A 57,671-nucleotide genomic window follows, 5' to 3' on the forward strand; every position below is an offset into this window, starting at 1 on the left:
CCTTTTCTCTATTGAATAGGTGATGTTATTTATTTGATAAAGAACATTCTATGTCATGAATGAAAATTAAATAGGACTGTGAATAGTAACTTCCAGCTTTTAATGCCAGCAATTAATTTACAACTTATGCTGTAGTCCAAAAGCTCTAACAAACGCCTATTATGCTGTAGCACAAAAGATTAAGAAATACCTTGACGGGAAATCACGATTTAGGGTAAATTAGAAAGTGATATTTGTATACAAAGCTACAAAACTTAACAATTGGGAATGGAGGAGGTAAAGATTGTCCAAGAATACGGTGCTTAAAAAATACGCTGCCCTGGTTATGGATGAAGACGCTGATGTTGTCGACGTACTGCAAAATGTTCTGCACTATTACAACCGCGAATCCTGCGGTCACTGTGCCCCCTGCCGGGTTGGCACGTCGTTGCTGGTAAAAATTATTGATCAACTGGCTTCTAATGTAGGGGAGAAGGGTGATTTAGACCAGCTTTTAAAAATTTCCAAGGTAATGCGCGATACTTCTTTCTGTCCGGTAGGTCAGGCCCCTTATACTCCTATTTCGAGCGCATTAAAGAATTTCCAGGACCAATTGCTGCAGCATGTTAAATAACTAGCAGATAACTATGCTAAAGGGGGTTAAAGAAACAGAAGATGGAAAAAGCAAGGATAAACAACATAGAAATAGAGTTTGAAGAAGGAACAACCATCCTTGACGCGGCAAAAACTTTAGGCATTAACATTCCAACCTTATGCCACCACCCGGACCTCATTCCGACGGGAGCTTGCGGGGTCTGTGTCGTCGAGGTCGAGGGGCTTCCTGCCTTAACACGGGCATGCACAACACCCCTGGAAAATGGCTGGAATGTGCAAACGAACAGCGCGCGGGCAAGAAACACAAGAAAAGAAGTAGTCGAACTGATCATTTCCGACCACGATATGGATTGCCTGACCTGTATTAAAAACGGCAAATGCGAACTCCAGGAAGTGGCGGCCAATTTGGGCATCAGGGAGTTAACATATCCGAAATTTACGGACAAGAAACCAATCGACACCACCAGCGTTGCGATCGTCAGAGATCCTAACAAATGCATCCTTTGCGGCAGGTGCGTACAGGTATGCTCGGAAATCCAGACAGTAAACGCGTTAACTTTTGCTGAAAGAAGTTCTGAAACTGTAATTACAACCGCCAGCGGCGAAGGCATGGGGAACAGCCCCTGTGTAAATTGCGGGCAGTGCACTGTCTATTGCCCCGTCGGCGCTCTCTACGAAAACAGCAGCGTGGAAGCGGTTTGGGAAGCGTTGAACAACCCCGACAAGCACGTGGTTGTTCAGGAAGCGCCTTCAATAAGGGCATCGCTGGGAGAAGAATTCGGGATGGAGACTGGAACACTCGTAGCAGGGAAAATGCACGCCGCTTTAAGAAGGCTTAATTTTGACGCTGTTTTTGACACAAATTTCACTGCAGACTTAACCATCCTGGAAGAGGGGACCGAGGTAGTCGGAAGAATTAAAGCAGGTAAAGATCTTCCTGTAATTACATCCTGCAGCCCTGGCTGGATTAAATTTATGGAAACTTTTTACCCTCATTTAAGAAAACATGTTTCCACCGCCAAGTCACCGCAGCAGATGTTCGGCACTTTATCCAAGACTTATTATGCTGAACAAAAAGGAATTGCGCCGGAAAAAATAGTTTCTGTTTCCATTATGCCCTGCACTGCCAAAAAGTTCGAGGCGCTGAGGGACGAAATGAAAGACAGCGGTTTCCAGGATGTCGACTTTGTCCTGACCACCCGGGAACTTGCCCGGATGCTTAAAGAAGCCGGTATCGACCTGAAAGCAATGCCCGACGAGCCCGCAGACGATCCCCTTGGTGAATACACCGGCGCCGCCACAATTTTTGGCGCAACAGGCGGAGTTATGGAAGCGGCCTTAAGGTCCGCTTATTTTTTGGTCACCGGACGCGAGCTGGAGAATCTTGATATCACACCCGTAAGAGGCTTAAAAGGAAGAAAAGAGGCCGAAGTCGATGTTAACGGCATTAAGCTAAAGGTAGCCGTTGCTCACGGGTTGGGCAATGCCAGAAAATTGATGGATAAGATTTCAGCCCAGCTGGCCAACGGCAGCTGTGAATATCACTTTATTGAAGTTATGGCCTGCCCCGGCGGGTGCGTCGGCGGAGGCGGACAGCCCTGGGGAAGCGACATGGCTATGAGGGCCCGCAGAGGCCAGGCCCTGTACCAGGAGGATAAGTCTCTGCCGATGAGGCGGTCGCATGAGAACCCCTCGATTAAGGCAATCTACGAAAAGTACCTGGGACAACCCAATTCGGAGAAATCGCACCATCTCCTTCACACTCACTATTTCAAGAGAAGCCAGATCGACGGCAAGGTCGTGGAGGACTAAATAATAAATTTAACATAATTGTTGTATGAAAAGAGGGAGGAAAAAAGATGGACGGCGAACATCAATGTCTCTGTGCTCAGAAAAGCGAGGAAGAGCTTTACCCCGAACTAGATAAAATAATCGGCGAGCACCGCGGTAAACCGGAAGACTTGATTATGGTGCTGCACAAGGCGCAAAACCTGTTCGGCTACCTGCCCAAAAAAGTGCAGGAGAAAGTTGCGCAAGGCCTTAACGTTTCGCTTAATGAAGTCTATGGTGTAATAACCTTTTATGCCTTCTTTACTACGGTACCGAAGGGAAGACACAGCATCAGAGTCTGTCTGGGAACAGCCTGCTACGTCCGCGGCGGACAGGGGGTAATCGAAAAGATAAAGAAGGACCTGGGCATCAAAGTAGGCGGCACCACCGAGGACAGGAGATATTCCCTGGACGTGGTGCGCTGCATTGGCGCCTGTGGTTTAGCCCCTGCCATGCTGATTAACGGCGACGTCTATGCACGGGCCAAACCCGCTAAATTAACGGAAATTCTCGAAAAATACGAGTAGGAGGAGGCATAAAAATGGAGTGGCGCGCTCAACTTCTTGTTTGCGCCGGCGCAGCCTGTGTTTCATCAGGTTGCCGGGAAATAAGAGACGCTATTGTTGCCAAGATTAACGAACACGGATTGCAAAATGAAGTTAAGGTAATTGAGACAGGTTGTGTCGGCTCCTGTGTTATTGGTCCTCTTGCGCTGGTTTATCCGGAAGGCGTTTTTTACCAGAAGCTGACCCCGGATGACGCGGAAGATATCGTTGTGGAACACCTCCTCAAGGGGAAAATAGTAGATCGTTTGCTTTATCAGGACCCGGCCACTTCCGAGCCTGTTCCTTTAATGAAGGATATAAGTTTCTTCAAGAACCAGCAGAAGATTGTCCTGAGAAACTGCGGAATTATCGACCCCATGAACATCCAGGACTACATTGCGCATGACGGTTACAAAGCGCTGAACAAAGCGCTTACCTCCATGACACAGGAGGAAGTAATCGATACGATAATAAAATCCGGTTTAAGAGGCCGTGGAGGAGCAGGTTTTACAACAGGCATGAAGTGGAAGTTCACCAACCAGGCCATCGGGGATACCAAATACGTGGTCTGCAACGCTGACGAAGGAGACCCTGGCGCATTCATGGACCGCAGCGTCCTGGAAGGCGACCCGCACAGTGTTATCGAAGCAATGACAATTGCCGGCTACACAATTGGCGCCAAGCAGGGTTATGTCTACGTCAGAGCCGAGTATCCCCTGGCTATCGAACGGCTGACGTGGGCAATCAAGCAGGCCAGGGAAAATAATTTCCTGGGGAAAAACATCTTTGATAAGGGCTTTGACTTTGACATAGACATCAGGATTGGAGCGGGAGCTTTCGTTTGCGGAGAAGAAACCGCCCTGATGACTTCTATTGAAGGCAAAAGAGGCGAACCCAGGCCAAGGCCTCCTTTCCCTGCCGTAAAAGGCCTTTTCAACTCGCCCACTTTGCTTAATAACGTGGAGACTTATGCCAATATAGCAGCCATTATTCTGAATGGAGCGGATTGGTTCGCCAGTTTCGGCACGGAAAAGAGCAAAGGAACCAAAGTATTCGCGCTGGCCGGAAACGTAAACAACACCGGACTGGTTGAAGTGCCCATGGGTACCAGCCTGGGTGACATCGTTTATGATATAGGCGGCGGAATCAAGAACAAGAAAAAATTCAAGACTGCCCAAATAGGCGGCCCTTCCGGGGGTTGCATCCCGGTGCAGCATTTAAATATTCCCATAGATTATGAGTCAGTGGCTGAAATAGGAGCCATCGTCGGTTCAGGAGGACTAATCATCACTGACGAAGACACCTGTATGGTGGACTTCGCCAGGTTCTTTATGGATTTCATCCAGGACGAATCATGCGGCAAATGTCCTCCCTGCCGGATTGGAACAAAGAGAATTTTAGAAATCCTGCAGCGCATCACACAGGGAAAAGGCGAAGAGGAAGATATTGACCGGTTGATCGAGCTTTGCACCCGCATTAAAGATTCGGCCCTGTGCGGACTGGGACAGACAGCGCCGAACCCGGTGCTCTCAACATTGAAATTCTTTAAACACGAGTACCTTGAGCATATCAGAGACGGCTACTGCCGCGCAGGCGTTTGCTCGTCCCTGTTTGACGCGCCGTGTCAAAATGCCTGTCCGGCGGACCAAAACGCCTGGGGTTACGTTACACTGATCAGTGAAGGAAAATTCAAGGAAGCAATCGCCCTGATCAAAGAGGCCAACCCCTTCCCGGCTGTCTGCGGACGCGTCTGCGTGCATCCCTGCGAGAGCAAGTGCCAGCGGAACCAACTGGACAAAGCGGTAGCTATCTGTGCCTTAAAGAGGTTTGCAGCCGATCAGGATATGAATTCCGGCGACCCCTACCGTCCCCCGGTGGCTGAACCCAAGGACGACAAGGTGGCCATCATCGGCGCAGGCCCGGCCGGCCTTACTGCGGCATATTTCCTGGCCCGCAAGGGATACAAGACAACCGTATTTGAGGCCCTGCCCGTAGCCGGCGGCATGCTGGCTGTCGGAATTCCCGAATACAGGCTGCCCAAGGAAATCCTGAATGCGGAAATCAAGGCCATTACTGACCTTGGCGTGGAACTTAAACTGAATACAGCTCTGGGCAAGGATATAACTACGGAGCAGCTTTTTGCCCAGGGTTTCAAAGCCATCCTGATGGCGACCGGAGCGCACCAGGGACAAAAACTGGGTATTCCGGGCGAGGATGCGCAGGGCGCTGTTGACGGTGTAACCTTCCTGCGCGATCTTAATTTGAAAAAAGCTGTTCGAGCAGATGGGAATATAGTTGTTATCGGCGGAGGAAACGTGGCTATAGACGCGGCCAGGTCCGCCATAAGACTGGGCGCCAAAGACGTTACCATCCTCTACCGCAGGGAAAAAGAAGATATGCCGGCCAACGAGGAAGAGATTATTGACGCCGAAAAAGAAGGCATCAAGATTCAAACCCTGGTTGCTCCCGTGAGAATAATCAGTGCACATGGGAAGGTAACCGGAATAGAATGCGCACGCATGTCTTTAGGCAAGTTCGACAACAGCGGGCGCCGCAGACCGGAGGCAATACCGTGTTCCGAATTCGCTCTGTCGGCAGATATGGTAATCGCCGCGATCGGTCAGGCGCCGGATTTAAGCTGCCTGGACGGCGACGGGATTCAGGTCACCAAGAGCGGCGCCTTCGATGTCAATTCGGACCTGGCAACATCCAAAGAAGGAATTTTTGCAGCCGGCGATAATGTAAGAGGACCGGCGACAGTCGTGGAAGCCATAGCAGACGGCAAGAATGCGGCTCTTTCCATCGATAAGTTCCTGGGCGGAGACGGAATCTTTAAAGACGCCTATCATGACGATCTGGTCAAGATGGCCGTTACCTACAATGAAGAAGCGTACCAGAAGGAAATGGAGAGAATCGAGAGCCCGCAAATAGCGGTAACAGAAAGAATCAGCAACTTCAACGAAGTTGTTCTCGCTTATCCTGTCCAAATGGCAATCGAAGAAGCCAGAAGATGCCTGCATTGCTACCGGCGGGATGAAGAATAGATTTCCAAATACGAAACAAGGAGCGTGAACACCCGGGATGATTAACTTAACCATAAATGGCCAAAAAGTGCAGGTCGAGGATGGCGCGACAATACTGGAAGCCGCTCAAAAGGCCGACATCCATATCCCTACGCTTTGTTACTTAGCGGAAGTCCAGGCTATCGGAGCCTGCAGGGTGTGTCTGGTGGAAATTGAAGGTAACCGTAACTTGCAGGCATCATGTGTTTTCCCGGCAAGCGAAGGGCTTGTCGTGCATACGAACAATGACAGGGTACGAAAAGCCAGAAAATTTGCAGTGGAAATGCTTATTTCCAACCATCCCATGGATTGTTTGGCCTGCCCCCGCAACCTCAATTGCGAACTGCAGAGTATAGCCGAAGAACTGGGAATCAGGGAAGTAAGATTCAGCGGCGCACAGAGCGGGGGCCGTATAGACGACCTCTCGCCTTCAATAAGAAGGGACCAGAACAAATGCATCCTTTGCCGCAGGTGCGTGACGGTCTGCAAAGACATTCAAAGCGTGAGCGCCATCTTTACACAGGGCCGGGGATTCGAGACAAGGGTTGAACCTGCCTTTGACGCCAGCTTAAATGACGTCGCCTGCGCTATGTGCGGGCAATGTTCCGTTGTCTGCCCTGTGGGAGCGATCACTGAAAAAGAAAACATCGAAGAAGTATGGGAAGCTCTGGCCGATCCGGCAAAGATTGTGGCCATTCAGGACGCGCCGGCGGTAAGGGCAGCCCTCGGAGAAGAATTCGGCTTTGCCCCGGGCGCCCTGGTTACCGGGAAAATGCTGGCGGCAGCAAGGAAACTTGGCTTTGACCTTGTTTTCGACACAAACTTCGCCGCTGACCTGACTATCATTGAAGAGGGCAACGAGCTTCTAAAAAGGGTCAAAGAAGGAGGGGTGCTCCCGTTAATAACCAGCTGCAGCCCTGGCTGGATTAAATTCATTGAACATTTCTACCCGGAAATGCTCCCCCACCTTTCGACCTGCAAGTCACCGCACCAGATGCTCGGCGCGCTTACTAAAACATATTACGCACAAAAAGCGGGTATAGACCCGAAAGATATGGTCGTAGTATCCGTAATGCCCTGCACAGCCAAGAAATTCGAATGCAACCGGCCTGAAATGAGTGACAGCGGTTATAAGGACGTGGATTATGTCCTTACAACCAGGGAACTGGCCAAGATGATCAAACAGGCGGGTATAGACTTCGCCAACCTGGAAGATGGTTCCTATGATGACCCGCTGGGAGAATACACCGGCGCCGGTACCATTTTCGGCGCAACAGGCGGCGTAATGGAAGCCGCCCTGAGGACAGTCTATGAGGTAGTAACCGGAAAGACCCTGGACAATGTGGAATTTTCGGCTGTCAGGGGCCTTCAGGGAATAAAGGAAGCCACTATACCGGTAGAAGGAATCGGAGATGTCAAAGTGGCCGTAGCGCATGGCCTGGGCAATGCGAGAAAGCTGCTGGAAAGCATCAAGGCGGGAGCCCAGTACCACTTTATCGAGATTATGGCCTGCCCTGGCGGCTGTGTCAGCGGCGGCGGACAGCCCATTCCGGTAAATAATGAAATCAGAAGGTTAAGAGCGGAAGCGCTGTACCAGGAAGACAGAGACCTTGGGCTCCGCAAATCCCATGTTAATCCTTCCATAACAAGGATATACGAAGAGTTCCTGGTCGCTCCCCTGGGGGAAAAATCGCATCACCTTCTCCATACCAAGTATACGGCACGGGGAGTTTATAAAGAGGACTAAAGGAATAATCCGGCATAACCCTGCGAACAAGGTATAAAACTGAAGCCAAGGGGTCTGTAGAACAGTTTATAAAAATCTACTTTCCCCTAAAGGGAAAGTAGATTTTTTTGTAAATTAATGATCTGATTGGAGGAAGAACAGATGAAAGAAAAAAGAATAGGTGTAATCGGTATCGTGATTACCGACCGAAAGAATGCGGCGCCCAAGGTAAACAGCATCCTGAGTGAATACTCTGACATTATCATTGGAAGAATGGGCATACCATACAAGGAAAGAAATGTTTCTGTCATTGCCCTTACTTTTGAATGCGATACTGATCAAATCGGCGCTTTAACAGGCAAACTGGGCAGTATTGAAAGTGTCGACGTTAAATCAGTCATCTGTACCTAACGATTCGTTTTTATCTTAACTAAATATTTTAAGCGTCTGCGAAAAGGGAGTATTCCTGCAATCAAGGATCTGCGTAAATGCCTGACCAAGTCCACTTTTTGCAGAAGTGGGCTTTTTTATATGGATATTGAAGGAGGTGACCCTATGCTTGAAAAGATTGATTCAACCGGTACGCGCAGAGAAAAAGACCTGCTCGGAGAAAGATCGGTTCCGGCTGGAGCTTATTACGGGATTCATACCCTGCGGGCTCAGGAAAACTTTTTAGTTTCCGGGACCGGAGTTCATCCGGAACTTATTTTTGCAATGGCTCTGGTGAAAAAAGCAGCAGCGCTGGCCAATATGGAAGCAGGCCTGCTTGATGAAAGGCGCGGTCCGGCAATTGTCCAGGCTGCAGATGAGCTAGCCGCCGGGCGGTTGATTAGTTGGATGGTGACCGACGCTTTCCAGGGCGGAGCCGGAACCTCAACCAATATGAATGTCAACGAAGTTATTGCCAACCGGGCTATTGAAATACTCGGAGGAGAAAAGGGCAATTATTCTATCGTACACCCCCTCGATCACGTTAACCTCGGTCAGTCAACCAATGACGTATACCCGACAGCGCTGCGCATAGCGACTATCAAACTTGTCCGGGAGCTTTCTTCATCACTGGCAGGCCTGCAGGATGCGCTGCAGGGGAAAGAAAGAGAATTTAACACTGTACTGAAGATCGGACGCACAGAACTGCAGGATGCGGTACCAGTCACATTGGGACAGGAATTCGGCGCCTGGGCAGAAGCAGTTGCCCGTGACTGGTGGCGGCTGTACAAAGCAGAAGAAAGGCTTCGCCAGGTAAACATGGGAGGCACTGCTGTAGGAACTGGTTTAAACGCCAACCGGCGATATATATTCCGGGTAATTGAAATCCTTCGTGATTTGACGGGATTTGGCCTGGCCCGTGCCGAGAACTCCTTTGAAGCCACCCAAAACGCAGATATTTTTGTGGAAGTCTCCGGCTTCATCAAGGCAGTTGCAGTCAATCTTGCCAAAATATGCGGGGATTTGCGCCTTCTCTCCTCGGGGCCGCGGGCGGGCTTCGGCGAGTTGAAACTGCCGGAGGTTCAGTCCGGTTCATCGATTATGCCGGGCAAGATCAACCCCGTAATCCCTGAAATGACCACCCAGGTTGCTTTTCAGGTTATTGCCGCTGACCTGTGTGTAAACCTTGCCGCTGCCTCCGGGCAGCTCGAGCTGAACGCTTTTCTTCCGCTCATTTCCTATAACCTGCTGCAGTCTTTGACCATGCTGATCAACGCCGCAAAGCTTCTTAATATTAAATGTATCCGGGGCATTACAGCTGACACCGGGCGTTGCCGCGAGCTTTTGGATGGGAGCAACGCCGTCGTAACCGCATTTGTCCCCTACCTGGGCTACGAAAAAGCAAGTGAGATAGTTCACCGGGCAATAGAACTTCAAAAACCGGTTACGGAACTACTGATCGAAGACGGGCTTTTCTCCAGGGAAGAGGTTGAAGCTATTGTTCATCCTGAAGAGCTGACTACTCCAGGGGTTGCTGGCGCCCGTTTTTTCAAGATCAAAAAAAGTACTGAGTAAAGAGAAAAATGAAGACTTATCACCAAATGGAGGTCAATGCCTTAAAAAACTAATTATTTAAGGAGGCAGATAAAGTTGAATCAAAATGAGCAAACCTGGCGTGAAGAACGCCTGAAAACAATCAGGCATTATGAAGAAACCGAAAGACAGGAAGATTTTATTAACGACGATTTGATCTTGAGCACGCTTAACAATACCCTTGCGCCGGAACGCACACAGGTCAGGGAAGTCTTAGCAAAGGCAAAAGAACTTAACGGGCTCTCTTTGGAAGACGCTGCTGTCCTACTGAACTGCCGGGACCAGGAGCTGGTCGATGAATTATTCTCGACAGCACATTGGATAAAGCAGGAGATTTACGGCAACCGGATTGTCCTTTTTGCCCCGTTATATATCTCCAACCCCTGCGTAAATAACTGCGCTTACTGCGGCTTTCGTGAAAACAATAATGAACTGGAAAGGCGCTCCCTTTCCATGGATGAAATCGGGGAAGAAATTGAAATAATGACTTCCAAAGGACAGAAGCGGCTGATTATGGTCTGCGGTGAACATCCTGACAGCGACGTTGATTATATGTGCCGCTCGATAGAAAGAATTTACCAAACTAAAAACGGCCGCAATGAAATAAGGCGGGTCAACGTCAATGCGCCCCCGCTCAGTGTCGAGGAATACCGTCGGGTTAAAGAAACCGGAATAGGAACATACCAGGTTTTCCAGGAAACATATCACCACCAGACTTATAGGAAGATGCACCCGGTCAATACACCGAAAGGCTCCTACCGCTGGCGGGTGTTTGCCCTGCACCGCGCTCAGGAGGCTGGTATAGACGATGTCGCCATCGGAGCCCTCTTCGGCCTTTATGACTGGCGGTTCGAGGTACTCGGCCTGATCAGCCATGCCCACAGCCTGGAGAAAGAATTCGGTGTAGGTCCGCATACCATTTCCTTTCCCAGACTGGAGCCGGCGATAAACACCCCGCTGTCCGTTTCGTCACGTTACCTGGTCAGCGATGACGACTTCAAGAAGGTAATCGCCGTCTTAAGGTGCGCCGTGCCTTACACCGGGCTTATCCTGACCTGCCGTGAAAACCCGGAGATGAGGCGGGAAGCGATTAAACTTGGCGTTTCTCAGACAGACGCCGGCTCCCGCATCGCAGTCGGCGGTTATGCGGAGATGGAGCGGGAACATATTATGAACCGGCAGCAGTTCCAGCTCGGCGATACGCGCCAACTGGACAGCTTTATCCTGGAGCTTTGCCAGAAAGGTTATATACCTTCTTTCTGCACTTCCTGCTACAGGGCGGAAAGAACTGGCTGCAACTTCATGAGCTACGCCAAAAAAGGACTCGTTAAAGACTTCTGTCTTCCAAATGCTGTACTGACTTTTAAGGAGTACTTGCTGGATTACGCCTCACCGGAAACACGCCTTGCCGGTGAAATGATTATCCGAAGCCACATTGACTGGTTCCGGGGCAAAATGCCGAAAAGAGTACACAGGTTGGAAACTCTGCTGTCGCAAATGGATGAAGGAGAACGAGACCTTAAATTTTAAATATCATCTAAGGTGGGGTAAAATGAGTAATCTTAACGCTACGCCGCGCGGCCAGCGGGTCCGGATCTCCTTTTTGGGACGGCGCAATACCGGCAAATCAAGTCTGATTAATGCGCTCACCAACCAGGAAGTAGCCATTGTAGCCGACCTGCCCGGAACAACTACCGACCCTGTTGAAAAAGCCATGGAGATTCTCCCTATCGGACCGGTTTTGCTTACCGATACGGCGGGAATTGACGACACAGGCAGCCTGGGCGCCAAAAGAACGGGAAAGAGTCTTGAAGTTCTTCAGAAAACCGATCTTGTCCTGCTCGTTCTTGATCCTGAAATAGGTTTTGGGGAATGCGAAGAGAAAATTTTAGCCATGACAAAGAAACGCAATATCCCCATAATTGGTGTAATTAATAAAATAGACCTCTACCCGGATATGTCTCTTTTAAAATGGGCCGATTCCCTGTCCATACCATCGGTTAAGGTAAGCGCCCGCACACGCGCAGGGATTGAGGAACTGCTCCGGATGATCGTCAACCACGTGCCGGGTGACTGGACGCTCCCCACGATTGCAGGCGATCTGCTCTCGCCGGGAGATACTGTAATCCTGGTGATTCCTATCGACAAAGCCGCCCCCAGGGGAAGACTCATTCTCCCGCAGCAGCAGTTGATCAGGGACGTTCTGGAACATGACTGTATTGCCATAATGGTCAAGGAAAGGGAACTTCGCCGCGTTATACAGGGAATGTCCATCCGCCCGAAACTGGTCGTGACGGATGCGTCCGCCTACCTCAAAGCGGCGGCCGACACGCCCGAAAATGTGTTATTTACATCTTTCTCTATCTTATTCGCCCGTTATAAGGGTGATCTCCATACTCTGGTAGCCGGCTTGAAAACAATCCCTTCGCTCGCGCCGGGGGATAAAATCTTAATTGCTGAGGCCTGTACGCATCATCCTGCAGCCGACGATATCGGCAGGGTGAAAATACCAAGATGGCTGCGGCAATCGGTCGGAGCGGATCTTTACTTCGATATTATGTCGGGAGGCGGCCCACTGCCCGAGAACCTGAAAGAATATAAACTTGTTGTTCACTGCGGCGCGTGTATGCTGAACCGGCGGGAGATGCTTTTCCGTATTCTGCAAGCCCGTGAGGCAGGTATACCCATGGTTAACTACGGTGTCTTAATGGCTTACATACAGGGAATTCTCCACCGTGCGTTATCTCCTTTTCCGGAAGTTCTGGCTCTTCTTGAACGGCAGCCGGACCTATACGATGAGGATGAAATTCCCCTGAGATTTAAAGAGGCGATTGGAGGTGATAATTCTGGAAGACCGGTTTTCCGCGATTCTTGACAGGGCTGAAAGAGCTCATTCCCTTTCCAGGGAAGATATTGTGACCTTGCTTCGGGCTGAGGGTGAACAGTCACAAGCATTGTTTCAAAAAGCCGACCAAGTTCGTGAAAAGCATCTGGACAAAGTGGTCCACCTGCGCGCAATCATTGAGTTCTCAAACAATTGTATCAAGAACTGTCTTTACTGTGGTTTAAGACGGGATAACCGGGAACTCACCCGCTACAGGATGACGGTTGATGAAATATTCTCCGCCGCCGTCAAGGCAGGCCGGGAGGGGTTTAAAACCATCGTGCTCCAGGCGGGAGAAGATCCTTACTATAAATTGGAGGTAATCGCTGATCTAATCCGCCGGATTAAATCATCTTCAGATGTCGCGGTAACACTTTCTCTGGGTGATTTAACAAAAGATGCTTACCAAAAAATGCGCCTCGCCGGGGCTGATCGTTACCTTTTAAAATTCGAGACAAGTGAACCACTCCTTTTCAGACGGCTGCGGCCCGGAACAAACCTGACCGGCAGGCTTAAACAGTTAAGTATACTAAAAAAACTTGGTTACCAGATAGGAAGCGGTAATATTACCGGTTTGCCCGGACAAAGTTTGGACTCTGTCGCTAAGGACATCCTGCTGCTCAAAAAACTGGAGGTTGAAATGGCCGGTATCGGTCCTTTTATTCCGCACCTGCAGACTCCCCTGGGGAATTCCCTGCCGGGTGATCTATATTTAAACTTGAAAGTTCTGGCGGTAACACGCCTCTTGCTGCCGCTGACGCATCTGCCGGCTACGACCGCAACCGCCTCGGTTCATCCTTCCGGGAGGCGGCTTGCTCTTAAAGCCGGCGCAAATGTGGTAATGCCTGATTTAACTCCCCTGCCCTACCGGTCTTACTATGACATTTATCCCGGGAGAACAAAAACACAGGCAATCAGCTCATATTCCTGGTGGAAGAAGGAACTGGAACAGATGGGAAGAACTATAGCCGGCGGGTACGGACATGGAGCAATTCATGCTTCCCCGGATTAGCAATTTGTAACATCTTTTAATGACCGTTTATAGCCTTAAAAGCTTGATGTTTACAATTATTCATGTATAATCGAACGTAGCGTAAAGAGGAAAATATTGAAAACCTATTCTTAATGGAACAAAAGGAAGGTGAAAGAATTGATTAAAAAGGCTTTTTTAATCATCAGTTTGATTAGCGCGCTGCTTATTACCGGATGCGCCAAGACGCCAACAGTTGAAGAACAACAAAAAGAATCCTTAAAAATGCCCGATCAAATTACCGTCCAGGCTCCGATAGCTCCCGCAACAGCTCCCCTTCTTAAAATGGCTGGTGAAGGGTTGCCTTCAGGCGTAAAAATTAACTTAATTATCTATAAGACAGATGAAGAGGCTACCACACGGGTAATTAAAAATGAGGCCGATTTCTCAATCCTTTCCACTAACCTGGCAGCTAAACTATACAATAGAGAAGTTGATATATCCCTGGCTAATGTGAATACCTGGGGCATTTTATACCTTGTCTCGACAGAGAACGGGATAAACAAATGGGACGACCTTAAAGGCAAAGAACTCTATATAGGCGCCAGAGGATCTACCCCGGATGTACTGACGCGTTATTTTCTCCACAAAAACGGGCTTTCAGAAAATGATCTTAAAATAACTTACCTTCAATCACCGGAAATTGCCAAGATGATAATTAGCGGGCTGGCCAAGAATGCCGTTCTTCCGGAACCGATGGTAACCCAGGTGCTGCTTAATAACAACAAAGCGAGGATAGTAGAAAATTTTTACGAGGACTGGCAGACTATTGAAGGGGGAAATGCCGGATTGCCCCAGGCCGGAATGTTCGTCAGCAACAGTTCTGCAGAATCGTTCCCTTCTTTGGTAACCTCATTCCAGCAAGCTTATTCCGAAACGCTGAATGAGACAGTAAAGAATCCGGCTGGTATAGCTTCCCTGGTTGAGACCAGTTTGCAAATACCAGCGCCGGTTTTCATTCAAAGCATTGAACGCACACATCTCAAATTCGTTGAGGGTGAAAAAGCCAAAAAAGACGTTGAAATTTATCTTTCCAGATTATTGGAACTTTCTCCGGACATGGTAGGTGGAAAATTGCCTGATGAAAAATTCTTCCTTAAAAACTAGGTATGTTGCGCCTATTCTTGGCCTGGTATTCTTCCTGGCAGTATGGCAATTTATTTCCGGTTTTTACAACCCGTTAATAGTCCCTTCCCCTGTTGAAACGTGGAGTTCCTTTTTCTCGCTGGCGGTCAGCGGGCTTCTCTGGGACCAGGGCCGCCAAACCATAGTCCGCGGCTTTGCCGGCTTCGGACTGGCCGTCCTGGCGGGAACACCACTTGGCTTTTTGATAGGCCTCAACCAAACCGCAGCCAGTCTTTTTCAACCCCTGGTTGTTGTTCTGCAGGTAACCCCGTTGATTTCCTGGCTTCTTTTAGCCATGATCTGGATTGGCTTTGCGAAGGTTCCATTATTCATAGTTTTTGTAACTACCCTGCCACTGATCATTATTAACACAATCCAGGGTATTAAAAATGTTGATCTGCAGTTGCTGCAAATGGCCGGCGTTTTTCGTGTCGATAAAATACGGATAATCAGGGAGGTCTACTTCCCTCAAGTGATCCCTTACCTTTTTGCTGGCCTTACGGCAGCTCTTGGCACAACCTGGAAGGCGGTGGCTATGGCGGAACTGCTCAGCGTTAATCAGGGAGTAGGCGCAGGAATGGCTGTTGCAAGAACAAATCTTGAAACCGCCACCTTGTTTGCCTGGACTTTTTTCCTAATTATCCTCGGTCTTCTGACCGATCGGCTGCTTTCTTACCTGTTAAAGCGAAAACTGAATCAATGGACGTGATCCCTTTAAGTTATATTAGCTTTAACCATGTTTATAAATCATTCGGACAGACCCGGGTGCTTGACGACTTTTCTTTTTCCGTTCCGGCAGGAAAAATCATCTGTCTGATTGGACCCTCGGGCTGCGGTAAAACAACCATCCTTAACCTTTTAACTGGCCTGGAGCAACCGGATAGGGGCAGTATTTCCGGAACGGCTAATCTGCGAATAAGCTGTGTATTCCAGGAACCGCGTCTTTTGCCCTGGAAAACCGTCTCTGAAAATATTTCTTTTGTGCTGCAGGATCTAACCATGTCCCAACAGCAGGAACTTATTGATCTGTATCTGAAAAATATGAGCCTGTATGAATATAGAAACAGCTATCCCAAGCACTTAAGCGGTGGTATGAAGCAAAGGCTCGCCCTCTGCCGCTCCTTTGCGTTTCCACATGATCTTCTACTTTTGGATGAACCTTTTAAATCTCTTGATGTTCCCCTGCGGATGGAACTTGTCCAACAGGTTGCCGGAATGTGGGGGGAACATCCGCGTACTATTGTTTTTGTCACTCATGATATACTGGATGCGCTGCTGCTGGGCCATTTTATACTGGTTCTTTCCGCAAAACCCACAACAACGCTTGACACTCTGGAAATCAATATTCCCCTCGGAGAGAGGGATATTGCAGAAGAGCCTTTTCCTGCATACTACAACCATATACTTGCCCTTCTTGAAGGGGTCCCATAAAAAATGCCAGTACTTCGACTGGCATTTTTATCTTATTTGTTATTGTTGATTTTAACTGTTTCTTAGTGGAGCAGTTTAGCAATCAGCTCAGCCGGGTCCATAACCTTTATGGGATCAGCATCCGGATCGCTCATAACCTTTACTCCATCCTCCAACATTGTAATACAGAACGGACAGTTGGCGCTGATTAACTGCGGATTCTTGGACAGAGCCTGTTCAGTCCTCATATTGTTAATCCTATCGCCAAGATGTTCCTCCATCCACATCCGCCCGCCGCCTGCGCCGCAGCAGAAGCTTGTCGAACGGTTCCTATCCATCTCAACCAACTGCACACCGGGAACCATCTGCAGGACTGCCCGGGGCGCCACGTATTCTTGCTGATAGCGGCCAAGATAACAGGAATCGTGGTAAACTACCCTCTGGCTTTCCCCACCGCTCTTGTTAAGCGACAGTTTGCCTTCACTGACTAGCTGGTTGATCAATTGGGTATGGTGAATAACTTCATATTTTCCGCCAAAGGCCGGGTACTCGTTCTTAAGAGTATTCAGACAATGGGGACAGGCGGTAATAATCTTCGTCACACCGTAACCATTCAAGGTTTCCACGTTTTCCATAACCAGGGACTGATACAGGTACTCGTTGCCTGCTCTCCGGATAAAATCACCGCAGCATTTTTCTTCGGCGCCCAGTATGGCAAAGTTGATTCCGGCAGCCTTAAGAATTTCAACCACTGCTGTGGCGACTTTTTTAGCCCGGTCATCAAAAGAACCGGCACAGCCTACCCAGTACAAGTATTCCACATTGCTGTCATCGCTCATCAATTTAACATCAAGATCCTTTGCCCACTCGCCGCGGTTTGCCCAGCCAACCCCCCATGGATTGGAATTTTTCTCAACATTCCTGAAGGCCAACTGCAGTTCGGGCGCAATGCTGCTTTCCATCATAACAAGGTACCTGCGCATATCGACCATCTTAGCAACATGCTCATTGGAAACCGGGCATTGTTCCTGACAGGAGAAGCAGGTCGTGCAGGCCCATATCTCATCCTCAGTAACCACGTCTCCGATTAAGGATTTTTCTAATACCTCAGCTGCCTGCTTATCTACTGCGATAACTTTTTCAACCTGATCCGCAGCCTCCTCGCCCGTATTAAATAATCCCTTCTTTAACATTAAAGTGCCTTTTTCAAGCATGTGTTCTTTTAACTGCCGGCTGAGCAGTTTCTTTGGATTCAACGGTTTTTTGGAAAGGTTCGCAGGGCAGTTATCCATACAACGCCCGCACTCACCGCAGGAAAGGCTGTCTAAAAGCTGTTTCCATGTAAACTGTTCAATTCTTCCGACACCAAATTCTGTTGCTTCTTCATCTTCAAGATTCATCCCTCTGATTTGGGCTCCGCGGGGTTCCAAAGAGGCAAAAAAGGCGTTAAGCGGCGCAAATAATAAATGCATATGCTTGGAATTGGGAATGTAAACAAGAAAGCCAAACAAAATCAACATATGAACCCACCAGAAGAAAACACTGACCTTTTCTAACACTTCTTTGCTGTAACCCGACAGCCATGCAGCAATAACGCTATACGCCGGGGCAAAAGCTGCGGCCGGATTCGGCTCTATGGCCAGCCTGGCTGCGGTGGCGAACCATTCGGTAATCACAACGCCAAAGATTAAGATTACAATTATAGCTGCTTCCGAAGTACGGTAAAGGTAATCAGGTTTTAATACCCATCTTCTGTAAACCGCTACAAGCAGGACGATCACAACGATAAGCGCTATTAAATTCTGAAGCGTAATAAAGATAGGGTTTGTGCTGAAGAAAAGCACTTTTATACCGAACAATCCCTCGAAGAGCAGTGGTATCTCTCCAAGGCAGATAAAAATAAAACCCCAGAAAATAAAGAAATGCACAATTCCTATATTTTTAGCTAATAACCTTCGTTGTGCAAAAACGTTCATTATAAAATTACCGAACCGCTGGCCGGGGCTGTCCAACCTGTTTTCCTTTTCGCCTAAAGTTACCACTCCCACACGCCAGCTGAGAGCATAAAGAAAGGCTAACACCGAAACTATGACAAGCAAGAGAAAAGCTGCAATCGCTTCTGGCTGCTGCAAAACAGAAACCTCCTTTTTTTGTAAATATAAAATTATTTTACGCCTGTCCTATCTATAATTTAAAAAATAAACTTAAGTTGGTTAAAAATGAGGTTTACGATTTCCAATAAACACCTTCCGGTGTAATTTGTTTTATCATAAATACGTATAAAACTAAAGCGGTTGGCAAAACATACACAGACAACAATAACCACTCAGAAGATTAATCAGTTAGCTTTTCTAAAAATCTCGCCCTGGAAACCACGTAACGTTCATGAGTTCCTGAACCAATCATTTTACTCTCATCACAGGCAGTTACCTTAAAAACCAGTTTTCTGCCGTTTACTTCGGTTAGTTCAGCCTGCGCTTCAACTTTTACACCAACAGGCGTCGCCGAAAGATGCCGAACATTTACATAGATCCCGACAGTCGTCAGATCACCTCCCAAAAAAGGCTCTACGGAAGAAAACGCTGCATTTTCCATAAGAGCAATCATGGCCGGCGTCGCAAACACCTCAATACTTCCACTGCCGTAAACGGGGGCAGTGTCTTTCTTTTCTAAAACCTTTTCAGCTTTCCCTAGAATACCAGGCTTTAACAATGCCTCCACCTGTTGACCATACCCTTAAGGACATACCAATATTATTGCTCTGGAACCATGATCAGGCAAATAGTTATACTATGCCTCTCAACCTTACAAAATAAGCAGCTCTTCCTTAAAATATCATTCCCGACGGCTAAAACCTACATTAATTCATGTTAAATAATACTTCCCATGAGTTTTCATGTCAAGCCTAATTTACCTTTAAGGAAGATTTACGTCAAGAAAAACCTTGACATCCTTTCACTGCTTTAATAAAATTTCATCAGGTAAAATTTTTAAATAAGCTAGCTGAATATTTTTTGGGGGTGATTTGAAAAGGCGGTTTTTATAAGATAGAAGGTATACTTTTAAGAACTTTAACCAAATTTCGAGAAGGGAGTCCAGGATAATGGCCGAAGCGAAAGCAATTACCTCCATGATGGCAGAGACAAGAGTTTTTCCTCCTGCTAAAGAAGTTACTGAAAAGGCCTATATTAAGAGTATGGAAGAATATAAGGCCATGCATAAAAAGTCTATTGAGGACCCGGATGCATTCTGGGGTGAACTGGCAGAACAGCTTGATTGGTTTAAAAAATGGGATAAGGTTATGGTGGAAGACTTCGCCAATGCGAAGCACGAGTGGTTTGCCGGAGGCAAAATAAACGTATCCTACAACTGCTTGGACCGCCACCTGACAACCTGGCGTAAAAATAAGGCCGCGATTATTTGGGAAGGGGAGCCCGAAGGGGAAAGTAAAGTTTATACATACCAGCAGCTTCATTACGATGTATGCAAATTTGCCAATGTTTTAAAGAACCTGGGCGTCGTGAAAGGTGACCGGGTTTCTATTTACCTGCCCATGATTCCCGAACTTCCCATTGCCATGCTTGCCTGCGCCCGTATCGGGGCCATCCATTCAGTAATTTTCGGCGGTTTCAGCGCCGATGCTTTAACAAACCGTGTGCAGGACTGCGGTTCAAAAATACTCGTTTGTGTAGACGGTTACTACCGCAGCGGCAAAGTCGTCAACAGCAAGAACACTGCCGATGACGCTCTTGCACAGTGCCCAACTGTAGAAAAATCAATTGTAGTCAAGAGAATCGGCCTTGATGTAGCCATGAAAGAAGGCCGTGATGTATGGTTCAACGACCTGATGGCTGACGATAATCTGTCCTCTGTTTGCGAACCCGAAGTACTGGATGCGGAAGATCCCCTGTTCATCCTTTATACAAGCGGAAGCACGGGCAAACCCAAGGGTGTCCTGCACACCGGCGCCGGTTACCTCCTATACACTTACCAGACACTGAAGTGGGTTTTTGATATAAAAGAAGAAGACACCTGGTGGTGCACCGCCGATATCGGCTGGGTAACAGGACACAGCTACATTGTTTACGGTCCGCTGGCTCTTGGAACTACCAGCATAATGTACGAAGGAGTTCCTACTTTCCCGAATCCCGACCGGTTCTGGAAGATATGCGAGAAATTTAAGGTCAATCAATTCTATACCGCTCCTACCGCACTTCGTGCTCTGATGCGTGAGGGCGACGAATGGGCCTTAAAGAGAGATCTTTCCTCAATTAAAATCCTGGGTACAGTGGGCGAGCCAATCAACCCCGAAGCCTGGATGTGGTACCATACTATCATCGGAAAAGAAAAGTGCCCCATTATAGATACATGGTGGCAAACAGAGACAGGCGGCTTCCTGATCCAGCCATTCCCTGGCGCCACTCCGCTTAAACCCGGCGCAGCCTCGCTGCCTTTCTTCGGAGTTGACCCGGTAATCGTAAGGGAAGACGGAACAGAAGTAGGCGTAAACGAGGGCGGCTGGCTCTGCATCAGAAGACCTTGGCCCGGCCTGATGCGCACCGTTTTCGGAGATCCCGAAAGATTTAAGAACACCTATTTCATTCAGTTCCCCGGCATGTACACAACCGGTGACGGCGCACGCCGCGACGAAGACGGGTATTACTGGCTGATGGGACGTATTGACGATGTCATCAACGTTTCCGGTCACCGTATCGGCACTGCTGAAGTGGAAAGCGCCCTCGTGGCCCACGAAAAAGTAGCCGAGGCCGCCGTGGTTGGAATGCCCCACGACCTCAAAGGACAGGGCATCTACGCTTTCGTAACTTTAAAAGTCGGCGTAGAAAAGACAGATGCGCTTAAGAAAGAACTCACCGCCCACGTCCGTAAGGAAATCGGACCGATTGCCACACCTGATAAAATCCAGTGGGCTGACTTCCTGCCCAAAACAAGAAGCGGCAAAATTATGCGCCGTATTCTTGTGAAGATCGCCGCCGGTGACGTAAGCAGCCTGGGCGATACCTCAACACTTGCAGATCCGGCTGTTGTTGAAGGTCTCGTCAAGGATAGAGTCTAAGACTAAGATAAAAAAGGGGCCTCATTTCAATTGATAATGAGGCCTCTTTTTTTGCAAAAAATTTCTTGACATGTACAGACCTCCTAAATAGAATTTTAACAAAGATAAAAATATTGAATTTTTTGCATTCTAAGGAAAAATAACCAGCGCTTTTAATAAAAGTTGTCATCAAAGAATAAGATTATGACGGAGGTTGAAATGGCTAAGGGAAATTTCGGCACTGCGATAAACTGTATGGACGGCCGCACACAACTGCCTGTAAACGACTATTTAAGAAAAGAATATGGCCTTGACTTCATCGACACGGTTACGGAACCAGGTCCGGTGAAAATGCTTGCAGAAAACACGGCCGGGGTAGAATCCATAAAACAAAGGGTAAATATATCTATCCAGGCTCACGGCTCCAAGCTGATCGCGATAGTTGCGCACTATGACTGCGCCGGAAACCCGGTTCCAAAAGAAACCCAGTACGAGCAGTTTAAGCTGGCTCTAAAAACCCTTTCCGGGTGGAATTATCCTGTTCAAGTAATCGGCTTGTGGGTAAATGAGAACTGGGAGGTGGAGCCTATTAAATAAAACTTTAACGGACTCCTATTATTAATTATTTATAAGAAAACAAATTAACAAGGAGGCGCAAGTATTGGCTGACGACGTAAAAGTTTTTGGTATGAAAGCAGAAGCTGGCCGTTGGATTTACGTAATTCTAGGTCTAATTATTAATATTTGCCTGGGTGCTGTTTACTCCTGGAGCGTATTCAGGAAACCTTTGGAGAAACTTTTCAGCGTAGGCGCTACAGAAAGCCTGTTGCCGTTTATTCTATTCCTTGCCTTTTTTGCTGTTCTTATGCCCCTCATTGGCCCATTACTGGACAAATTCGGTCCAAAAATCTTTACAATTCTGGGCGGCGTTATCGTAGGAATAGGCTGGATTCTGGGCGGCAAGGCCACCAGTATGTCTCAGCTGGCCATCTATTACGGCGTTATAGGCGGAATTGGAGTAGGAATTGCTTACAACTGCCCCATTGGTGTGGCGGGAAGGTGGTTCCCTGACAAGCGGGGTCTGGCCGTAGGTCTGACTGTTTTAGGATTCGGTCTCTCAGCGTTTATTACCGCTCCTCTGGCCCGCGCAATAATTGCCTCATCTGGTCCGTTAGCAGCGTTATCCCAATTGGGAATTGCCTTTTTAATTATCATCGCCGTTCTCGCTCTTCCCTTGAAGTTCCCGCCAGCCGGCTGGAAACCCGCAGGTTGGAACCCACCGGCGGCGGCAGCCGGCGCAAAAGCAGACTTTACGGCTGGCCAAATGCTGTCCACAAGTAGTTTTTATGGCGTATGGCTTTGCTACATCATCGGCACTCTTGCCGGTCTGATGGCTATCGGTGTCGCAAGCTCTGTCGGCCAGGAAGTCTTTATGCTTGACGCTGCTACAGCAGCAATGTTCGTATCTATATTCGCTATCTTCAACGGCATCGGCCGGCCCATCTTCGGAGCCCTGGTGGATAAATTAAGCGCCCGCAATGCGGCTCTTTTGAGCTTCATAATTATCTTTATCGCCGCTATTCTGCTTGGAAAATTCTCCGGGTCTGGTTCCTCATCATTATATGGAATCTGTTTCTCCTTGCTCTGGCTCTGCCTCGGGGGCTGGCTGGCCATCGGGCCTGCTGCTACCGGCGCTTATTTCGGCACCAAGTATTACGGACCAAACTATGGAATAGTCTTCACAGCTTACGGTATCGGCGCCATCATCGGCAACCTGCTTGCCGGCAAACTGCGTGACCTCACAGGCAGCTACGTTTCGGTATTTTTCCCGTACGTTACGATTCTGGCTGTGGTTGGTTTTGTCATTGCCTTGCTGTTGATGCGTCCTCCCCGTAAGGCGTAGTACAAATATAAAACCCTAAAATTATAGGTCCCGCTGGTTTTATCCGGCGGGGCCTTAATTCTTTGCAAAAGTATTATGACCAAGTTGTTTACGTGAGTTATACTAAAGAAATATCATTGCATAAAATAATAATACGCATGAAATGTCGGACTTTTGTCCCTCGTATAGTGTTAATCTTTAATCAATGAATTTTAGGTTATCAGATAATTTTTATCTGACAACCTAAAAGGCGGATAGTGACCTGTCCTGTAATCGTATCCAGAATCATTGTTCTTCCCTTATTGCCGCCGGTTTCCCTGGCTATTACTTTAATTCCGATGCGGTTTAAAATTTGGTCGCTTTTTTCAATATTGCGCTGCCCTATTTTGAAATGATCAACACCGTCAAACATCTGTGCGCCGCCAACCATTTTAGCTTCCAAATTATTTATTTTGACACCATAGCTGAGCATATCGCGGATCATCAAAGGAATTCCCGTGTCGGCAAACTTGCCTGTTTTTGAGGTTTGCTTTTCAAATAATGTACTGTCGGGAAGCATAATGTGAATTAATCCTCCTGCACGGGTAACAGGATCGTATAGGCTGACTCCGACACAGGAACCGAGTCCTAATGTTATCAAACGGTTTGGCTCTCTGGTTACTTTATATTCGGCAATACCTATAGGAATTTCTAAAGCAGCCATCAAACATTTACAACCTCCGCTTTGTGTGGGAATTTATCTGGCTAAATATTTTATTCTTTCTTCCGGACTGATTATATTGGTAATACGAACACCGAAGTTCTCGTCAACAACAACCACTTCCCCTTTAGCAACCAGGGTTTCATTAACGAGTACTTCAACCGGTTCGTCAACTAAAGATGCCAGTTCTACAATTGAACCAGGGGTGATGGACAGAACATCCTTAATAGGACGTTTGGCAGTTCCCAAAACAACTGTAACCTTTAAAGGAATATCCAGAATTAGATCCATTCTTTTTTTTATTCCGGCTTGTGTAGAGTTAGGAACTGATTTTTTCATTTCTTCTGCTAAAATAAAAAGTTCTTCCTGCTGGCCTTCCTGTAAATCCTCTTCTACCTGTTCAGATAATTCTTCATTATGGATGTCTTCCTCGGTGTCTTCCTGGTTATATTTTTTATATAATATTGAGGCTTGCTTTTTTGCCGTATTTATTTCCATTACCTGCACAAATTTAGTATCTAATATATTCCCAATTATTAAACGAAAATAGATTACCACCATTTTCCCCTGGCTACGGTTGAGTACTTCAGAAAAAGAGTTTTCTTCAAGAAATTCTGTCCGGGGCGGTGAAATGTTAACGGCAAAACCGAATAGATCCGCCATCGAGGTAGCAGCCGTCCCAATCATTTGGTTCATTGCTTCGGCAGCGGCGCTTATTTCCATCTCGGACATCGGTTCATCTTCTGACAGGGTTCTTTTACCTTCTCCACCCATCATCAGGTCAGTCATAATAACAGCATCAGACTGTTTAAGAACCAGGACATTGAATCCGGATAATCCTTCGATAAATTCAATATCAACGGCAAGGCAGGGCGTGACGAAAAAATTCCTCAGTTCTTCGGCACGACAGATTGTAATCCTCGGACTGGTTATGTTTACTTTTTGGTTAAACAATTGCGACAGGGCCGTCGCGGCTGCCCCGAGGGAGATATTGCCTATCTCGCCTAATGCGTCTTTCTCCTGCTCCGTTAAATCTTCCGTCAAAGGATCCTCGTTTTGCCGGCTGTTTTGGTCCCCCAAAAGAGCGTCTATTTCATCCTGATTAAGGATACTGTTCGCCAATTATTATCCACCTTCCTAACTGAGGGCATTTACCTGAATTGCCAGGTTCCGCTTTAGATAACCCGCCTGCACTTTAAATTTCAACTGGTCTCCAACATACATGTCCAACTCCTGGCTAACTTGCTTGTCCAGGGACAACACGTCTCCTTCTGATAGGGTAAGAAAATCTCTGACCATTATAACGGCATCGCCCAGAACGACGCTTAAATCAATCTCAGCCTTTTCAAGCCAGTATCGTATGTTCTTTACTTCTTCAATAGCTTCAAAAGACTGGTTAAAGCTATAATACTTGGACAAGTTGGATAACACAGGCTCAAGCAAAAGGTACGGAAAGCAAAGATTAATCAGACCCCGCGTAGAACCCAATACAGTAGTAAAGGTAACAACGGCAACTATTTCTGCCTGGGAAATAACCTGATAAAGCCGCGGGTTGGCCTCTATTGCCTCAAGCTGCGGCACAATATCAAAAGCATCCGTCCAGGCCAGTTTGAGGTAGCCTAAGATCTGTGTATTCAGCTTACGCACAACGGACATCTCTATTTCAGTAAGATCGCGGACTTGTGACGGCATTTCACCAGAGCCGCCAAACATCAGGTCTATAACAGGAAATAGAAATTGAGGGTTTGTTTCCATAATAGCAAGTCCCTTGCAAGGCTTTGCAGAAAAAACATTTAAAATTGTCGGTGTAGGTACGGAACGGATAAAATCATCAAAGGTAAACTGCTCGACTGAAGCAACCCGTACGTTACAGTTAAAGCGAAGGTAAGCCGATAGAAAGCTCGACAGCAAGCGTGCAAAATTATCATGCAGAGTACTTAATGTACGAAGTTGATCTTTTGAAAATTTATCCGGGCTCCGAAAATCATAAAACTTATAATGAAGCTTTTTCTCTTCTTCCTTAAAATCGGGAACCTCTGCTTTTCCAGTTGAAATATCAGTAAGCAGGGCATCAATTTCAGCCTGGGAAAGAATCTCTTTTTCTTTCACTTAATCATCCCCAACTATGTGCGGGCCTGGACCCTTTCCAGAGCCTGCAGTATACGTTCCTGTTGAAAAGGCTTGACAATAAAATCTTTTGCGCCTGCTTGAATAGCTTCCATTACCATTGCTTCCTGCCCCATTGCGCTGCAAATAATTATTTTTGCTTTGGGATCGAACTCGCGTATCTTTTTTATCCCTTCAATCCCGTTCATTTCCGGCATTGTTATATCCATAGTCACTACATCCGGTTTTAGTTCCTTGTACAGTTCATATGCAACAGCGCCGTTTTCGGCTTCACCAACAACTTCGTAACTATTTTTTACAACAATGTTTTTAATCATCATCCGCATAAAAGCAGCATCGTCAACAATTAAAATGCGCCTCATATTTTTGTACTCTCCTTTAAATAAAATAGTAGTGCTTTTTAAAACAATAGTGCTTTGAAGAGCTTTTCCAGATTTTCCGGAGAAGTCATAAAGAAAAAAAAGCCCTTTATTTGCCTGTCAAATTCACCTATAATAGTTTCGATTAGCAAAAGCTTGTCATCCGTATAGTTATACTCGATCAGCACACTGGATAAAGTTGCTCCCAGCATGTCAAAAGCAAGCTCAGGTACCTCAGCATACATTTTTAGACTGGTCAGGTTTCCTATTGCGCTAATAAAGGAGCCTGCCAGAATGTTGCCTGTTTCCCTGATTATAGATCTTGACATCTCATCAAGTTCTCCGGTTGTTCCCTCGGATAGACCAGTAATCATATCGATTAGCATGAAAGTACTTGGAGCGTCAAACATAAAAATAACCAAACCCGGAATATCCCCTGTTATTGGCAAATTAATACAGGATACTTCTTTTTCCGGTTCACCCCCAATGTATACTGCATCTTCCAGAGGTAAAAAGGAAGCTCTCGGAACAGCCATATCTATTTTCTTGCCGGTCATAGTAGCCAGAGCTGTACTGACATGGCCCAGGCCAATGTTGCATGTTTCCCTTAAAGCATCTAATTGAATATCGTCCAATTAATATTCCCCCTTCAATGGGACATGTTAATTACGAATTTGTTGTTTTTTCGAGGTTTTTACTTTGCGTTGCCTATCTGTATCGCCTTCCCCAATAAATCATCTTGGGTGCGGATTACACGTTGATTAGCTTCATATGTCCTGGAGATTTCAATCATATTAACCATATCATCGGGAAGGTCAACATTTGCCAGTTCCAAAAACCCCCGACTGATCTGGGGATTTTCTTCATCCTTCAGGCCGGCCCCTTGAGATGGCTGGCTAAAACAGCCGCTGCCCTCATAAAGAAGCAATTGTGGTTCTTCAAATGTAACAACTCTAATTTTCCCTGCTGACTGTCCATTAACAGTAATGGCGCCGTCTTTTGCCAGAAGAAAATTCTGGGCGCCTGTCTTAAGCGGCCCATCTTCCCCTAAAACCTTGTTTCCGGAAATATTTACAAGATAACCATCGGCATCAATTGAAAAGGTCCCGTTCCTGGTGTATTGCTCATTGTCTGAAGTCTGGATAACAAAGAAACCTTCCGAATTTAATGCAAAGTCGGTCGGTACTTTTGTTTCCTTCATGACCGCAGGGGAAAAGTCAGTATAATCATGAGCGATAAAAGGAGCCAGGCCACTGTAGTTAATTTCGGGTATATCTTTTATATTTTTCTTCAAAAGGCTTTCAGTATTACTATTGACTAAATCCTTGAAATTGTTTTCAATAATCAAGGATCGCTTTTTATAACCGCAAGTATTAATATTTTCCAGATCTTGAGATAAAAGGTCGAGTCTCTCCTGCTGAACATTAAGCGCGGCCGAACTGACGAATATTCCTTCGATCACTTTAACCATCCTTCCTTATTTTACTTTTATATAAATTTAAAATTAATTCTACTTCTCCCTTGGGTCGCCCGAATTCAACAGCCAGTTCCGAAATGCCCTGACCCTTTTTATAAGCCTGATAAATACGTTCATCCAAGGTTAGAAGACTTTCTTCAGGATAGTTATCCAAGGTTTTAGCCTGATTGTTTTCGATCCTTGCTAACGTGTTTATAATCAGCTCTCCAAGTTCCATCAGTTTATTGACCTTCGTTAAAAGTTCACCGGGTATCTCCCTCTCATCTCCGAAACGATGCAGATCCTGAAGATTTTTTAGCTTGGCCTGATTATTTGTTTCCTTTTGATCTTTTTCGGCTCTTGCAATATTCCTTTGAACAATTGTTAAAACTATTCCTGTTATTAAAACGATCAGCCCAAGACAAAGGAAGATATAAAGCTCGTGGGCCTGAAAAAAGTCAATTAGAGAATTTATAATATCCATAAGATCAGACATATGACATATCCTCCAGTTTATCGCGTAAACGAGAGATAGCCCGGGAATGCAGTTGACAAACCCTTGATTCGGTAACGCTCAATACAAGGCTTATTTCTTTTAATGTTAGCCTCTCCTGATAGTACAAAGCTAAGATAAGCTTGTCTCTGCTTTCTAAAGAAGAAATAGCTTGTGCAAGAATTTGATGTTTTTCATTCTGCAGAACAACATCAAGCGGTTCGGAATTGGTAAAGTCGAGCAGATTTTTACCCTCTAGAAAATTATCCTGATCCAGGGAGGTAACTTGCATCTGCTTGGAGTATCCATTTATTTTTTTCAGGTTTTCTTGTGAAAGGCCGGTTTTTTCCACTAAATTACTTTCATTAACCTCTTTGCCAGCCAACGTGATTTCTTTTTTCGCTTGTTCAACCATATTAATCTGCTGCCATAAACGTCGGGGAACCCAGGAAAGCCTGCGTATCTCATCAATCATTGCCCCTTTAATCCGTTGCTGGGCAAAACTTGTAAAATTAGTTCCCCTCTCAGGAACAAATTTTTTTATTGCTTCCAGCAAGCCCATAACTCCGCAACTCTCCAGGTCTTCCTTCCCAATGCCTGCCGGTAAATGAATAGCCATCCTGCCTGCTAAATATTTAACAAGCGGCAGGTAAATCGTAACTAGTTTTTCTTTTGTCTGGTAATCGGGATTTCTTTGATACTGTTCCCATAACTCCTTTTCTTCCGCTTCCATAATATCTCTCCTGTCTAAACCATTCTTTTAGACATCCTGTTAAAAATAAATTTAAATATTTTATCCCTTTGGGGCTCCTTTAAATCGATAAACTCAATCCCAATGTGATAAAGCTTTTGTTTCTCCATTTCCTTGCAATATACTAAAAGGGCCCTTGTTGTAAAGTGCACGGATTGATTATTACCGTTTTCGTTAAATTCAAGGGAAAATCGGATAGAAAAAACGGTCCCTACCGGATATTCAAGGCTGCTTGTTATTTTCATCCCTCCCGCGCTTATATCAAGAGCTTTCGTCTTTTCATAAACTGGTTCCTCTTCTTTCTGCAGGGAGGGTATAGCTGATTTTTCTACGTCCATAAGAATTGGGAAACGGATAGTCGCTCTTTGTTGATCTTCTTTTATTTCTTCAGGCATCGAAAGTTCTAAAAAAATTACTTCGTTTTCTTTATGCTTACCTAAAACAAAAGTATAGAAAAAGAAGCTTCTCCTTTCCTGAATAAAGCGCCCCAGCACTGCTTCCCCCGGCCGAAGAATCAAGGGATAACCATCCTGCAGAGGGGCCATAATTGTGAGAAAATCATCTCCGATGTCCTGAACTGTAGAAGAATAAAATATTTTCTCATTGCTTCTGGCGATTTTTACCGGAAGATTGATTTTTAATTGACCTTGCTCGTTAAATGTTTCCTTTGCCAACTTTAACTCCCTTTTCATTATTTAATGTGATCATTTATAAAGTTTAAGCAGCTTTTGTATAAATGTTTTCATGCCTATAGAGTTTTTTAAGTCTGTAGAGTAGTCCTTTCTCCCAATCAAATTATTTAGTTTCACAGCTATCTGAGTAAGACTTTTTGTTGCCTGGCTGTTTGGATGCATTATGACAAAGGGATTCTGGTTTTTAACAGACTCAACAACAATATCCTCTTTCAAAATAAAACCCAAATATTTCAACTTCACATTATTCAAAAACTTGTTTGTAACCAGGATAATCCTTTCCGCAGTTAAAATAGCTTCCTGTTCGTTTGAGGCCTGATTTACAATGAAAAATACCTTTTCATGTACCTTGAATTTTGCCAGAACCTTAATCAGACTATAAGCGTCAGTTAATGATGTAGGTTCCGGTGTAACAACCACAATTACTTCCCCGGCAGCTGCAACAAATCCCAGCACGTTACGTGAAATACCTGCCCCTGTATCAATTAACAAAACTTCTGTTTTATCCTGAAAAAAAGCCAAACCGTTGACTAACCTTTCACGCTGCGACTGCTCTATATTGGCAAGTTCCTGCAAACCTGAACCACCGGAGATAATTTTTAAATCAAAAGGCCCATTGATCAAGATGTCCTGAAAGGTTTTATCGCCGTATAGTACATCATAAATAGAATAGGGCGGAACAATTCCGACCAGTACTTCAACATTAGCCAAGCCCAAGTCCGCATCTAAAAGTACCGTCCGGACCCCCTGCTTTGCCAAAAGAAGACCCAGGTTAACCACTACACTCGTTTTACCGACCCCACCCTTGCCGCTTGTAACAGCAATAACAACAGGACCTCCGCCAGACTCCGGAAAGCCTAATTTTTGTTTGCCAAGATTTTTTTCTTTAGCCAGTATTCTCAGTGAAGCAGCCTGATCATCCGGCATTTTCAATCAACCCCGTCCAGTATAAAAGAAGCTAAACTATGGTGCTCAACTTCCATAATATCATCAGGTACGTTTTGTCCGTTAGTTATATAAATAACCGGCAGTTTAACTTTATTTATAACATCAAGTATCGAACCTTGCGAAAGCGTCTCGTCAGCTTTAGTAAAAATCAGCTTGTTATATCCGCAGGGCATAAAATATTCTGCTGCCTGCAGCAGATCAGTGCTTTTTGTATTGCTGCTCAGAACTAAAAAAACATCATGGGGCTTGTCCACTTCCCGTAAGAATGCCTGCAACTCCTGAGCCTGATCATCCTTCGAGAAAGGCTGGCCCGCAGAATCAACAAGAATATAGTCTCTGTCCTCATTTTTCAGCAATGCATTTTTAAACTCGCCAGGAGACATAACCACCTGAAGTGGAACACCAATTATTTCAGCATATGTTTGAAGTTGTTCGACCGCCCCAATTCGATATGTATCAATGGTTAAAATAGCCACCTTTTTTCTTTGATTTAAGGTCAGCTGCGCAGCTAACTTGGCCAGGGTAGTTGTTTTGCCAACCCCTGTAGGGCCAATAAAACTCAAAACCTGACCGTGGTGAATCCCATTATATAAAGGTTTCAGATTACCAGCCAAGTGATCGATTAAGAGACTTTCGACTTTTTTCTCATCTTCCCAGGAACTTTCAGGAATAATCTGAAGAAGCATGTCTATGGAAGCTTTTCCAAGGCCGTGTGTGTGCAACTTATGTATCCATAATTCCAAATACTCATTACGGATGCTTCTACCATTCTCCTGAACAGAAACCATTTGCTCAATCAAACTTCTCATTTCCTTTAATTCCTCTTGTATCGGCAAGCTTGGATCCGCCTTTTCATACAAAGACAGATCTGCTAAAGCCGGACTAACACTATACTCTGATTCTGGAATGCCATTTTCATTTGTATCCACAGGATCATCATCTCTCTCAAACCTCAGCCGGTTCAGAAACTCCTGTTTGGATTCAGACCGGCCTTGCTGCAGCTCCCGTTCTAATTCATAGCTAAAATTAGTTTTATTATCTTCTTCGAGAGCAGCGGTTACCTCCAGCCGTTGGATAAAAAATCCTAAAACGCCTTTACCCCGCACTCTGCGCTGGCTGATGATGATCGCCTCTGAACCCATGTCCCTTCTTATTTCTGAGATTGCCTGCCGCATATCTTCTGCAAAGTACTTTTTAACTTTCATTTAAATTCACCGTTCCAATAGATTCGACTTTTATTTCCGCCGCAATCTCATTTAATGAAATCACAGCAAGACTTGGCCAATAACGCTCAACCAGTCTTCTAAACGGCAGACGCACTCTCCCGGAGCATAATATTACCGGTTTTATACCTATAAGATTAGCCTTTTCAATAGACTTCTTTACATTTTCCAGAAGCATTTGAACCGTTTTTGGCTCCAGTACGGGGTAAACATCCGTCTGGCTTTCATGAAGAGAATTGATTATTTTTTGCTCAACCATCGGATGAAGTGTAATAACCGTTAACTTATCATCATCCTTCATATAAAGTTTGCAGATCGTTAACCCCATTGTAGATCTTACATAATCTGTTAAAAAGTCCACGTTTCTTGAGGATCTTGCACCATCGGCTATTGCTTCCAAGATCGAAGTCAGTGTACGAATGGGTATATTTTCTTTAAGAAGGTTTTGCAAAATTTTTTGAATCTCTCCTAAGCTTAAAACATTGGGCGCCAGTTCTTCTATTACCGCAGGATTTTTGACCTTGATTGCGTCACACAAATCCTTTACATCCTGCCTGCTGAGCAGTTCATGCGCATGTCTCTTGATGAATTCGGTCAAATGAGTAACCAGTACAGCAGCGCAATCGACCACCGTAACGCCCTGGGCAACAAGACGGGATTTTTCTGTAGAGTCTATCCAATAAGCCGGCAACCCAAAAGTTGGTTCCTGGGTAGGCAAACCGTTAACCGGGCTATTATCCTCCGCAGATACTAAAGCAAGTTGGTATCCGGGTTTAAGTTCACCCTTTCCGGCCAGTACTCCTTTAAGAATGAAAGTATAAGTATCCGGCTCAAGCTGCAAATTGTCCCGGATACGAATTGGCCGCACATAAATGCCCAATTCGGTAGCGCACTGGCGCCGTACGGCAGCGAGTCTGGCCAATAAATCTCCCCCTCTGGATTCATCGGTTAAAGGAATCAAATTGTAACCAATTTCGATTTCCAGTGGGTCAACCATAAAATAACCGGCAACATTTTCAGGTTGTTTTTGATCTTCCTTTGTTTTTAGGATCTTTTCCTGTTCATCTTTTGCCGACATGCTTTTTTGCTGGCTGGTTATATTATAGGAAAGAAAAGCAAAACCGCCGCTCAAAATTAAAAATAATAGATGAGGCATGGTAGGAACTAAAGCTAAAACAAATAAGATTGCGGCAACCAGATATAAAGCCCGCGGGAAATTTAGAAATTGTCTGGAAGCTTCATGTCCGAGTGTCGATTCTTGACTCGTACGTGTAACGATGATGCCGGCGGCAGTTGAGATTAACAGCGCAGGTATTTGTGCCACCAATCCGTCCCCTATTGAAAGTAAAGTAAATTTTTTTACTGCCTCATTAATCGGAAGGCCCATCTGAAGCACTCCGATAAGCAGTCCTCCTATCAAATTCACAAGGATAATAATTATACCGGCTATTGCATCTCCCCTGACAAATTTGCTTGCGCCGTCCATGGCTCCATAAAAATCTGCTTCCTGCTGAATATGTTTTCTACGCCTTCTGGCCTCCTCTTCACTGATCAATCCGGCGTTGAATTCGGCGTCAATCCCCATTTGTTTACCCGGCATCGCATCCAAAGTAAAGCGTGCCGCTACTTCAGCAACCCTCGTAGTCCCGCTTGTTATAACTACAAACTGAATTACCGTTATAATTATGAACACAATAATACCGACTACGTAATTTCCTCCGATTACAAAGTGTCCGAAAGTATCTATTACACTTCCGGCTTCAGCCCGGTTTAAGATTAGTCTCGTTGAGGATATATTTAAAGCAAGCCGGTAAAGCGTAGTAATCAAAAGCAGAGTTGGAAAAATAGAAAACTGCAATGGTTCTAATGTAAACATGGTTATCAGGACAATGACCATTGCCAGTGTCAGGCTAAAAGAAAGTAAAATATCAAGGAAAAAAGGCGATAAGGGAATAATAATCAAAAGGATAATAAAGATTACCGCTCCTGCTACGATTAGATCCCCATTTTTTCTTACACTCAGGTTATTTCTTACTGTTGTCGAAAAGTCCTGCGGCATTTAAATATCCTCCCCCGGCTGCTTGATCTAAGCCGTCCTACCCTTTAAACGGTAGACATGAGCTATTATTTCAGCCACTACTTGATACAAAGCTACAGGGATTTTTTCTCCAATCTCCACTTTATAGTAAAGAAACTTCGCCAACTCTTTGTTTTCAACCAGAGGAACATTATTTTCCCTGGCTAATTTCTTAATCTGCAAGGCAATTTCACCAGCGCCTTTAGCAGTGATTTCCGGAACATCCATTTCTTTGTCTTTATAAAGCAGGGCAACCGCAAAATGTGTCGGGTTAGTAATTACTACCGTGGCTTTCGGTACTTCCTGTTTAATCAGGTTAAAGGCAATTTGTCTCTGCCTGCGCCTGATTTGGGATTTTATTAAAGGATCTCCTTCTGTTTGGCGCATTTCTTCTTTAATTTCATACTTGGACATGCGCAAATTTTTATCGTGCTGGTATCGCTGGTAAATATAATCAATGATTGCAAGGATAAAATAAATTATTCCTCCATACAACAAAATTAATGTCCCAAAACTGGCTATTGTCATTACAGTCTCACGGGTTCCGCAACGAAAAAGTTCAATCAAATCAGGCAGTTGGTTTCTTACCAACCGGTAGATTACAAAGCCTATTATAGATATTTTCAGCAACGTCTTGGCTAATTCGAAAAATCCCCTCATAGAGAATACTTTTTTGAACCCATTAAAGGGGTTCAGCCGCTCTGCTTTAGGCAACAGAACGCCTGGCGAAAAAAGAAAACCCACCTGTAACAAGTTGGCTCCGATAGCAATTATCAAAGGAACAGCCAAATAAGGCAGTAAAATAAAAGAAGTCCGCAGTAATGTGCGCACGAAAAACTGTATAAAATCAGTCCCGGCGCCCTGTGTACTGAGTACATGCTCAAAAAAGCCAGCTAAAAAACCTGACATATTATTTAAAAACAAGCCCCTCGTCAACCAAATAAAAGAAGCCATAAAAAGAAGGATTAAAGCAGCGTTCAAATCGGAGCTTTTGGCTACCTGGCCTGACTGCCTTGATTCCTGCAGTTTACGAGGTGTCGCTTTTTCAGTTTTATCATGTGTGTCAGACATCCTTGTTGGCTCCTAAAAACAAAAGATAAATTATCCACCCAATAAACGATTAATATTTTCTTCCATTAACAAAAATACGTTGGCCAAAGGAGTTGCCAGAAGAGGCAACAAAATGATCAGGACAAAAAGGCCAGCAATTATTTTAATGGGGAAACCCAGCAAAAAAACATTGACCTGGGGAACGGCCTTGGCTACCAGACCGAGAGATAAATCAATAATGATCAATACAGCCAGAAGGGGAATACTGATCTGCACCGCAAGAAGGCACATTACCCCGGCTGCTTTAGCTGCAACAAATCCTGCTCTGCTGGGAAAACTAAAACTCCCAGCCATTATTGGAAAAAGCCTGTAGCTTTGCACAAGAGCGTTAATCAAGCGGTGGTGCCCATCTATACTCAGAAAGAAAACCAATCCTAAAAGATTCATAAACTGCCCCATAATTGTCACCTGTACACCTGACAGGGGGTCAACCGTATTAGCCATGCTAAAGCCCATCTGGAAATCCATATACTGCCCGGCATTCCGGATGCTGCTAAAGATCATATTAACCAGGATTCCCAGCAGCAAACCTAATCCTGCCTCCCTGGTCAGCGCAAGTGCAAAGCCCGGAAGACCCCCGGATATTTCCTGATGCACACTGGGAAAAGTAAGATAAACAATTATTGACAGGCAAAAGCCAAATCCTAACTTTGCCAGAACAGGAATATTTGGCATGGCAAGGAAAGGTGAGGCTATCAGGAATGAAAATGTTCTGATAAAAATAAGTAAAAAGAATGTCATGCCTGTGAAGTCCATTACAATTCTCCCTATTGCAGCAGCAACGGCCACTGGCTGTATAGTTCTATTGTATATGTGGTCAGCAAGTGCATAATCCAGGGCATTAAAGCAACAATTGCTAAAAAGGTAACAATAAGTTTTGGTACGAATGTTAATGTTTGCTCTTGAATCTGCGTTGCCGCCTGGAAAATACTTACCGCCAGACCAACCGCTAAGCCCACTCCCAGGATGGGTAAAGTAATCAGCAATATTAACCAGATAGCGTGGCGGGAAACTCCTAAAACGTAAGCGTCAGTCATATAAACCTCCTGCTTCTTTAATTAATGAAAGGTTTCCATCAGAGATTTGACGACCAGGTACCAACCATCAATTAGTACAAACAGCAGCAACTTAAAAGGCAGCGAAATCATAATCGGCGGAAGCATGAACATTCCCATTGACATAAGAATGCTGGCCACCACCAGATCGATAATCAGAAAAGGAAGATAAATCAAGAAACCTATTTGAAAAGCGGTTTTCAGTTCACTTATAATAAACGAAGGAATAACTACCTGCATTGGCGCCTTTTGCGGATTGCTTGGCCTGTTGATTTTTGAAAGACTTACAAACAGGGCAAGATCCTTTTCCCTTGTTTGTTTGAGCATAAAAGAGCGTAAAGGCGCCTGGGCGGCATTCATGGCCTGTTCTTGACTGATTGTATTGGCTAAATAAGGTTTTATAGCCTGGCGATCAATTTCGTTATAAACAGGTGACATAACAAATATTGTCAGGAATAACGCCAACCCTATTATGATCTGGTTTGAGGGAATTTGCATCGTTCCCAGGGCGCTCCTTAAAATTGACAAGACTACAATAATCCGTGTAAAAGAGGTCATCATGACTAATATTGCCGGTAAAAGGGAAAGCATGGTCAGTAAAACAAGAAGTTTTACAGTATCCATTGTCTGCTTCGGTGTTGAAGATTGTCCAACCTGAATGTTAAGATTGGGAATGGGAACAGGTTGGGCTGAAGCACAATCAGGCAGGAAGCAAAAAAGACAAACTGCCAAGCCGCAGAAAAGCAGACTTAAAAATATTCTCCTGTTTTGACTGTTTAAATTAATTTTCCCCTTCAAAGGTACGTTTACCTCGTAAAGAAACGTTTTAATAATGTATTCCCCAGAAGACGTGAATAAATATGAGATCGATCTTTTCTTTCATTCGCACTAAGGTTACACTCCAGAGTTTCAGGTTTGCCCGCCAGGTTTTTCAGCCAACTGATTTGCCCGTTGGAAGAAGCAAGTAAAAAGTATTCTTCGCCAACCTGGATTAAAATTAATAACGTTTTCGGTCCAAGATAAAGTTGTTCAATAATTTTCATATAATTTGTCCGGCCAGATGGTATATATATTTTCGACAGACCGAAACGGATGGACGCATAAGCCAGACATATAACAACAACCAGAGTAATGATTATTTTTAAAACGGGCAGCAATAATTCTCCCTCATTCAAAGCCTTACAGCTCCTCGGAATCTTTGTTTGGATCCGGGTATATTGAACTGACTCTTATTGCAAAAATTTCTCCAATAACAAGGACTTCACCCTTGGCAAATTTCTGGTTGTTAATATAAAGATCTATTTGTTCTCCAACAATCTTGTTTAAAATAATCAACTTGCCTTTCTTAAAAGACAGAATTTCTGAACCTTTCATGGTTGTCTGACCAAGTTGAGCAGTAATCGTTATCCTGACATCAAACAAATGCTTCAGGCTGACCTTAATCCTGGATGCGTTAGTGGAGTGTTTGAGTTCGGGAAATTTAATTTTCTTAACAGTGATACTATCCTCTTTTAAACCTTTTAAAAAATCTCTAATTTCTTCTTCATTCATGTCTGCAAAGCACCCTTATTTTATTGAACCAGCAACTCTGTAAAATAAACGCCGCTAATCTGTCCAGCGGTCAATTTAGCATTAATTGCCTGCCGCAAATTTTCCTTTAAAGCTTTTGATGCCGGATCTTTTTGAATTTCTTCCGCACTTTTCCCCCGAAGCGCTTCAATCAATGTATCGCTTAAAAGATAATTTTTTTCCTTAAGTTCCTTCGCCAGATTTTTATTGTCTTTAGGGAAAACAAGCACGCAGGATACCCGCACAAAATGCCCGCCTTTACCGGATAAATTGACTACCAAAGATGAGAGTGCGGCTATTTCTTCAGCATCTTTTTCCGATTTTTTTTCCGCATTTTTTTTGTCTTGTTTATGAAATTGCACAAGACCTGTGATTTCGCTTTTCATACCCTTGTTAAAGTAGATGAATGCTGCGCTGCCGGCTATTAAAAAAAGGACCAGGCCCGCGGCTATGAACAGCTTTATCTTTGAAGGTTTCTGTTTTTTCCCTTCCTCACTTATTTCCCCTTCTTGCTGTTTTTGTTTTTTTGTGAGGCGGGCCTTTAATTTACCCTTTAACATATTTTTTACCTTTTCAGATCAATAATGGTTTGCAGCATTTCATCGGAAGTAGTGATCACCCTGGCATCTGCCTGATAACCCCTCTGGGTGGTAATTAAATTGGCAAACTCGTTGGTTAAATCAACATTTGACATTTCCAGATAACCTGATTGAATTAAACCTTGGCCTCCTTCACTACCCGGAGCGCCCGGATTTATCGGTGTTGAAAAGTCAGCGAAATCACCCGTAGTAATTGTTGGAATATAGCTGTTGTTACCGCATTTTTCCAGACTCTCCGGGTTAATGATATTGGCGATGCCGACTACCCCCAACGTATCCGTAGTCCCATCGGAGTTTAAAACACCTATTGAGCCGTCAGTTCCAATACTTATAATCTGCTGACCAGATGCTATATCCAAAGCCGGTATTTCAGCGCCGCTGGAGTCAAGAACCCGTGACCCGTCCATACTTGTCAGATAACCTTCCTTATCAAGGGTAAAATTGCCGTCACGGGTGTAAGTAATAATACTCGTTGTCGGATCTTTGAGCATAAAGAATCCATTTCCTTCAATTGCCAAGTCAAGAACCCTGCTTGTTACCTGCATCCCGCCCTGACTAAATAAATTCTGAACACTTCCTATCGTTACCCCTGTTCCAACTTGTGAAGGATATATATAAGGCGGTGTGTCGGTTCCGGTAGCATACTTTAACTGCTGGCTGAAAAGATCCTTGAAACACGCTCTTGACGCCTTGAAACCGTATGTACTTGCATTGCTTATATTGTTTCCGATTACATCCATACTGATCTGTTGGTTGCGCATACCTGAAACACCTGAATAAAGTGACCTAATCAAATTATTTGACCTCCTTATAATTGACCTTATTGATCGGCTGTCTCTTTCGTTCAACAGCCTCCCGGCCCCCTAGAAAGGTCCGGCCGGTAAATCTATTTAATAATAACCGCTCCGTCGATATTGGTGAAAACATGGTTGACCATTGCGTCTTTGTCTAAGGCAGTAACAATGGTACGGTTTGTTATACTGGTCACAAGAGCCAGATCATTGTATAGCAGCAGTGAATCGCGCACCCCCTTTGCTTGAGCCCGGTTTACAGCATTGCCTATTTTAGACCAGTCTGACTCATTAAGATAAATATTCCTCTGTTCCATACGTTTTTGAGCGTGTGCTGAAATTTTTACTCTGTCTTGCTGAATTTTATCGTACAAAACAGATTGGAATGAAACAGATTGCATCCTTCCCGCAACCTGTGACCCGGACTTTTCTTCAGGTAAATAAGCCGGGCGAACAACTCTATTTACCCCAAACCGGCGCCTCCTTTGCTAGTTAGTTGCTTCAACAACATAGGTTAACGGATAAGTCCCCTCTTCAATAACTATACTGGCCTCATCATTTTGAGGAGCAGCCTTGCTCACTGTCCCATCAACTTCTTCGCCATTACTTACTTCAATAACAGCGGATAACGGGTAAGACACCTCATCAATGACTACACTGACCCGATCATTTTGGAAAGCAACTTTGCTCACTGTCCCCTCAACTTCTTTACCATTTGAGTCTTGGACTTTCACCTGAAGTCCGATTAAAGATACAGCCTGTGTGTAAACCTGGCCTTGTACCAAATTAGTCAATTTGTCATTCAGGTTGATCATCTGCTCAAGTTGAGTCACCTGGGCCAACTGGGTAAGGAATTGCCCGCTGTCCTGTGTATTAAAAGGGTCCTGATTGACAAGTTGAGCAACCATGAGCTTTAAAAATGAGTCCTTATCCAGAAAACTGGTTCTGGATTGGCTCGTCTGTGACTGCTGGCTATTTTCATTACTAATTGATGATACTGACATATTTATCTACTCCTAAACCCAATAATTAACTGTTCTTGCTCCACTCTGGCTGTTAATACCATTCTCAAATGTTTGCCGGGCGGCGCCCACAGTATCGTTTGACAGCCGGGTTAACGATTTTTTAAAATAGTTCCACCCTCCTTGCGCATTGTTATCCTTTCCCTGCCCCTGGTTTTGTTCCTGGCTTAAGAAGACCAGGGTTTCATTCGTGGAACCAGACAACTGTATAATTGACTGTTTCAGCTGAGGTATTGAACCCTCCAAAATATCTTTTGCGTCAGAGCTGGAAGCAATGAAATGAATCACAAGTTTATCTTTAATTTCTTTTACTTTTATTGTTAGAGGACCAAGATTTTCAGGGATCAGGTTAATCCTAATCAGTTTTTCACCGGAGCCGGACGACCGCAAAGCCGAAAGCACAACTGAGGGCAGTTCAGCTATGGGAACCTGCTGATAGGTCATGACTGATTCCTGTTTAGAAACTGCACTCCCGGAAATGCCGGTAGATTTTGACAAAGAGCCGGCGAGGTTTTGCAGTAAGTCAGACTGCCTTTGAAGGCCGGCTACCTTCTCGTCCCCATTAGAATCTTCTGCGTTTTCTGAGGCAGATATTCTCCCGGAATTTTTTGAAGCCGCAAATAATTGAACAACACTGCCTTCGCTTTGAGTATAATTGGTCGAAGCTTCAACAGTTTCTAAAAGGTTGGACACCCAGGTATCTGCCTGGACTGCTTGAATATGCCCGGCATTGTCGTTTTTATTATTTTCAGACCCATTTCCCTGCATAGCTATACCCGCTGAAGATTGCTCAGTCTCAAATTTAGCTATTCCTTTCCGTTCAAGACCTAAAGGAGCTATTTCTAAAGGAGTGGAATCCCCAACAATACTTTGCAGCCTGTCTATTTCACCCTGTGGTTGAAATTCAACCTGTGATTGATCCGGCGTTGATCCTAAAATCTCTTCCGGAATAAGATCAGAACTCGCAACGCCTAATAAATTGGATGTTTCATTGACAGCAGCCTCGATCTCTTCCCAGTTTCTTTCAGGGACAGGATTCTGAATCTCCTTCCATTTTTCCATTTCTTCAACTTTAAAACCTGGTTGAATAACCTGCTGAATTCCCAATTCCCTAGCGTTATCCTGGATACCCTCTTCCTTACTATTCAGAGCGGCCGGAATTGAAAGAGCCGTCCCCCCTGCGTTAATCTGATCGATACCATATCTTTGAATTTCTTTTGACAGCGAAGCAGCGTGTTTTTCATCCTGGCAGTTCTGCAGGTCATCCTTTTTATCAATGCCGATTAGATCCCTGCTTTGGCCAACAACAGGAGACTCTCCGGAAATGTTAACTTTTCCAGTCATATTTTCAAACGGGTCTTTAAAGATTCTTTCATCCGAAAGTTCGTTTTGAGGTTTTTCACTATTGCCTGTTTGCGAAATAACTGTATTCATATTTGGCAGAAAACAATTGCCTGACAGACACATAGCATTAACAGCATCCCCAAAAGAACCGGTTTGATCCTTTACGGTTTCTCCTGCAAATCCGCTCTTTCCTTTTAGCTTTGAATCAGCAAGGAAGATGCCCCAGGCTGATTTTTCAGTCGGGAAAATCATAATAATTGACCTCTTTTGTGATAAACGAAAGTGCTCTGTCCGGTTTCATCATTTTGAAATTTTTCTTTATTCTTTTCCTCAAGCTGGTGTCTGCTAAATGACTTTTCTCTAACCTTTTCGAGGACGGACCTTTCCCGCCACGCACGTATCAATTTATCACGTCTTTCATGAATTTCATCTTGAATTCCGGATAATAGTTCTTGCTGCCTCTCTATGCACTTGGCTAAATAAAGGCGGTAGTTATTTTGACGGATAACCCATGAAATCTCAACACCTGCATCGTCCTGTACCAGACCCCCTTCATAGCTTTTGTACATTTCATCCAGTATTCTTTTATTCAAATCATACCTTTCCTGTGCTTCAGTCACAGCCTGCCTGGCAGCCTTTTCCACACTCATGCGGTAGTTCAAGACTTTTTCCAGCGTGAAAACAAAATTGGACATTTAATCACTCCGCTAGTTGTAAATTTTCCAACAAAGCCAAAGTATCTTTAAAAGCACAAAACTCTTCGGGACCCTGGCGAAGATAATTGATTATCTTTTCATAATTACGGATTGAAGCGTCTATTTTCTGATTTGAACCGCTCGCATAAGCGCCAATATTAATTAAGTCCTCTGTTTGCTTATATGTTGACAGCAGATCCCTCAAGCGACCAGCCATTTGTTGATGCCTTAAATTTGCCAAATCGGGCATCAGACGGCTTACACTTTGCAAAACATCAATAGGAGGATAATGATTATGGTTTGCCAATTCGCGTGTCAGTATTATATGTCCGTCTAAAATACTGCGAACGGTATCAGCAATAGGCTCGTTAAAATCATCACCCTCCACGAGTACGGTATAAAAAGCAGTGATAGAACCTCTTTCCCCAGTTCCGGTTCGCTCTAACAGCCTTGGTAAAAGCCCGAATACAGAGGGTGGGTACCCTTTTGTTGCAGGGGGTTCACCCACTGTTAGTCCTATTTCCCTTTGCGCCATTGCCAGACGCGTGACAGAATCCAGCAGCAGCAGCACATCCAGACCTTGTTCACGAAAGTACTCTGCAATAGCAATTGCCACGAATGCGGCCTTCAGGCGGACAAGGGCAGGTTGATCCGAGGTAGCAGCTACAACGACACTCCGTTTTAATCCCTCCTTTCCTAAATCGTGGGAGATGAAATCCCCGACCTCTCGCCCTCTTTCGCCAACCAGCGCAATTACATTGACTTGTGCTTTGGAATAACGGGCTATCATACCTAACAAAGTACTTTTACCTACACCGCTGCCGGAAAACAAACCTAACCTTTGTCCTTTGCCACAAGTCAATAATGAATCAATAGCTCTTATTCCTGTTGCTAAAACCTCATTTACCTGACGTCGGGCCAGGGGATTTGGCGGAAGGTTGTCCACCGGCCAAAAAATCCCGTCTTCGTCAAGCGGTTTTTCGTCAAGCGGCCGCCCGAGTCCGTTAAGAACACGGCCGCGAATATTATCTCCAATTTTAACAAGCAAAGGATGGCCTGTCGGAATTACAGGGCATCCCGGGTAAACACCTTTTAGGTCTCCAAGAGGCATTATTAAAGAGCTGCCTTCACGGAAACCGATTACCTCGGCAAGAACAGGCTGATCGAGATTAGGAACCTTAATATAACACAACTCACCTATAAAGGATGTTAAGCCCGTAGTTTCAATAAGCAGCCCGGTGACCTTTTTGACCAAACCGCATGCTCTAATCAATTGAGCTTTTTTAATTCGCTCGCGATAATACCTTAAATTTACTGACGGAATACTTTTAAACATCTATGTACCCTTTAACCAGATTCGTTTTTAAAACTTCCCATCGATTATCTAACGTCGCATCAACTTCTTCTCTCGACGTCCTGATTTTTAAGCCACCTTGTTTTATGGAGGGTTCAGTTAATATATTTAACTTAGCGCCACCTGGAAGCCTCTTTAAGATATCTTCCCGGTTTTTCTGGAATATATCAAAATCCTGCGCGTTGACCATTAAATCTACCCGCTCTTTATCAGAGACTGCTCCGATTGCTTCTTTGGCAATCTCATATACTGTCTCGGGTTCAACGGTTAATTGCTTGTTGACGATTCTTTCGGCAATTTCACAGGAAAGAAGAACTATTTCCTCTTCCATCCCTTCAAAAGTTTTTCGTTTGATTTCATGAGCCTCTTTTAAAAGATGGAGCGCCTTCTGACGGATTTCTTCAGCTTCCTGATTAGCTTTTTCCAGACTTTCCCGGTAACCTGCCTGGGAACCTTCCATTTTCGCCTGGGAGAAAATTTCCTCCGCTTCTATACGGGCTTTTTCGAGAATTCTACCTGCTTCTTCGTTCGCATATAAAACAGAACCCGAATTATGGCTGGTGATTTCTCCCGCAACACTCCCTATGGGCGCCGTGTATTCTTGTTCGCTCGTATTGTTTTCACATATTAAACAAACCTTGCGGACTTGTGATATCATTGGTCTTCTAATTATCTTGTTAGATGATAATGACATCCTCGCCACCCCTTGAAATAATTATTTCTCCGCTTTCTTCCAAAACCCGAATAATCTTGACAATTTTAGCCTGTGCTTCTTCGACCTGCTTTAAGCGCACCGGTCCCATAAAATCAAGCTCCTCTTTCAACATTTCGCCGGCTCTCTTAGATTGATTGTTATAGATACAATTACGCACTTCATCACTGGATCCCCGTAAGGCCAAGGCTAAATCCTTACCGTCAACTTCCCTTAGAACCCGCTGTATTGAAATGTCATCCAACTTAACGATATCTTCAAAAACAAACAGCTTTTTCCTGATCGCGTCCGCCAGTTCCGGAGCTTTGGTTTCCAGTTCTTCCAGTATTGTTTTTTCAGTATTTCGATCGCTCATATTTAATATTTCAACTATTGAAGGAATGCCCCCAATAACCGTCTGACCTTGTTTAACGACTGACGCCAAACGGGTTTCCAATACTTTCTCAACTTCCCTGACGACTTCAGGATTAGAACGATCCATAACCGCTATACGGCGGGCAATATCGCTTTGCATTTCCTTTGGCAGGGACGACAAAATTTGAGCGGCTTTTTCTGGCTCCAGATAAGACAAAATCATAGCTATAGTTTGAGGGTGCTCATCTCTTATAAAATTAAACAGATAGAGGGGATCCGTTTTACGCAAACTGGCAAAAGGAATTGTCTTTGATTCCCAGGTCAATTTTTTTATTATCTCCTGAGCACGCTGGTGCCCGACCGTCTTTTCCAATAACTCCTGTGCGTATTTAGTGCCCCCCGTGATAATGAAACTTTTAGCTTGCTTTAACTCCTTAAATTCTTCAAGTACACTTTCACGGACAGATTTGGGTATCTTACCCAGTTTCGTTATAGCTTCTGTTATACGTTCAATATCTTCCTGATAAAAATCGTATTTTAGAATCTGACTGGAGAGATCAGAACCCATAGAAATAAGAACGATTGCCGCCTTCTGCAAAGGGGTTAACCTTCTGGCGGCGCTTTTATCCGGCCTCGCTTCTTCAATGTTTCTTGGAGCCGCTTTCCCGCTTAAAACCAGACCGGGTTCAGCATCTTCAAGTGATTTTTCCATAAGTCTTCACCTTTACAATTCCTTTACTGATTTTCCGCCAGCCATACCTTTATTATTTCCGCCACTTCAGCTGGTTGTTGTTTTGCCAGGTAGCGCACCTTATCTTCCACAGTAGGTTGTACAGGTATTTCTCTAACTTCCATTTCCTGAATAGGCCGTAGTTCTTCAATTTCCATGTCCCTGCCCTGGTATATTCTGTTTAAAATGGTTTTAATTAGAATGAACAGAACAGCTATCCCGGCCAACCCCGCAATACCCGTGATAATTAATTTTTGCTGCTGTTCTTTCTTTTGCGCCGCTTCCTGCCGGGCCATTTCAGCTTCTGCCTCCTGTTCGGACGTCTTATCAAAGGCAAGAGTGCTAATCGTCAACTGATCACCCCGGCTCTGATTCAAACCCGCAGCAGAACTCACAACATCGGTAATCTGCTGCTCAACGTCCTGGGAAAGGCGTGTATCAACCGCTACGGCAATTGACAGACGCTGTAAATTTCCAACTGCCGGGTATATCTTTTCCTGCCTGCTTATCGGCTGGTAATTACGTATTGTTTCAATACGCGGGGTCACGCCGTTTTGTGCCTCCTGATTAACCTGTATATTGCTTGCGGTTTCGTCGTTTTGTGTCTGCTGATTAACCTGTGAATTACTTTCCGTTCCTGGGACACCGGACGCCTCAGAAGACGAGGTATTTTCTTTGATCAACTGTTCACTAACTATAGGACCCTGCTGATATGTATCCGCTTGTATCTCCTGTTTGCTGAAATCAAGATCGGCCGTGACCATAACCACTGTTTTGCCCAATCCAAAAATTTTCTCCAGCATTGCCTGGATACGTTTTTCCAGAGCGTTTTCGTAAGAGGTTTTAACCTGGTACTGCTCCATCATACCCCCGGCAATAGAGCTTTTTTCTTCTACATCTAAAACATTTCCATTTGTATCGACAACATGAACATTTTCAGGTTTGAGGCCTTCCACGCTTCCTACCGTCAGGTCGGCAATCCCTTTGATCTGGTTAGGTTTTAACACTACCATTGGTTTTAACTTCAATACTATGGAAGCGGAAGATGGAGTCTCCTGTTCAATAAAAACTGACTTCTGAGGGAGAACCAGGTGAACTCTTGCCTGCTCAACCTCGTCTAACTGAGTTATCGTCCTTCTAAGTTCTTCTTGTAAAGCCCGTTGGTACTGTACCTGCTGCTCAAAGTCCGTTATACCCAGCTTGGTCTGATCAAAAAGCTCAAAGCCTTCTCCTTGACCGAGAGCCCCACTGCTGGCCAGTCCAATTCTTATTTCGTAAACCTGCTTTTCCGGCACGAGAATTGTTCTTCCTTGATCGCTTAAACGGTAGGGTACTTTTTGTTCTTTTAATTTTTCAACCATTGATCCGGCTTCAGCAGAATCAAGTCCGGTGAACAAAGGAGCATAAGTTATGTGGTTCAGCAAAAAATAGATTAATAATATACAAAAGATCACTCCTGCGCCAACTGCAGCTATTAACATCCTGCGTTTTGGCTGCAGGGTCTGCCAGCCTTTACTTGCTTCTGAAGGTAAATTTGCCCAGTTTATTTAAAACACTTCCCTTCTAACGGCAGAGGCGGGAACACATTTAAATTACACTGACATCCTTGAAACTTCTTGATAAGCTTCAATTACCTTATTTCGAATTTCTACTGCCAACTCCAGGGTAATTTTAGACTCCTGCGCAGCGATCAGAACCTGGTGGATATCCTGAATATTTCCTGATAAGAATTGTTTAGTCACTTCTCCTGTTTTTAACTGCGATTCATTTACTTTTTCAATCTGTTCTAATAATAACTGTCCGAAAGACTGCGCGCTGTCTTTTTGCGCCGGTTCAACTATAGGTATTACAGAGGAAGCAGAAATATTATTTACCTGCATAAAGAGAAAACCTCCTTTTTTACTTGCTCAATTCCAGAGCTTTCTGATCCATGGTTTTTGCTGCTTCCAAAGTCATCAAGTTCGCTTCATATGCCCTCGATGCAGTGATTAGATCGATCATCTCGTTGGCTGCATTAATGTTTGGATAAGCTACAATACCCTGCTGATCAGCTTCAGGATTATTTGGTTCATACGCAAGCCTCGGAGGACTTTGATCCTCCCAAACAGAACTTACTTTAACCCCGGCATCCTCAATTTTATAATTTCCATTATTATCTTTTTTTAATTGAAATTTCTCCTCAAAAACAGGAGCCTTTCTTTTATATGGCCCTCCGGCACTTGTTCTGGAAGTGTTTATATTTGCTAAATTAGCGGCAATCAGATTCAGGCGCATTTTCTCCGCTGCCAAACCAGACTCGCTTATTTTAAAACTCATAAAGTTTAAACTCATTATTAGCGCCCCCTTATAACGTAGCTAAGTTGTTGAAAACTACCACTTAACCTCTGTATGACCAGATTGTATTGAATTGTGTTTGCAGACAATACTGTCATTTCATGTTCCAAGTTAACGTTATTTAAATCCGCACGCATTTTAGAGGTATCATCTTTTTCGACAAAAGGCTCCATTTTTTTCGGGTCCGGAATATTACTGAAATGATTATCAAGCGAAGTTTCCAGATTTACCTTGTCCGAATTCAGGGCATCCTGCAGACAATCCTCAAATCGCAAGTTAAGGCTTTTATAACCCGGAGTACTAATGTTGGCTATATTTTGAGCTATTAACTTTTGCCGCATGGTTTCTACGTCAAGGTATTTTGCCAGCAGAGTAATATTTTCATTTTCAAACAAAGACACTATATAACTCACTCCTTTGCAGTTAAATATTAAAACACCGAAATACAACTTCTTCTTTCTGGTGCTTTTATCATTTTATCCCATAATTACCAGTACCAGATATGACAAATGCTGTTATATATATCTCTTGTTTCCACTCAAAAACATGATGCGCTTAATTAACTTGTTTCCGTATCAAAAATGTTATAAGCATTACAATCGGAAGACTGCTAAAAAGAGTGACAACTAGCCACAAGCCATCAGCCAGCAGCCAGAAGTTTTATTGTAAATGAGAAATGTTTCTATATTTATAATTCAATTCCTAATATTCCATGGTCATTATTACAGATAAAAACATATTATCTTATTTTTTTACATATTTTTTATTCACCACAAAGAAGGATTTTCCTCTATCGAAATTTGTAGTATTTTGTAATATATTGTCGAATCTAAATAATTTTTTTATCCTGCCCTAACCTATCCGCCAATATTTTACAAATAAAGGTGTTGGTGCACCGCGAAAAACCAACTAATAATGTCCAATTGTTATAAATGTGTAATAATTTGGCTTTAGTGTATTTTCATATTATCTGATATTTTTGTCAAGTCCTAAAATTCGAATTCGTACATCGGATCGCAAAAAAATTTCTCTTCTTAATTTAAACCTTTTTTATAAGGTCCTACAGCATTGAGTGGAAAAAGCCGATGTTAAAAGCGAGGTATTTTTCCCTGAAAGCGGCGTGATTAATGATGAGGGCAAGGAAAAGTCATGAAAGCCACGGAAGTTCTGAACGCTGGCTGATTACCTATGCTGATTTGATTACTCTGTTGATGATTTTTTTTATAGTTTTGTACTCTTTAGGACAATTGGACCTCGAGAAATTTAAATATTTGTCGCAATCATTAAGTCAGGCTATGGGAGGAGGCGGAATGATTCTGATGAACGGCGGCCCTTCAGCTTCACCTGGGAAGTCAGGTTCAAGACCACCCACGCCCGAAAATGATCAGCAGGATTCGATGACTTTATCGGATATCCAGGAAGAACTGACCGATTATATCGAAAAAAGCAATCTTCAATTAAAAGTTTCGGTGTCCAGCGAGGACAGAGGGATTGTAATAAGTTTTCAGGAAGAGGTTTTATTTGTAATCGGTTCTTCCGAACTAACCCAGCAGGCAGGGAAAATAATCAGCCAAATGGCGCCTATGCTGCGTAAAGTCCCTAACTATATCAGGGTAGAAGGGCACACCTGCAACTTACCCATCCACAGCCCGGTCTACCCATCCAACTGGGAACTGTCATCCGCCCGTGCCACTACAGTCGTTAAGGAATTAATCAACGAACACTCGTTTCCGCCACAAAGGCTTTCAGCCTCAGCTTACGGTGAATACAGGCCCAGGGTCCCTAACGACACAGAAGCGCACCGTCAAATGAACCGGCGGGTTGACATAGTAATTTTACGGAATGAATACCAGGTATTGGAGCCAGGATCATCGACTAATAAATAAAGGAGAATCAAATCTTGGACCCTACTATTCTTATCGGGACACTCGGGGCAATTGTATTCTTAGTCGGCGGTTTCCTGTTGGAAGGGGGCCACGCAGGCGCGCTTATGCAAAAAACAGCCGCTATGATTGTTTTTGGAGGTACAATAGGAGCAACCATAGCAAGCTTCTCAATGAAAGAAATAAAAACGATCCCCGGCCTGTTCAAGATCGTCCTGACTCAAAAAGTACCCGAACCAAGCGAAGTGATTGAAAAAATCGTTGAACTGGCCGAAGTTTCCCGAAGGGAAGGTTTATTGCAGTTGGAAAACAGGCTTTCCGAAATAGATGACCCTTTTCTGCGAAAAGGATTGCAGCTCCTTGTAGACGGCAATGACCCGGAGCTTGTTAAGAATACGCTTGAGGTTGAAATTTACGCCACCGAAGAACGCCACCAGACAGGCAAACAAATTTTTGAGGCAGCCGGCGGTTATGCGCCTACTATGGGAATCATCGGGACAGTGATGGGTTTGGTTCACGTGCTGGGCCAATTGAGTACGCCTGACGAACTCGGTCCGGCCATTGCAGTAGCATTTATTGCCACCCTGTACGGTGTAGGAAGCGCAAACGTTATCTGGCTTCCTATCGCAACAAAACTGAGCGGCCTCAGTAAAAAAGAGATTCTCATCAGGCAATTGATGATGGAAGGAGTTATCTCACTTCAAGCCGGTTATAATCCCACACTAATCAGAGACCGGCTGTCAGGTTTTCTTAAACCCTCAAACAGGAAAAAGGAAATTAAAACTAAAGAAGAATAAAAAATATTTCTCAAAAGGCCTAAAGTGATATTTTTTCTGTGCCGAATAGATAAAAAGGAGAAAAAATAACTTTGGGGTGGTTGTAATGAAGATAAACGAAAGCAGCAACACTCAAAAACTCTTAGAAATATACCGCAGCGAATTAAAACAGGGTAAAAACCTTAAGGCTAAAAAAGACACCAGTACTGAAGAGGAAAACAGCTTGCTTGATATCTCACCGGAAGCAAGAGAAATACAATCTTTTCATCAAAAACTAAACAACCTTTCAGATGTGCGTCAGGAATTAATTGAAAGTATTCAGCAGAAAATTGAAGATGGGTCCTTTGAAATAGATGAAGAAAAAATCATTAATGGACTTTCTGAGGAAATAAACTCCATGAAAAATCAAAAGCGTTAAGGGAAGAGCTGAAATGTCCAACAGACAGCTTTCACTTGAGGAAATTTTAGACCTGGAACTTATCCTGGCCAAGAAACTTGTCAGTGCAGCCGGAACACAACAGCATGCTCTTCGGGAAGGCAATTTAAAAGAACTGAACAAGGTCAATAATTTTATATTGGAAACCAATGAAAAAATGGTTTTTTTAAACTTGAAAAAGACGGAGTATTTAAGCCAGGGTAAGGAAAACCCCTACGAAGAAAAAGCGGAAGTGGCTCAGCTTAAAAAAAATATTGTCAACCTGGTACAGCAGTTGAAGGAAAAATTTGAGATAAATGCTTTGCTCAGCCAAAACGGTATTAACTTCCATCACCAAATCCTATCCATACTTTGCTCACCGGATCAGCAAAAAGTATACAATACCAAAGGAAAAGTAAAAGAAAACCTTCAGGTTAATCAGATGATTGACAGGGTTTTTTAGGATTCAATAACACCATATAGGAGAATGTCTTATGTCCGGGACTTTTTCGGGTCTGGAAATAATCCGCCGCAGCCTGTCAACTTACCAGCAGGCTGTGGAAACAACCCAAAATAATATTGCAAACGCAAATACGGAAGGTTATTCACGCCAGAGGGTTGTTCTTTCAGCCACGGGAACATCTTTGCCGCCTTCCCTGAGCAAGGAACAAATAAACGCAGGAGTGGAAATAAAGAGTATTCAGCGAATGCGGGACGATTTTCTCGATCCCCAGCTTAGAGCCAATCTTTCCGAAATTGGATACTGGGAAGAAATGGAATCTGAATTGGCTAAAGTAGGATATCTTTTCACAGATACGACAGGTACTGGGGTTAGCTCACTTTTAACAGAGTTCTGGAACTCCTGGCAAGAATTGAGCAGCAACCCTCAAGAATCCTCAGCCCGTCAGAATATAACCCATACCGCAGCTACTTTAACCAGTTATCTTAACTATCTCACTTCCCAAATGGAAACTGCCCACACTGAAATTGAGAGTTCTTTAGCTTCCAAGGTCTCAGAGATGAACGAACTTGCAGCCAGCTTGGCTGACGTCAACCAGGCGTTAAAAAAATGTGTGACTGCAGAAAACAATACTTTAATGGACCAAAGGGACCACCTGCTTGATGAGATGTCCAGGCTTTCTGACATTACAATTACTTTTAACGATAATAACACGGCGACCGTAGTTGCCTATGGAAAAACAATCGTTGAAGGGCAGGATGCTGATCCCCTGTTAGAGAGTGATCTGTCATCGGGAAAAGGGGAGTTGGGCGGCCTTCTGGCAGCAAAACAATCTGTTGAAGACTATCAGGACAAAATGAATTTGTTTATTCAGACACTGGCTGACAAGGTAAATGAAATCCATGAAGACGGATATACTCTAAACGATGAACAGGGCGTGGCTTTCTTTACTGTACAGGATACAGCCGCTGGAAACAAAGAGATTTCGGTCAACGAGGATATTTTAAATGACCCGAATAATATTGCGGCTGCCCAGGAAAGTTCCTCCCCCAGTGACGGCAGAAACGCGATGGCCATAGCCGGTATAAATAACACAGCCGGTTATGCGGAATTAGGTAACAACAGCCTGGCGGGTTATTACAGCCAACTGATCACAACAATTGGCTCAGACCAAGATCAGGCCGGTAAAAACGCTGATTTTTTTAATTCCATCGGCCTGCAGTTTGAAGCCCAGCGCCAGTCCCTCTCCGGTGTTTCCATAGACGAGGAACTCACTATGTTGATGCAGTACCAGTTTACTTACCAGGCATTGTCAAAGGCGATGAGTATTTTTGATGACATGCTGGATACGTTGATCAACCGGACTTAGCAGGAAGGGGTATTAAAAATGCGTGTTTCAAATAACATGACAGTTTTAAACACAATCAGCAATTTACAGCAAAGCATCCGGGAAATAGCCGGTTTACAGCAGGAGATTTCTTCCGGGCAAAAAATGCGGCAAATCAGCGACGATCCTGCTAACCTCTGGAAAGTAATTTCGATACGACAAAATCTGGCCAGCCAGGATCAGTACGGCGGCAACATAGAAGACGGGATTTCATGGTTAAATGAAGCTGACAGTGCTTTCGACAGCGCCAATCAGATAATGCAAAGCGCAATTGACGCCGCTCTTTCAGCCAGCAGCACAGGCCATAATTCTTCGGATTTTGAAACCTATGCCTTAAAAGTTGACAATTTGATCGATCAGCTGGTTATTGTTGCCAACACTCAAGTTCAAGGCAGATATATTTTTAGCAACAGTAAAGGGAAACAGCCCTTTATAAGGCAAGACCCGGGAGGAGGGGAAGAAGTGAACGTCAACCCTTCCATCACAGATACAATATTCTATGAGTCGACAAGGGAGGTTCTGCCCCAGGTTAGCGAAACTGTTAGTTTCAACGGTCAGTCGCTTTTTATTGACAGCGATGTCTTCACACACCTTTTTGACCTTAAGGATGCCTTGAAGGCGAATGATTCCTCAGCTGTAAACGCACAAATAGAAAACCTGACCGATGATCAAGATCTCTTTATCCAGTCCCGCTCAGAAGCAGGTACTCAAATTAACCGCCTGGAGATGATTAAAACTTTTATAGAAGATCAAAATGCAGTACTGCAAAATACTCTAGCCGGCCTCCAGAGTACTGATTTAGAAATGGCAACAACCGAACTGGCTTCACGCATGCTCACTTATCAGGCTGCCTTGTCCTGCACCGCTAAAGTCTTACAGATAAGTTTATTAGATTATTTAAGTTAACAACGAATATAACAAGCACTTTCCGAAGACCTAAAAGGTCTTCTTCTTTTTTTTAAAGAAAATAATTTTAATTTTCTATGTCAGATAACCTGCAGGACCCTTAAGTTTCTCAATATTTTTACCGATTTTATACACAAATAAAAGTTTTTGTGCCTTTCTAAACGGCCGTAAAAAGGCACGAAAATCAACACTTTACCTAAAGGAGGGAAAAAAGAGTGTACATTTACGATAACACAATGGCGCTAAACGCAACTAAAAATCTGAATGTTACCCAGGGAAACATCTCCAAGAATCTGGAAAGACTCTCTTCCGGTTTGCGGATCAACTCAGCCGCAGATGATGCCGCTGGGCTTGCTATTTCGGAAAAAATGACTGCACAATTAAAAGGGATGGCAAGAGCTGAGTTAAACGCCCAGGACGCTATCTCGCTGGTCCAGACCGGAGAGAACGCCCTTGCTAACATAAACGGTATTTTTGACCGTTTAATAGACCTGGCCACCGAAGCAGCCACAAACAGTTTAAATAATACAGACCGGCAAAAGATAGTTGCCGAGTACAGCGCTTTAAAAGCAGAGATCAACCAGATAGCGGGCAATGTTAACTTTAACAGCGTTAATCTGTTAAGCGGCGGCTTTTCAGCCGGGAAAGTTTTCCAGATCGGAGCCCAGGCAGCTGAGAAAATGACTATCGCCATAGGCAGAGCAGCCTTTTCAGCTATTTGTACGGGAGGCACGCTTTCACTGGGTACTGTAACCGGGGCAAATGCAGCTATTACCAAGATACAGAACACCATTGAGAAACTGGCCAGCCGCAGGGCAAATCTCGGCTCTTATCAAAACCGTCTGGAACAGTCCATTGAGAATCTGCAAAGTATGCAAACGAACCTGACCACGTCTCAAGCCAGGATTCGTGACTTGGATATGGCCAAGGAAATGACTGATTACTCAAGAAACCAAATCCTGCAGCAAACCGGTATTGCCATGTTAGCTCAAGCCAACCAGATACCCTCGCAAATATTGTCTTTAATGAAATAATTATCAACCTTTCGCTTAGGACGGCCGGCAGATTTTGGCTGGCCGTCCTTCCTGCAAGGGTAAACTCTGCTGATAGTCCTCCGTAGTTCAAAAGGGATGATGGTTTATGAAAATAAAAGATGTGAACGCTATCCCGGCTGTTAATGATACGGCTTCACAGCAGGATCTAAAGCCGGTTCAAAAAAATTTGCAGGTTAAAAATGAAAAGGAACCAAATTCAGACAAAAACGAGACAGCGGAAGATAAAATCAAAATATTTAAAGCCGACACCGATACTTTAAATAAGCTGGCAGTCTTTCTCGATTACGATTTGCGTTTTAAGATCCATAAAGCTACCAATCAGTTAATAGTGCAGGTCGTCGATCCAACCACTTATCCGGAAAAAATAATCAAAGAAATTCCCGAGGAAAAATTTCTTGATATACTGGCCCAATTAAAAAATGCCGTGGGAACATTCATGGATGATTATGTGTAAAAAAGGAAGTATAAGTCATGTCAACTGTTAAGATTACAGGAATTAGTTCCGGCCTTGATACAGACAGCATAATTAAGGGATTAATGGCTGTTGAAAAACTGCCATTAACCAATATGCAAACAAAAGTGGGAACTTTAACAGCAAAAAAGAATGCCTGGGGAGAAATCAACACCAAGCTTTTGTCTTTAAAGAATATACTTTCGGAGTTAAGCTCTTCCAGTTCCTTTTTGGGCAGAACCGCTCAGGTTAGTAATGCTTCTGTGGCCGGTGCTGCGGCTGGAAGCACTTCCATCCCGGGAACCTACCATCTAAACATCATCAGCACAGCTACGGGAACCAAAACGCAAAGCGCCGGGACACTCGGCCAGCCCATCAATACCAGCGCTGCCTTAAACAGCAGCGACGCTGGTTTTGCCATTACTCCCACCAGCGGAACCTTTACAATCAACAACTACGCCTTTACGCTGGATGCCGCCAATGATAGTCTGGCCGATGTAATCGGCCAGATCAATGGACAGTCGGCGGCAACCGGAGTTACCGCAAGTTACTTAAACGACCGTCTGGTTTTGACCAGCAACGATCCAGACAGCCTGAAACTTGGCCAGGGCGCCGATACAAGCAACTTTCTTACCGCCACACGCCTTTTGGCCGCCCCGGCAGAAGGAAGCGGGCCTTATTCGAAAACCAGCCAGGCAAACCTGGGAATGACCAAAACAGATGTAATTTTGGATAATTCACGTTTGAAGAACGGACTTCTTTCCACAACCAGCGGCAGTTTTACAATAAACGGCGTGTCTATAGATTACGACACTACGACCGGCTCCTTGAACAATGTAATAAACCGGATAAATAGTTCTGATGCGGGAGTTTACGCCAGTTATGATCCCTTGGCAGATAAAATAGCGCTTAAATCAAGCGAAACCGGCAGCATCGGCATATCTTTATCAGATACAAGCGGAAACCTTCTAGCCACCTTGGATATATTAAACGCTCAACAGGATCTGGGCGCTAACGCTGCCTTTTCAATATCAGAAATTAACGGAGGGGCAACTTTCTACAGCACTTCGAACAAGGTTTCCGATATTATTCCCGGATTAGACATTACACTTTTGACAGCAGGGGAAACAAGCATAGAAGTAAAGTCTGATTCCGAATCAACACTGAGCAAAGTTAATGAATTTATCAGTCAATATAATGATACCATCAGTTTGATCAATTCCAACCTTGCCAAAACTGGAACATTAAGCGGGGACATATCTTTGCAGTACCTTCAACGATCACTTGGAAACATAATAAGAAGCACCGTTCAGGGAGCTTCTGAAAGTCTTAATAAGCTGTCCCAGGCCGGAATAACAGTTGATTATAAAACAGGAAAATTAGTTTTAGATGAAAACAAATTTGAATCAGTTCTAGAAAATAATCCGCTTGCCCTGGGCAACCTGTTTGAAGATAGTGATTACGGCATCGCCGCTAAATTAACGACAGCGATAGATCGCCAGATCAATGACGGGAACGGGCTTATCCCAGCCCACCAGAAAGCTTACGAAAAACAGATTAAAAGTTTAAATGAAGCAATTGAAGACATGAATGAACGTCTGGAAATACGGCAGCAGCAATTAGAAAGCAAGTTCAGTGAAATGGAACAGCTCTTAAACGAATTTAATTCAACCAGTACATGGCTGGAAAGCCAGATTTCAGTATTAAACAACAGCTATAAAAAGAGTTCAAGCTAACCGGAGCATGGCCGAAAAGCCAATTAACGTTAAACGGTAATTAAAAGGCAACTCAAGGGGGACATTAGAATGATCAATGAACAAGTGGCTGCTTACGCTCAGAATAACATTATTACAGCCCCGCCTGAAAAACTGGTCCTCATGCTCTATGAGGGAGCTTTAAGTTTAATTGACCAGGCAAAAGAAACTATCGAAAAGGGTGAAATAACCAGAACAAACTACCTTTTAAACCGAAGCCAAAAAATTATCAACGAATTACGGGCAAGTTTAAACTTTGAGGCCGGCGACTTCGCCATTAACCTTGAAAGATTATATGAATATATACATTTCCGGCTCATTCAGGCAAACATTAAAAAAGATGCCTCAATCTTAAGTGAGATAAGCGAACTGCTCACTGAAATAAAGGATGCCTGGGCCAAAGGCGTCTGTAAAATGAGGGTGTAAAGGTGATTTATATAGATGAGGGAATAATCTCAAAACAGAAAAACGCCTATTCTGATCTTAAGGATTTAATTCTTTTAACGGAAAACGAAATAAAAAGAGATAACTGGGCAAAAGCTTCGCAGTTGTGGCGGACTGAAGCAGAAATAAAAGAGAGAATTAAGCGCTTGAGCCCGGTTAAGAATAGCTCTTCCCTGTCAACGTCTTCCGTAACCAAAGAAGAGCTCTCGGGGCTTATTACTGATATAAAAGAAGTTAAAGAGAAAATAGACGCAATGATATGTTTAATGAACAACTGCCTTGCAAAAGAGAAACAAGACCGGATGGTACTTCAAAAGACAAGAGTTACGATAAATGCTTATAAAAGACACTTTATACCCTCCCCCAGATTTATCCAAAAAAAGTTTTAGGAGGCAAAAGAATGGCTGGTTACACACCAGACGATTTATTATTAAATGATGATGAGTTATACAAATCTGCAGTTGATTATCTGCCGAAGCTGT

General features: G+C 44.3%; 60 protein-coding genes and 1 pseudogene (1 of these 61 running past the window's edge). 28 read left to right on the plus strand and 33 right to left on the minus strand.

Annotated elements, in window-relative coordinates; translation table 11 throughout:
• The first annotated feature begins 283 nt into the window (after positions 1-283).
• The 13 genes from DEH07_04045 to DEH07_04105 all read left to right on the plus strand — a co-directional run bounded on the left by DEH07_04045 (position 284) and on the right by DEH07_04105 (position 16,249).
• The gene (locus DEH07_04045) at positions 284-613 is read left to right on the plus strand and encodes a hypothetical protein (protein ID HBY03707.1); all 330 of its coding nucleotides are present in this window, start codon (positions 284-286) and stop codon (positions 611-613) included.
• 41 nt (positions 614-654) lie between these two features.
• Positions 655-2,406, plus strand: a complete 1,752-nt coding sequence (locus DEH07_04050) for a ferredoxin (GenBank protein ID HBY03708.1) — start codon at positions 655-657, stop codon at positions 2,404-2,406.
• A 47-nt stretch (positions 2,407-2,453) separates the two neighbouring features.
• Positions 2,454-2,951, plus strand: coding sequence for an NAD(P)H-dependent oxidoreductase subunit E (locus DEH07_04055; GenBank protein ID HBY03709.1), 498 nt, complete (start codon positions 2,454-2,456; stop codon positions 2,949-2,951).
• 14 nt (positions 2,952-2,965) lie between these two features.
• Complete coding sequence (locus DEH07_04060; protein ID HBY03710.1) at positions 2,966-6,013, plus strand: hydrogenase; 3,048 nt, start codon at positions 2,966-2,968, stop codon at positions 6,011-6,013.
• A 37-nt stretch (positions 6,014-6,050) separates the two neighbouring features.
• The gene (locus tag DEH07_04065; protein ID HBY03711.1) at positions 6,051-7,778 is read left to right on the plus strand and encodes a ferredoxin; all 1,728 of its coding nucleotides are present in this window, start codon (positions 6,051-6,053) and stop codon (positions 7,776-7,778) included.
• 141 nt (positions 7,779-7,919) lie between these two features.
• Positions 7,920-8,168, plus strand: coding sequence for a CopG family transcriptional regulator (locus DEH07_04070; protein HBY03712.1), 249 nt, complete (start codon positions 7,920-7,922; stop codon positions 8,166-8,168).
• A 144-nt stretch (positions 8,169-8,312) separates the two neighbouring features.
• Positions 8,313-9,761 carry an aspartate ammonia-lyase gene (locus DEH07_04075; GenBank protein HBY03713.1) on the plus strand — a complete coding sequence of 483 codons (1,449 nt, stop codon included), beginning with the start codon at positions 8,313-8,315 and terminating at the stop codon, positions 9,759-9,761.
• Positions 9,762-9,830: 69 nt separating this feature from the next.
• The gene (locus tag DEH07_04080) at positions 9,831-11,309 is read left to right on the plus strand and encodes a [FeFe] hydrogenase H-cluster radical SAM maturase HydG (protein HBY03714.1); all 1,479 of its coding nucleotides are present in this window, start codon (positions 9,831-9,833) and stop codon (positions 11,307-11,309) included.
• A gap of 22 nt (positions 11,310-11,331) precedes the next feature.
• Positions 11,332-12,654: a [FeFe] hydrogenase H-cluster maturation GTPase HydF gene (gene hydF / locus DEH07_04085; protein HBY03715.1), complete on the plus strand. Its 1,323-nt coding sequence runs from the start codon at positions 11,332-11,334 to the stop codon at positions 12,652-12,654.
• Positions 12,626-13,675 (plus strand): [FeFe] hydrogenase H-cluster radical SAM maturase HydE, encoded by a 1,050-nt coding sequence (locus DEH07_04090; GenBank protein HBY03716.1) that lies wholly within the window; start codon positions 12,626-12,628, stop codon positions 13,673-13,675. The genes hydF and DEH07_04090 overlap by 29 nt, the downstream gene beginning before the upstream one ends.
• A 138-nt stretch (positions 13,676-13,813) precedes the next feature.
• Positions 13,814-14,800, plus strand: a complete 987-nt coding sequence (locus DEH07_04095) for a hypothetical protein (protein ID HBY03717.1) — start codon at positions 13,814-13,816, stop codon at positions 14,798-14,800.
• On the plus strand, positions 14,775-15,527 hold the full coding sequence (locus DEH07_04100) for an ABC transporter permease (protein HBY03718.1): 753 nt from the start codon (positions 14,775-14,777) through the stop codon (positions 15,525-15,527). The genes DEH07_04095 and DEH07_04100 overlap by 26 nt, the downstream gene beginning before the upstream one ends.
• Positions 15,518-16,249 carry an ABC transporter ATP-binding protein gene (locus DEH07_04105; protein ID HBY03719.1) on the plus strand — a complete coding sequence of 244 codons (732 nt, stop codon included), beginning with the start codon at positions 15,518-15,520 and terminating at the stop codon, positions 16,247-16,249. The genes DEH07_04100 and DEH07_04105 overlap by 10 nt, the downstream gene beginning before the upstream one ends.
• Before the next feature lie 62 nt (positions 16,250-16,311).
• On the opposite strand, the gene DEH07_04110 is transcribed toward DEH07_04105, so the two are convergent.
• Together DEH07_04110 and DEH07_04115 are read right to left on the minus strand one after the other, a co-directional pair.
• Positions 16,312-18,342 (minus strand): Fe-S oxidoreductase, encoded by a 2,031-nt coding sequence (locus DEH07_04110; GenBank protein HBY03720.1) that lies wholly within the window; start codon positions 18,340-18,342, stop codon positions 16,312-16,314.
• A gap of 220 nt (positions 18,343-18,562) precedes the next feature.
• Positions 18,563-18,949, minus strand: a complete 387-nt coding sequence (locus DEH07_04115) for a thioesterase (protein ID HBY03721.1) — start codon at positions 18,947-18,949, stop codon at positions 18,563-18,565.
• A gap of 382 nt (positions 18,950-19,331) precedes the next feature.
• Between DEH07_04115 and acs the strand changes: the two genes are divergently transcribed.
• The 3 genes from acs to DEH07_04130 all read left to right on the plus strand — a co-directional run bounded on the left by acs (position 19,332) and on the right by DEH07_04130 (position 23,184).
• On the plus strand, positions 19,332-21,302 hold the full coding sequence (acs, locus tag DEH07_04120; GenBank protein HBY03722.1) for an acetate--CoA ligase: 1,971 nt from the start codon (positions 19,332-19,334) through the stop codon (positions 21,300-21,302).
• Positions 21,303-21,500: 198 nt separating this feature from the next.
• Positions 21,501-21,878: a hypothetical protein gene (locus tag DEH07_04125; protein HBY03723.1), complete on the plus strand. Its 378-nt coding sequence runs from the start codon at positions 21,501-21,503 to the stop codon at positions 21,876-21,878.
• 91 nt (positions 21,879-21,969) lie between these two features.
• Entirely contained in the window at positions 21,970-23,184 is a 1,215-nt protein-coding gene (locus tag DEH07_04130) for an MFS transporter (protein HBY03724.1), read from the plus strand.
• Positions 23,185-23,383: 199 nt separating this feature from the next.
• Here DEH07_04130 and DEH07_04135 read toward each other — a convergent pair whose 3' ends face one another.
• The 31 genes and pseudogenes from DEH07_04135 to flgB all read right to left on the minus strand — a co-directional run bounded on the left by DEH07_04135 (position 23,384) and on the right by flgB (position 48,107).
• On the minus strand, positions 23,384-23,866 hold the full coding sequence (locus tag DEH07_04135) for a chemotaxis protein CheD (GenBank protein ID HBY03725.1): 483 nt from the start codon (positions 23,864-23,866) through the stop codon (positions 23,384-23,386).
• Between the two features lie 33 nt (positions 23,867-23,899).
• A complete protein-coding gene (locus DEH07_04140; protein ID HBY03726.1) occupies positions 23,900-24,985 on the minus strand; it encodes a flagellar motor switch phosphatase FliY in 1,086 nt (361 codons plus the stop codon).
• Between the two features lie 15 nt (positions 24,986-25,000).
• Positions 25,001-25,972 (minus strand): flagellar motor switch protein FliM, encoded by a 972-nt coding sequence (locus DEH07_04145; GenBank protein HBY03727.1) that lies wholly within the window; start codon positions 25,970-25,972, stop codon positions 25,001-25,003.
• Between the two features lie 14 nt (positions 25,973-25,986).
• Positions 25,987-26,352 carry a two-component system response regulator gene (locus DEH07_04150; protein ID HBY03728.1) on the minus strand — a complete coding sequence of 122 codons (366 nt, stop codon included), beginning with the start codon at positions 26,350-26,352 and terminating at the stop codon, positions 25,987-25,989.
• Positions 26,353-26,390: 38 nt separating this feature from the next.
• A pseudogene (locus tag DEH07_04155) lies at positions 26,391-26,969 on the minus strand (CheY-P-specific phosphatase CheC).
• A gap of 74 nt (positions 26,970-27,043) precedes the next feature.
• Positions 27,044-27,820: a hypothetical protein gene (locus DEH07_04160; protein HBY03729.1), complete on the minus strand. Its 777-nt coding sequence runs from the start codon at positions 27,818-27,820 to the stop codon at positions 27,044-27,046.
• Positions 27,813-28,301, minus strand: a complete 489-nt coding sequence (locus tag DEH07_04165; protein HBY03730.1) for a hypothetical protein — start codon at positions 28,299-28,301, stop codon at positions 27,813-27,815. The genes DEH07_04160 and DEH07_04165 overlap by 8 nt, the downstream gene beginning before the upstream one ends.
• Positions 28,294-29,031 carry a FliA/WhiG family RNA polymerase sigma factor gene (locus DEH07_04170; protein ID HBY03731.1) on the minus strand — a complete coding sequence of 246 codons (738 nt, stop codon included), beginning with the start codon at positions 29,029-29,031 and terminating at the stop codon, positions 28,294-28,296. The genes DEH07_04165 and DEH07_04170 overlap by 8 nt, the downstream gene beginning before the upstream one ends.
• Positions 29,032-29,045: 14 nt before the next feature.
• Complete coding sequence (locus tag DEH07_04175) at positions 29,046-29,741, minus strand: hypothetical protein (GenBank protein ID HBY03732.1); 696 nt, start codon at positions 29,739-29,741, stop codon at positions 29,046-29,048.
• 12 nt (positions 29,742-29,753) lie between these two features.
• A complete protein-coding gene (locus tag DEH07_04180; protein ID HBY03733.1) occupies positions 29,754-30,668 on the minus strand; it encodes a MinD/ParA family protein in 915 nt (304 codons plus the stop codon).
• A 2-nt stretch (positions 30,669-30,670) separates the two neighbouring features.
• Positions 30,671-31,894, minus strand: a complete 1,224-nt coding sequence (locus tag DEH07_04185) for a flagellar biosynthesis protein FlhF (GenBank protein HBY03734.1) — start codon at positions 31,892-31,894, stop codon at positions 30,671-30,673.
• Positions 31,884-33,971 carry a flagellar biosynthesis protein FlhA gene (gene flhA / locus DEH07_04190; GenBank protein ID HBY03735.1) on the minus strand — a complete coding sequence of 696 codons (2,088 nt, stop codon included), beginning with the start codon at positions 33,969-33,971 and terminating at the stop codon, positions 31,884-31,886. Before flhA ends, DEH07_04185 begins: the two co-directional genes overlap by 11 nt.
• A gap of 27 nt (positions 33,972-33,998) precedes the next feature.
• Positions 33,999-35,060, minus strand: a complete 1,062-nt coding sequence (gene flhB, locus DEH07_04195; GenBank protein HBY03736.1) for a flagellar biosynthesis protein FlhB — start codon at positions 35,058-35,060, stop codon at positions 33,999-34,001.
• A gap of 30 nt (positions 35,061-35,090) precedes the next feature.
• Entirely contained in the window at positions 35,091-35,855 is a 765-nt protein-coding gene (locus DEH07_04200; protein ID HBY03737.1) for a flagellar type III secretion system protein FliR, read from the minus strand.
• 11 nt (positions 35,856-35,866) lie between these two features.
• On the minus strand, positions 35,867-36,136 hold the full coding sequence (gene fliQ / locus DEH07_04205) for a flagellar biosynthetic protein FliQ (protein HBY03738.1): 270 nt from the start codon (positions 36,134-36,136) through the stop codon (positions 35,867-35,869).
• Positions 36,137-36,157: 21 nt separating this feature from the next.
• On the minus strand, positions 36,158-36,778 hold the full coding sequence (gene fliP / locus DEH07_04210) for a flagellar biosynthetic protein FliP (GenBank protein HBY03739.1): 621 nt from the start codon (positions 36,776-36,778) through the stop codon (positions 36,158-36,160).
• Positions 36,779-36,960: 182 nt separating this feature from the next.
• Complete coding sequence (locus DEH07_04215) at positions 36,961-37,329, minus strand: hypothetical protein (protein ID HBY03740.1); 369 nt, start codon at positions 37,327-37,329, stop codon at positions 36,961-36,963.
• 4 nt (positions 37,330-37,333) lie between these two features.
• Positions 37,334-37,705: a flagellar motor switch protein FliN gene (locus DEH07_04220; protein HBY03741.1), complete on the minus strand. Its 372-nt coding sequence runs from the start codon at positions 37,703-37,705 to the stop codon at positions 37,334-37,336.
• 20 nt (positions 37,706-37,725) lie between these two features.
• Positions 37,726-38,283, minus strand: a complete 558-nt coding sequence (locus DEH07_04225) for a hypothetical protein (GenBank protein ID HBY03742.1) — start codon at positions 38,281-38,283, stop codon at positions 37,726-37,728.
• Between the two features lie 5 nt (positions 38,284-38,288).
• A complete protein-coding gene (gene flgG, locus DEH07_04230) occupies positions 38,289-39,116 on the minus strand; it encodes a flagellar basal body rod protein FlgG (protein HBY03743.1) in 828 nt (275 codons plus the stop codon).
• Positions 39,117-39,208: 92 nt separating this feature from the next.
• Positions 39,209-39,514: a flagellar protein gene (locus tag DEH07_04235; GenBank protein ID HBY03744.1), complete on the minus strand. Its 306-nt coding sequence runs from the start codon at positions 39,512-39,514 to the stop codon at positions 39,209-39,211.
• 87 nt (positions 39,515-39,601) lie between these two features.
• A complete protein-coding gene (locus DEH07_04240; GenBank protein HBY03745.1) occupies positions 39,602-40,117 on the minus strand; it encodes a hypothetical protein in 516 nt (171 codons plus the stop codon).
• A gap of 12 nt (positions 40,118-40,129) precedes the next feature.
• Complete coding sequence (locus DEH07_04245; protein ID HBY03746.1) at positions 40,130-41,731, minus strand: hypothetical protein; 1,602 nt, start codon at positions 41,729-41,731, stop codon at positions 40,130-40,132.
• Entirely contained in the window at positions 41,728-42,174 is a 447-nt protein-coding gene (gene fliJ, locus DEH07_04250; GenBank protein HBY03747.1) for a flagellar export protein FliJ, read from the minus strand. The genes DEH07_04245 and fliJ overlap by 4 nt, the downstream gene beginning before the upstream one ends.
• A gap of 4 nt (positions 42,175-42,178) precedes the next feature.
• A complete protein-coding gene (locus tag DEH07_04255; GenBank protein ID HBY03748.1) occupies positions 42,179-43,510 on the minus strand; it encodes an EscN/YscN/HrcN family type III secretion system ATPase in 1,332 nt (443 codons plus the stop codon).
• Complete coding sequence (locus tag DEH07_04260; protein ID HBY03749.1) at positions 43,503-44,222, minus strand: flagellar biosynthesis protein; 720 nt, start codon at positions 44,220-44,222, stop codon at positions 43,503-43,505. Before DEH07_04260 ends, DEH07_04255 begins: the two co-directional genes overlap by 8 nt.
• A complete protein-coding gene (locus DEH07_04265; GenBank protein ID HBY03750.1) occupies positions 44,206-45,306 on the minus strand; it encodes a flagellar motor switch protein FliG in 1,101 nt (366 codons plus the stop codon). Before DEH07_04265 ends, DEH07_04260 begins: the two co-directional genes overlap by 17 nt.
• A 23-nt stretch (positions 45,307-45,329) precedes the next feature.
• Positions 45,330-46,805: a flagellar M-ring protein FliF gene (gene fliF / locus DEH07_04270; GenBank protein ID HBY03751.1), complete on the minus strand. Its 1,476-nt coding sequence runs from the start codon at positions 46,803-46,805 to the stop codon at positions 45,330-45,332.
• A 111-nt stretch (positions 46,806-46,916) separates the two neighbouring features.
• Positions 46,917-47,204 carry a flagellar hook-basal body complex protein FliE gene (locus DEH07_04275; GenBank protein HBY03752.1) on the minus strand — a complete coding sequence of 96 codons (288 nt, stop codon included), beginning with the start codon at positions 47,202-47,204 and terminating at the stop codon, positions 46,917-46,919.
• A 19-nt stretch (positions 47,205-47,223) separates the two neighbouring features.
• On the minus strand, positions 47,224-47,655 hold the full coding sequence (gene flgC, locus DEH07_04280) for a flagellar basal body rod protein FlgC (protein HBY03753.1): 432 nt from the start codon (positions 47,653-47,655) through the stop codon (positions 47,224-47,226).
• Positions 47,656-47,657: 2 nt separating this feature from the next.
• The gene (flgB, locus tag DEH07_04285; GenBank protein HBY03754.1) at positions 47,658-48,107 is read right to left on the minus strand and encodes a flagellar basal body rod protein FlgB; all 450 of its coding nucleotides are present in this window, start codon (positions 48,105-48,107) and stop codon (positions 47,658-47,660) included.
• 681 nt (positions 48,108-48,788) lie between these two features.
• On the opposite strand from flgB, the gene DEH07_04290 reads away from it, so the two are divergent.
• From DEH07_04290 to DEH07_04345, 12 genes are all read left to right on the plus strand, one after another.
• Entirely contained in the window at positions 48,789-49,544 is a 756-nt protein-coding gene (locus DEH07_04290; GenBank protein ID HBY03755.1) for a chemotaxis protein MotB, read from the plus strand.
• 14 nt (positions 49,545-49,558) lie between these two features.
• Positions 49,559-50,338, plus strand: a complete 780-nt coding sequence (locus DEH07_04295) for a flagellar motor protein (GenBank protein ID HBY03756.1) — start codon at positions 49,559-49,561, stop codon at positions 50,336-50,338.
• 85 nt (positions 50,339-50,423) lie between these two features.
• Positions 50,424-50,735, plus strand: coding sequence for a flagellar biosynthesis anti-sigma factor FlgM (flgM, locus tag DEH07_04300; protein HBY03757.1), 312 nt, complete (start codon positions 50,424-50,426; stop codon positions 50,733-50,735).
• 13 nt (positions 50,736-50,748) lie between these two features.
• Complete coding sequence (locus DEH07_04305) at positions 50,749-51,195, plus strand: hypothetical protein (GenBank protein ID HBY03758.1); 447 nt, start codon at positions 50,749-50,751, stop codon at positions 51,193-51,195.
• A gap of 31 nt (positions 51,196-51,226) precedes the next feature.
• Positions 51,227-52,561, plus strand: coding sequence for a flagellar hook-associated protein FlgK (gene flgK / locus DEH07_04310; GenBank protein ID HBY03759.1), 1,335 nt, complete (start codon positions 51,227-51,229; stop codon positions 52,559-52,561).
• A gap of 18 nt (positions 52,562-52,579) precedes the next feature.
• Positions 52,580-53,485, plus strand: coding sequence for a hypothetical protein (locus tag DEH07_04315; protein ID HBY03760.1), 906 nt, complete (start codon positions 52,580-52,582; stop codon positions 53,483-53,485).
• Between the two features lie 236 nt (positions 53,486-53,721).
• Positions 53,722-54,519, plus strand: coding sequence for a flagellin (locus DEH07_04320; GenBank protein ID HBY03761.1), 798 nt, complete (start codon positions 53,722-53,724; stop codon positions 54,517-54,519).
• 106 nt (positions 54,520-54,625) lie between these two features.
• Positions 54,626-54,994 carry a hypothetical protein gene (locus DEH07_04325; protein ID HBY03762.1) on the plus strand — a complete coding sequence of 123 codons (369 nt, stop codon included), beginning with the start codon at positions 54,626-54,628 and terminating at the stop codon, positions 54,992-54,994.
• Positions 54,995-55,011: 17 nt separating this feature from the next.
• Positions 55,012-56,727: a hypothetical protein gene (locus DEH07_04330; GenBank protein HBY03763.1), complete on the plus strand. Its 1,716-nt coding sequence runs from the start codon at positions 55,012-55,014 to the stop codon at positions 56,725-56,727.
• A gap of 69 nt (positions 56,728-56,796) precedes the next feature.
• The gene (fliS, locus tag DEH07_04335; GenBank protein HBY03764.1) at positions 56,797-57,171 is read left to right on the plus strand and encodes a flagellar export chaperone FliS; all 375 of its coding nucleotides are present in this window, start codon (positions 56,797-56,799) and stop codon (positions 57,169-57,171) included.
• 2 nt (positions 57,172-57,173) lie between these two features.
• On the plus strand, positions 57,174-57,578 hold the full coding sequence (locus DEH07_04340) for a hypothetical protein (protein HBY03765.1): 405 nt from the start codon (positions 57,174-57,176) through the stop codon (positions 57,576-57,578).
• An 11-nt stretch (positions 57,579-57,589) separates the two neighbouring features.
• Positions 57,590-57,671 carry the 5' end (the start) of a hypothetical protein gene (locus tag DEH07_04345; protein ID HBY03766.1) on the plus strand. It continues 275 nt past the right edge of the window, so only the first 82 of its 357 coding nucleotides appear in the window; the start codon lies at positions 57,590-57,592; the stop codon falls past the right edge of the window.

It is taken from the genome of Desulfotomaculum sp. (assembly GCA_003513005.1).
In the GTDB taxonomy this organism is placed as follows: domain Bacteria; phylum Bacillota; class Desulfotomaculia; order Desulfotomaculales; family Nap2-2B; genus 46-80.

What these genes read in the sequence shown, in the direction of transcription:
- DEH07_04200 (HBY03737.1), bottom strand. Translation starts at nt 35,855, where the DNA reads ATGGACTTCACAGGCATGACATTCTTTTTACTTATTTTTATCAGAACA.
- DEH07_04075 (HBY03713.1), top strand. Translation starts at nt 8,313, where the DNA reads ATGCTTGAAAAGATTGATTCAACCGGTACGCGCAGAGAAAAAGACCTG.
- DEH07_04320 (HBY03761.1), top strand. Translation starts at nt 53,722, where the DNA reads ATGGCGCTAAACGCAACTAAAAATCTGAATGTTACCCAGGGAAACATC.
- flhA (HBY03735.1), bottom strand. Translation starts at nt 33,971, where the DNA reads ATGCCGCAGGACTTTTCGACAACAGTAAGAAATAACCTGAGTGTAAGA.
- flgK (HBY03759.1), top strand. Translation starts at nt 51,227, where the DNA reads ATGTCCGGGACTTTTTCGGGTCTGGAAATAATCCGCCGCAGCCTGTCA.
- DEH07_04105 (HBY03719.1), top strand. Translation starts at nt 15,518, where the DNA reads ATGGACGTGATCCCTTTAAGTTATATTAGCTTTAACCATGTTTATAAA.
- DEH07_04175 (HBY03732.1), bottom strand. Translation starts at nt 29,741, where the DNA reads ATGAAAAGGGAGTTAAAGTTGGCAAAGGAAACATTTAACGAGCAAGGT.
- flhB (HBY03736.1), bottom strand. Translation starts at nt 35,060, where the DNA reads ATGTCTGACACACATGATAAAACTGAAAAAGCGACACCTCGTAAACTG.
- DEH07_04260 (HBY03749.1), bottom strand. Translation starts at nt 44,222, where the DNA reads ATGTCATTATCATCTAACAAGATAATTAGAAGACCAATGATATCACAA.
- DEH07_04070 (HBY03712.1), top strand. Translation starts at nt 7,920, where the DNA reads ATGAAAGAAAAAAGAATAGGTGTAATCGGTATCGTGATTACCGACCGA.
- DEH07_04065 (HBY03711.1), top strand. Translation starts at nt 6,051, where the DNA reads ATGATTAACTTAACCATAAATGGCCAAAAAGTGCAGGTCGAGGATGGC.
- DEH07_04330 (HBY03763.1), top strand. Translation starts at nt 55,012, where the DNA reads ATGTCAACTGTTAAGATTACAGGAATTAGTTCCGGCCTTGATACAGAC.
- DEH07_04235 (HBY03744.1), bottom strand. Translation starts at nt 39,514, where the DNA reads ATGCAATCTGTTTCATTCCAATCTGTTTTGTACGATAAAATTCAGCAA.
- DEH07_04305 (HBY03758.1), top strand. Translation starts at nt 50,749, where the DNA reads ATGTCCAACAGACAGCTTTCACTTGAGGAAATTTTAGACCTGGAACTT.
- DEH07_04165 (HBY03730.1), bottom strand. Translation starts at nt 28,301, where the DNA reads ATGTCTGATCTTATGGATATTATAAATTCTCTAATTGACTTTTTTCAG.
- hydF (HBY03715.1), top strand. Translation starts at nt 11,332, where the DNA reads ATGAGTAATCTTAACGCTACGCCGCGCGGCCAGCGGGTCCGGATCTCC.
- DEH07_04245 (HBY03746.1), bottom strand. Translation starts at nt 41,731, where the DNA reads ATGATTTTCCCGACTGAAAAATCAGCCTGGGGCATCTTCCTTGCTGAT.
- flgC (HBY03753.1), bottom strand. Translation starts at nt 47,655, where the DNA reads ATGAGTTTAAACTTTATGAGTTTTAAAATAAGCGAGTCTGGTTTGGCA.
- DEH07_04290 (HBY03755.1), top strand. Translation starts at nt 48,789, where the DNA reads ATGAGGGCAAGGAAAAGTCATGAAAGCCACGGAAGTTCTGAACGCTGG.
- fliQ (HBY03738.1), bottom strand. Translation starts at nt 36,136, where the DNA reads ATGACTGACGCTTACGTTTTAGGAGTTTCCCGCCACGCTATCTGGTTA.
- fliS (HBY03764.1), top strand. Translation starts at nt 56,797, where the DNA reads ATGATCAATGAACAAGTGGCTGCTTACGCTCAGAATAACATTATTACA.
- DEH07_04100 (HBY03718.1), top strand. Translation starts at nt 14,775, where the DNA reads ATGAAAAATTCTTCCTTAAAAACTAGGTATGTTGCGCCTATTCTTGGC.
- DEH07_04255 (HBY03748.1), bottom strand. Translation starts at nt 43,510, where the DNA reads ATGTTTAAAAGTATTCCGTCAGTAAATTTAAGGTATTATCGCGAGCGA.
- DEH07_04315 (HBY03760.1), top strand. Translation starts at nt 52,580, where the DNA reads ATGCGTGTTTCAAATAACATGACAGTTTTAAACACAATCAGCAATTTA.
- DEH07_04130 (HBY03724.1), top strand. Translation starts at nt 21,970, where the DNA reads ATGAAAGCAGAAGCTGGCCGTTGGATTTACGTAATTCTAGGTCTAATT.
- DEH07_04170 (HBY03731.1), bottom strand. Translation starts at nt 29,031, where the DNA reads ATGGAAGCGGAAGAAAAGGAGTTATGGGAACAGTATCAAAGAAATCCC.
- flgM (HBY03757.1), top strand. Translation starts at nt 50,424, where the DNA reads ATGAAGATAAACGAAAGCAGCAACACTCAAAAACTCTTAGAAATATAC.
- DEH07_04275 (HBY03752.1), bottom strand. Translation starts at nt 47,204, where the DNA reads ATGCAGGTAAATAATATTTCTGCTTCCTCTGTAATACCTATAGTTGAA.
- DEH07_04180 (HBY03733.1), bottom strand. Translation starts at nt 30,668, where the DNA reads ATGCCGGATGATCAGGCTGCTTCACTGAGAATACTGGCTAAAGAAAAA.
- DEH07_04325 (HBY03762.1), top strand. Translation starts at nt 54,626, where the DNA reads ATGAAAATAAAAGATGTGAACGCTATCCCGGCTGTTAATGATACGGCT.
- fliJ (HBY03747.1), bottom strand. Translation starts at nt 42,174, where the DNA reads ATGTCCAATTTTGTTTTCACGCTGGAAAAAGTCTTGAACTACCGCATG.
- DEH07_04160 (HBY03729.1), bottom strand. Translation starts at nt 27,820, where the DNA reads ATGGTTAAAGTGATCGAAGGAATATTCGTCAGTTCGGCCGCGCTTAAT.
- DEH07_04265 (HBY03750.1), bottom strand. Translation starts at nt 45,306, where the DNA reads ATGGAAAAATCACTTGAAGATGCTGAACCCGGTCTGGTTTTAAGCGGG.
- DEH07_04240 (HBY03745.1), bottom strand. Translation starts at nt 40,117, where the DNA reads ATGTCAGTATCATCAATTAGTAATGAAAATAGCCAGCAGTCACAGACG.
- DEH07_04055 (HBY03709.1), top strand. Translation starts at nt 2,454, where the DNA reads ATGGACGGCGAACATCAATGTCTCTGTGCTCAGAAAAGCGAGGAAGAG.
- fliF (HBY03751.1), bottom strand. Translation starts at nt 46,805, where the DNA reads ATGTTAATAGCTGCAGTTGGCGCAGGAGTGATCTTTTGTATATTATTA.
- fliP (HBY03739.1), bottom strand. Translation starts at nt 36,778, where the DNA reads ATGGATACTGTAAAACTTCTTGTTTTACTGACCATGCTTTCCCTTTTA.
- DEH07_04225 (HBY03742.1), bottom strand. Translation starts at nt 38,283, where the DNA reads ATGTTAAAGGGTAAATTAAAGGCCCGCCTCACAAAAAAACAAAAACAG.
- acs (HBY03722.1), top strand. Translation starts at nt 19,332, where the DNA reads ATGGCCGAAGCGAAAGCAATTACCTCCATGATGGCAGAGACAAGAGTT.
- DEH07_04050 (HBY03708.1), top strand. Translation starts at nt 655, where the DNA reads ATGGAAAAAGCAAGGATAAACAACATAGAAATAGAGTTTGAAGAAGGA.
- DEH07_04220 (HBY03741.1), bottom strand. Translation starts at nt 37,705, where the DNA reads ATGAATGAAGAAGAAATTAGAGATTTTTTAAAAGGTTTAAAAGAGGAT.
- DEH07_04150 (HBY03728.1), bottom strand. Translation starts at nt 26,352, where the DNA reads ATGAGGCGCATTTTAATTGTTGACGATGCTGCTTTTATGCGGATGATG.
- DEH07_04135 (HBY03725.1), bottom strand. Translation starts at nt 23,866, where the DNA reads ATGGCTGCTTTAGAAATTCCTATAGGTATTGCCGAATATAAAGTAACC.
- DEH07_04060 (HBY03710.1), top strand. Translation starts at nt 2,966, where the DNA reads ATGGAGTGGCGCGCTCAACTTCTTGTTTGCGCCGGCGCAGCCTGTGTT.
- DEH07_04125 (HBY03723.1), top strand. Translation starts at nt 21,501, where the DNA reads ATGGCTAAGGGAAATTTCGGCACTGCGATAAACTGTATGGACGGCCGC.
- DEH07_04185 (HBY03734.1), bottom strand. Translation starts at nt 31,894, where the DNA reads ATGAAAGTTAAAAAGTACTTTGCAGAAGATATGCGGCAGGCAATCTCA.